Annotated in this window: 51 protein-coding genes (1 of these 51 running past the window's edge); 17 read left to right on the top strand and 34 right to left on the bottom strand. The window is 63.8% G+C overall.

Going from position 1 to position 57,164, the window contains the following annotated elements:
• From ASD80_RS04995 to ASD80_RS04980, 4 genes are all read right to left on the bottom strand, one after another.
• Positions 1-1,365, bottom strand: partial view of a sensor histidine kinase gene (locus ASD80_RS04995; protein WP_156460331.1) — the 5' portion only. Its footprint begins 156 nt before the window's first position; the window shows 1,365 of its 1,521 coding nt (coding positions 1-1,365); the start codon lies at positions 1,363-1,365; the stop codon falls past the left edge of the window.
• A gap of 86 nt (positions 1,366-1,451) precedes the next feature.
• Positions 1,452-2,369, bottom strand: coding sequence for a diacylglycerol/lipid kinase family protein (locus ASD80_RS04990; protein ID WP_056229816.1), 918 nt, complete (start codon positions 2,367-2,369; stop codon positions 1,452-1,454).
• Between the two features lie 14 nt (positions 2,370-2,383).
• Positions 2,384-3,799 carry a sensor histidine kinase gene (locus tag ASD80_RS04985; RefSeq protein ID WP_056229811.1) on the bottom strand — a complete coding sequence of 472 codons (1,416 nt, stop codon included), beginning with the start codon at positions 3,797-3,799 and terminating at the stop codon, positions 2,384-2,386.
• A 95-nt stretch (positions 3,800-3,894) separates the two neighbouring features.
• Positions 3,895-4,650, bottom strand: coding sequence for a Crp/Fnr family transcriptional regulator (locus tag ASD80_RS04980; protein WP_056229808.1), 756 nt, complete (start codon positions 4,648-4,650; stop codon positions 3,895-3,897).
• A 130-nt stretch (positions 4,651-4,780) separates the two neighbouring features.
• On the opposite strand from ASD80_RS04980, the gene ASD80_RS04975 reads away from it, so the two are divergent.
• On the top strand, positions 4,781-5,149 hold the full coding sequence (locus tag ASD80_RS04975; RefSeq protein ID WP_056229805.1) for a response regulator: 369 nt from the start codon (positions 4,781-4,783) through the stop codon (positions 5,147-5,149).
• Here the strand turns inward: ASD80_RS04975 and ASD80_RS04970 are convergent.
• Together ASD80_RS04970 and ASD80_RS04965 are read right to left on the bottom strand one after the other, a co-directional pair.
• Entirely contained in the window at positions 5,146-5,700 is a 555-nt protein-coding gene (locus tag ASD80_RS04970; RefSeq protein WP_056229802.1) for an RNA polymerase sigma factor, read from the bottom strand. The genes ASD80_RS04975 and ASD80_RS04970 overlap by 4 nt on opposite strands.
• 4 nt (positions 5,701-5,704) lie before the next feature.
• Positions 5,705-5,923 carry a NepR family anti-sigma factor gene (locus ASD80_RS04965; RefSeq protein ID WP_056229935.1) on the bottom strand — a complete coding sequence of 73 codons (219 nt, stop codon included), beginning with the start codon at positions 5,921-5,923 and terminating at the stop codon, positions 5,705-5,707.
• A gap of 160 nt (positions 5,924-6,083) precedes the next feature.
• Between ASD80_RS04965 and ASD80_RS04960 the strand changes: the two genes are divergently transcribed.
• The 3 genes from ASD80_RS04960 (at position 6,084) to ASD80_RS04955 (ending at position 8,224) form a co-directional block, all read left to right on the top strand.
• Positions 6,084-6,878, top strand: a complete 795-nt coding sequence (locus ASD80_RS04960; RefSeq protein ID WP_056229799.1) for a response regulator — start codon at positions 6,084-6,086, stop codon at positions 6,876-6,878.
• A 114-nt stretch (positions 6,879-6,992) separates the two neighbouring features.
• Positions 6,993-7,157, top strand: coding sequence for a DUF1328 domain-containing protein (locus tag ASD80_RS18425; RefSeq protein ID WP_082555065.1), 165 nt, complete (start codon positions 6,993-6,995; stop codon positions 7,155-7,157).
• 125 nt (positions 7,158-7,282) lie between these two features.
• Positions 7,283-8,224, top strand: coding sequence for a sensor histidine kinase (locus ASD80_RS04955; RefSeq protein WP_162247319.1), 942 nt, complete (start codon positions 7,283-7,285; stop codon positions 8,222-8,224).
• Here the strand turns inward: ASD80_RS04955 and ASD80_RS04950 are convergent.
• Entirely contained in the window at positions 8,209-9,009 is an 801-nt protein-coding gene (locus ASD80_RS04950; protein ID WP_056229794.1) for a YdcF family protein, read from the bottom strand. The two genes, ASD80_RS04955 and ASD80_RS04950, sit on opposite strands and share 16 nt — an antisense overlap.
• 209 nt (positions 9,010-9,218) lie before the next feature.
• Here ASD80_RS04950 and ASD80_RS04945 point away from each other — a divergent pair, with 209 nt between their 5' ends.
• The 5 genes from ASD80_RS04945 (at position 9,219) to ASD80_RS04925 (ending at position 13,723) form a co-directional block, all read left to right on the top strand.
• Positions 9,219-10,016, top strand: coding sequence for an ABC transporter ATP-binding protein (locus tag ASD80_RS04945; RefSeq protein ID WP_056229792.1), 798 nt, complete (start codon positions 9,219-9,221; stop codon positions 10,014-10,016).
• Positions 10,017-10,082: 66 nt separating this feature from the next.
• A complete protein-coding gene (locus tag ASD80_RS04940; protein ID WP_056229789.1) occupies positions 10,083-10,835 on the top strand; it encodes a transporter substrate-binding domain-containing protein in 753 nt (250 codons plus the stop codon).
• 187 nt (positions 10,836-11,022) lie between these two features.
• Complete coding sequence (locus ASD80_RS04935) at positions 11,023-11,835, top strand: ABC transporter permease subunit (RefSeq protein ID WP_056229787.1); 813 nt, start codon at positions 11,023-11,025, stop codon at positions 11,833-11,835.
• The gene (locus ASD80_RS04930) at positions 11,835-12,569 is read left to right on the top strand and encodes an ABC transporter permease (RefSeq protein ID WP_056229784.1); all 735 of its coding nucleotides are present in this window, start codon (positions 11,835-11,837) and stop codon (positions 12,567-12,569) included. The genes ASD80_RS04935 and ASD80_RS04930 overlap by 1 nt, the downstream gene beginning before the upstream one ends.
• 11 nt (positions 12,570-12,580) lie before the next feature.
• A complete protein-coding gene (locus ASD80_RS04925) occupies positions 12,581-13,723 on the top strand; it encodes a succinylglutamate desuccinylase/aspartoacylase family protein (protein ID WP_056229781.1) in 1,143 nt (380 codons plus the stop codon).
• 146 nt (positions 13,724-13,869) lie between these two features.
• Here the strand turns inward: ASD80_RS04925 and ASD80_RS04920 are convergent, their stop codons facing one another.
• The gene (locus ASD80_RS04920) at positions 13,870-16,269 is read right to left on the bottom strand and encodes a putative bifunctional diguanylate cyclase/phosphodiesterase (RefSeq protein ID WP_056229779.1); all 2,400 of its coding nucleotides are present in this window, start codon (positions 16,267-16,269) and stop codon (positions 13,870-13,872) included.
• Between the two features lie 208 nt (positions 16,270-16,477).
• Between ASD80_RS04920 and ASD80_RS04915 the strand changes: the two genes are divergently transcribed.
• Together ASD80_RS04915 and ASD80_RS04910 are read left to right on the top strand one after the other, a co-directional pair.
• On the top strand, positions 16,478-17,833 hold the full coding sequence (locus ASD80_RS04915) for an aminotransferase class I/II-fold pyridoxal phosphate-dependent enzyme (RefSeq protein WP_082555064.1): 1,356 nt from the start codon (positions 16,478-16,480) through the stop codon (positions 17,831-17,833).
• 11 nt (positions 17,834-17,844) lie between these two features.
• Positions 17,845-18,234, top strand: coding sequence for a response regulator (locus tag ASD80_RS04910; RefSeq protein ID WP_056229776.1), 390 nt, complete (start codon positions 17,845-17,847; stop codon positions 18,232-18,234).
• A 145-nt stretch (positions 18,235-18,379) separates the two neighbouring features.
• Here the strand turns inward: ASD80_RS04910 and ASD80_RS04905 are convergent, their stop codons facing one another.
• From ASD80_RS04905 to ASD80_RS04890, 4 genes are all read right to left on the bottom strand, one after another.
• Complete coding sequence (locus tag ASD80_RS04905) at positions 18,380-18,775, bottom strand: response regulator (RefSeq protein ID WP_056229773.1); 396 nt, start codon at positions 18,773-18,775, stop codon at positions 18,380-18,382.
• 14 nt (positions 18,776-18,789) lie between these two features.
• Positions 18,790-20,688, bottom strand: coding sequence for an ATP-binding protein (locus ASD80_RS04900; RefSeq protein ID WP_156460329.1), 1,899 nt, complete (start codon positions 20,686-20,688; stop codon positions 18,790-18,792).
• 355 nt (positions 20,689-21,043) lie between these two features.
• On the bottom strand, positions 21,044-22,258 hold the full coding sequence (gene uxuA / locus ASD80_RS04895) for a mannonate dehydratase (protein ID WP_056229766.1): 1,215 nt from the start codon (positions 22,256-22,258) through the stop codon (positions 21,044-21,046).
• 86 nt (positions 22,259-22,344) lie between these two features.
• On the bottom strand, positions 22,345-22,962 hold the full coding sequence (locus tag ASD80_RS04890) for a trimeric intracellular cation channel family protein (RefSeq protein ID WP_056229764.1): 618 nt from the start codon (positions 22,960-22,962) through the stop codon (positions 22,345-22,347).
• An 82-nt stretch (positions 22,963-23,044) separates the two neighbouring features.
• Between ASD80_RS04890 and ASD80_RS04885 the strand changes: the two genes are divergently transcribed.
• Positions 23,045-23,665, top strand: a complete 621-nt coding sequence (locus ASD80_RS04885) for a hypothetical protein (protein ID WP_056229762.1) — start codon at positions 23,045-23,047, stop codon at positions 23,663-23,665.
• Between the two features lie 145 nt (positions 23,666-23,810).
• Here the strand turns inward: ASD80_RS04885 and ASD80_RS04880 are convergent, their stop codons facing one another.
• From ASD80_RS04880 to ASD80_RS04780, 20 genes are all read right to left on the bottom strand, one after another.
• Complete coding sequence (locus ASD80_RS04880; protein ID WP_056229931.1) at positions 23,811-24,146, bottom strand: cupin domain-containing protein; 336 nt, start codon at positions 24,144-24,146, stop codon at positions 23,811-23,813.
• A gap of 4 nt (positions 24,147-24,150) precedes the next feature.
• Positions 24,151-24,873 carry a 2-dehydro-3-deoxy-D-gluconate 5-dehydrogenase KduD gene (kduD, locus tag ASD80_RS04875; protein ID WP_413813361.1) on the bottom strand — a complete coding sequence of 241 codons (723 nt, stop codon included), beginning with the start codon at positions 24,871-24,873 and terminating at the stop codon, positions 24,151-24,153.
• Positions 24,874-24,911: 38 nt separating this feature from the next.
• Complete coding sequence (gene kduI, locus ASD80_RS04870) at positions 24,912-25,742, bottom strand: 5-dehydro-4-deoxy-D-glucuronate isomerase (RefSeq protein ID WP_056229755.1); 831 nt, start codon at positions 25,740-25,742, stop codon at positions 24,912-24,914.
• Positions 25,739-26,497: a FadR/GntR family transcriptional regulator gene (locus ASD80_RS04865; protein ID WP_056229928.1), complete on the bottom strand. Its 759-nt coding sequence runs from the start codon at positions 26,495-26,497 to the stop codon at positions 25,739-25,741. The genes kduI and ASD80_RS04865 overlap by 4 nt, the downstream gene beginning before the upstream one ends.
• 2 nt (positions 26,498-26,499) lie before the next feature.
• Positions 26,500-27,783 carry a TRAP transporter large permease gene (locus tag ASD80_RS04860; RefSeq protein WP_056229752.1) on the bottom strand — a complete coding sequence of 428 codons (1,284 nt, stop codon included), beginning with the start codon at positions 27,781-27,783 and terminating at the stop codon, positions 26,500-26,502.
• A 3-nt stretch (positions 27,784-27,786) separates the two neighbouring features.
• Positions 27,787-28,314 carry a TRAP transporter small permease gene (locus ASD80_RS04855; protein WP_056229749.1) on the bottom strand — a complete coding sequence of 176 codons (528 nt, stop codon included), beginning with the start codon at positions 28,312-28,314 and terminating at the stop codon, positions 27,787-27,789.
• A gap of 59 nt (positions 28,315-28,373) precedes the next feature.
• Positions 28,374-29,351 carry a TRAP transporter substrate-binding protein gene (locus tag ASD80_RS04850; RefSeq protein ID WP_056229746.1) on the bottom strand — a complete coding sequence of 326 codons (978 nt, stop codon included), beginning with the start codon at positions 29,349-29,351 and terminating at the stop codon, positions 28,374-28,376.
• Positions 29,352-29,695: 344 nt separating this feature from the next.
• Positions 29,696-31,105 carry a dihydrolipoyl dehydrogenase gene (gene lpdA, locus ASD80_RS04840; RefSeq protein WP_056229740.1) on the bottom strand — a complete coding sequence of 470 codons (1,410 nt, stop codon included), beginning with the start codon at positions 31,103-31,105 and terminating at the stop codon, positions 29,696-29,698.
• An 18-nt stretch (positions 31,106-31,123) separates the two neighbouring features.
• On the bottom strand, positions 31,124-31,756 hold the full coding sequence (locus ASD80_RS04835) for a LysE family translocator (RefSeq protein ID WP_056229738.1): 633 nt from the start codon (positions 31,754-31,756) through the stop codon (positions 31,124-31,126).
• A gap of 64 nt (positions 31,757-31,820) precedes the next feature.
• On the bottom strand, positions 31,821-32,333 hold the full coding sequence (locus tag ASD80_RS04830; protein WP_056229736.1) for a hypothetical protein: 513 nt from the start codon (positions 32,331-32,333) through the stop codon (positions 31,821-31,823).
• Between the two features lie 79 nt (positions 32,334-32,412).
• A complete protein-coding gene (locus ASD80_RS04825; protein ID WP_156460328.1) occupies positions 32,413-32,859 on the bottom strand; it encodes a hypothetical protein in 447 nt (148 codons plus the stop codon).
• A gap of 147 nt (positions 32,860-33,006) precedes the next feature.
• Positions 33,007-34,296 carry a 2-oxoglutarate dehydrogenase complex dihydrolipoyllysine-residue succinyltransferase gene (gene odhB / locus ASD80_RS04820; protein ID WP_056229731.1) on the bottom strand — a complete coding sequence of 430 codons (1,290 nt, stop codon included), beginning with the start codon at positions 34,294-34,296 and terminating at the stop codon, positions 33,007-33,009.
• Between the two features lie 12 nt (positions 34,297-34,308).
• Positions 34,309-37,311, bottom strand: a complete 3,003-nt coding sequence (locus ASD80_RS04815; protein WP_056229925.1) for a 2-oxoglutarate dehydrogenase E1 component — start codon at positions 37,309-37,311, stop codon at positions 34,309-34,311.
• 376 nt (positions 37,312-37,687) lie between these two features.
• On the bottom strand, positions 37,688-38,593 hold the full coding sequence (gene sucD / locus ASD80_RS04810) for a succinate--CoA ligase subunit alpha (RefSeq protein WP_056229729.1): 906 nt from the start codon (positions 38,591-38,593) through the stop codon (positions 37,688-37,690).
• 64 nt (positions 38,594-38,657) lie between these two features.
• Positions 38,658-39,185 (bottom strand): hypothetical protein, encoded by a 528-nt coding sequence (locus ASD80_RS04805; protein WP_056229725.1) that lies wholly within the window; start codon positions 39,183-39,185, stop codon positions 38,658-38,660.
• Positions 39,186-39,189: 4 nt separating this feature from the next.
• Positions 39,190-40,383, bottom strand: coding sequence for an ADP-forming succinate--CoA ligase subunit beta (gene sucC / locus ASD80_RS04800; RefSeq protein ID WP_056229722.1), 1,194 nt, complete (start codon positions 40,381-40,383; stop codon positions 39,190-39,192).
• A 175-nt stretch (positions 40,384-40,558) separates the two neighbouring features.
• A complete protein-coding gene (gene mdh / locus ASD80_RS04795; protein WP_056229719.1) occupies positions 40,559-41,521 on the bottom strand; it encodes a malate dehydrogenase in 963 nt (320 codons plus the stop codon).
• A gap of 263 nt (positions 41,522-41,784) precedes the next feature.
• The gene (zapE, locus tag ASD80_RS04790) at positions 41,785-42,921 is read right to left on the bottom strand and encodes a cell division protein ZapE (protein ID WP_244488938.1); all 1,137 of its coding nucleotides are present in this window, start codon (positions 42,919-42,921) and stop codon (positions 41,785-41,787) included.
• 250 nt (positions 42,922-43,171) lie between these two features.
• On the bottom strand, positions 43,172-43,771 hold the full coding sequence (locus ASD80_RS04785) for an AprI/Inh family metalloprotease inhibitor (protein ID WP_082555062.1): 600 nt from the start codon (positions 43,769-43,771) through the stop codon (positions 43,172-43,174).
• Between the two features lie 122 nt (positions 43,772-43,893).
• Entirely contained in the window at positions 43,894-44,127 is a 234-nt protein-coding gene (locus tag ASD80_RS04780; RefSeq protein WP_056229714.1) for a hypothetical protein, read from the bottom strand.
• A 322-nt stretch (positions 44,128-44,449) separates the two neighbouring features.
• Between ASD80_RS04780 and ASD80_RS04775 the strand changes: the two genes are divergently transcribed.
• The 5 genes from ASD80_RS04775 (at position 44,450) to ASD80_RS04755 (ending at position 50,731) form a co-directional block, all read left to right on the top strand.
• Positions 44,450-45,547, top strand: coding sequence for a microcin C ABC transporter permease YejB (locus ASD80_RS04775; RefSeq protein WP_056229712.1), 1,098 nt, complete (start codon positions 44,450-44,452; stop codon positions 45,545-45,547).
• The gene (locus ASD80_RS04770) at positions 45,544-46,686 is read left to right on the top strand and encodes an ABC transporter permease (RefSeq protein ID WP_156460327.1); all 1,143 of its coding nucleotides are present in this window, start codon (positions 45,544-45,546) and stop codon (positions 46,684-46,686) included. The genes ASD80_RS04775 and ASD80_RS04770 overlap by 4 nt, the downstream gene beginning before the upstream one ends.
• Positions 46,683-48,332, top strand: a complete 1,650-nt coding sequence (locus ASD80_RS04765) for an ABC transporter ATP-binding protein (protein WP_082555061.1) — start codon at positions 46,683-46,685, stop codon at positions 48,330-48,332. The genes ASD80_RS04770 and ASD80_RS04765 overlap by 4 nt, the downstream gene beginning before the upstream one ends.
• A gap of 115 nt (positions 48,333-48,447) precedes the next feature.
• Positions 48,448-50,298 carry an extracellular solute-binding protein gene (locus ASD80_RS04760; RefSeq protein ID WP_056229709.1) on the top strand — a complete coding sequence of 617 codons (1,851 nt, stop codon included), beginning with the start codon at positions 48,448-48,450 and terminating at the stop codon, positions 50,296-50,298.
• Positions 50,299-50,440: 142 nt separating this feature from the next.
• Positions 50,441-50,731: a GIY-YIG nuclease family protein gene (locus tag ASD80_RS04755; protein ID WP_056229705.1), complete on the top strand. Its 291-nt coding sequence runs from the start codon at positions 50,441-50,443 to the stop codon at positions 50,729-50,731.
• A gap of 139 nt (positions 50,732-50,870) precedes the next feature.
• Here ASD80_RS04755 and ASD80_RS04750 read toward each other — a convergent pair whose 3' ends face one another.
• Positions 50,871-54,842, bottom strand: a complete 3,972-nt coding sequence (locus ASD80_RS04750) for a translocation/assembly module TamB domain-containing protein (RefSeq protein WP_056229704.1) — start codon at positions 54,840-54,842, stop codon at positions 50,871-50,873.
• Complete coding sequence (locus tag ASD80_RS04745) at positions 54,842-56,722, bottom strand: autotransporter assembly complex protein TamA (RefSeq protein ID WP_056229701.1); 1,881 nt, start codon at positions 56,720-56,722, stop codon at positions 54,842-54,844. The genes ASD80_RS04750 and ASD80_RS04745 overlap by 1 nt, the downstream gene beginning before the upstream one ends.
• Between the last annotated feature and the right edge of the window lie 442 nt (positions 56,723-57,164).

The following is a 57,164-nucleotide window of genomic DNA, read 5'->3' as shown; positions in this document are numbered from 1 at the left end:
GCCGCTTTCGCGCCAGGTGAGCGACAGCCCGCGCTCCGGCCGGGCCTTGATCTCCCAGTCGATGCTCACCGTCCCCTCGTCGTCCGACCACGCGCCGTAGCGGTGGGCATTGGTGGTCAGCTCGTGCAGGATCAGCCCCAGCCCCAGCGCGTGGTCGGCCGGCAATTCCACATCCTCGCCGCGGACCTCGGCGCGATCGGGCTCGGTTCGGAAGCCCGGCCCGAGCTGGGAAGCGATGACTTCATAGAGCTGTACGCCAGACCAGTCGCGATCGGCCAGCAGCACATGGGCATCCGAAATGGTGCGCAGCCGCCCCGAAAAGGCCTCGATGAAATCCTGGGGATCGGGATTCTGACGGATCGTCTGGCGCGCCACCGACTGGATCATCGCCAGGGTATTTTTCACCCGGTGATTGAGTTCGCGCAGCAACAGCCGCGTATGCTCGGCGCTTTGCTTGTTTTCGGAGATATCGATGGCGACACCCATCATCACCAGCGGCTTGCCCTCGGCATCGCGCTGGTAGACGCGGCCGCGCATGGTGAGCCAGCGCCCGGTGGCGGCTATGCGGGCTTCGGCGCCATAGTCCTCGCCATCGCGAAAGCTGGCTTCGATACTGGCGTCCACCATCGGCCGGTCACCGGGATGGGTTGCGCCCAGCACGTGCTCGATCCGCACCGTCTCGCCTTCCGGCAAGTCATACATGCGGCGGAACGTGTCGTTGCAGGCGACTTCGCCGGTCCGCACGTCCCACACCCAGCTTCCCACCTTGCCGGCTTCCAGCGTCAGCGCGTGGCGCCACTCCTCCCGGACCAACGCAGCGGCGGTGCGCGCGCGCACCCGCGCCTCGTCCTTAAGGGCAAAGAGGGTTGAACTCAGCGCCGCCAGGCTCACCAGTTGCTCGGCCATGCCGGGCTCCAGCGCTTCGCGGGGCTGACTGCTGATGACGCAGAGCGAGCCCACCTTCTGCCCGTTCACGATCACCGCCGCGCCGGCATAAAAGCGGATACCCGGCCATCCGGTCACCAATGGATTATTCTTGAAGCGCTCGTCCCTGGCCGCATCCAGCACGATCAGCGTATCTTCGTCCCCCGGCAGCGCGATGGCATGGGCACAGAACGAAGTCTCGGTCAAAGCCTCGGTGACATCGTTCACGCCGAAGCATGCGCGAAACCATTGCCGCTCCTTGTCGATAAGCGTCACTAGGGCAATTTCGGTCTTGAAGATAAACGCGGCGGTCCGGCTCAAACGCTCGAAATCCGCATCCGCGTGGCTATCGACCACGTCCAGCGCCGCCAGCGCACCCAGCCGCGCCGGATCATTCACTACCTTCCGCACATTGTTCGGAAGGTCCCCCTTGTCTGTCACTTCCAGTCCTGACGCTTCTGCAAAACACCCAATACTTACAGGCCGATTTCCCGTAACGCCGCAAGCGGGCAATGGTTCCGAACATTTTATTCGGTTTGCGCCTGTATCATGCCTCCTGGCAAAATCACCTTGAGCGCGGTCGGATGAACCTTGAGCGTCACCGAGCGATCGAGCTTGATCAATTCGCCATCGATGACCGCATGGGCGCCACGTTTGCGTTTGGGAAAATGCAACGTCACCTCCGCAGCTTCCTTTTCCGAGACCATTGGACTGGCCCGCCAGGTGCCCAGGAACACGTCTGCGGACAGCTTGAGCAGTTCCGAGGTCGAAACTGCCGCGGCGACATAGACGCCCAGCACGCCGCCATCGAGCCGGACGGCATGAATCTGCCCCTCGCCCAGCGGATTGTTGGACACGGCAATGCCGGAGACCCTGCGCTTGTCGACGCCCTTGCGGGTATGGAACTCCGCCTCGAATTGGGGCGGATTGACGGCCGCCGCCGCAATGGCCCGCAGGCTCGCCAGCATCTTGCCGGTGCGGCTGCCATAGGTCATGCCTTCGCGGATACGGACCAGCCGGGCATGGATGCCGACGCCGAACTGATGCACGAACGGCCGGCCATTGGCGGTGGCGATATCGACGGCACCGACCTGGCCGGCAGCTATGGCTTCGAGCGCCTCGTCCAGCACCAGCGGCACCTTGAGCGCGCGGGCGAACAGGTTCATCGTTCCCGCCGGCAGCACGGCCAGCGGCGTTCCGGTTTCATAGGCTATGCCGGCCGCCGCGGAGATGGTGCCGTCGCCGCCCCCCGCCATTACCGCGTCGACGCCCTTGCTGGTGGCGGCCTTGCGCAAGGCGGCTTCGACATCACCCCCGGCCACCACCCGGCATTCGAGTTCGTGCCCGTGCCGGGCGAAAGTCTCGACGGCACCGGCAGAGAACGCCGCCAGATCCATCGTCCGCAACGTCCCGCCATCGCGGTTGAGAACGGCAATGATATGCAATGTCGATCTCCTGATCAGCGCGTATCCGGCGGCGCCGCGCCATCGATGCCCGGCAGTGGCAGGGTGACGCTCAGGCCGCCGCCTGTCCGCCGTTCATATTGCGGCTCCCCGCCGAATTGGTTGGCCAGTTGTCGCACGATGACCGAGCCGAGTCCGCCCTCGCCGGGCAGTTGGTCACCGGCAATACCGACGCCGTCATCGACGACATTGAGCAGGGGAACGCCGGTCGTATCGCGCTTGAGGATAACGGTGATGGTGCCGGCGCGGCCGGCAGGGAAAGCATGCTTGACGGCATTGGTCACCAGTTCCCCGACCAGGATGCCCACGGTCGTCGCATCGCGGGCGCTGACCACGATGGGATCGAACTCACCCACCAGCTTGATATTCTTGGCCTCGCTCGCCGTCGCCGCTATGTCTTCCAGCACGGCATCCAGGAATTCGTCGGCACTGGCCGTTTCGAGATCACCCCCCAGGCGCAGCCGGCGATGGGCCGAGGCGACGGAATGCACCCGCGACCGTGCCGCTTCCAGTGCCGCGCGCACCTCCTCGGACTTGCTGCGCAGCAGTTGCAATCCCAGCAGTGATGACACCGTGGCCAGCGAATTGCCGATGCGGTGATTGGCGTCCTGCAGCAGGGCTTCGACACGCTGACGTTCCCGCTCGGCATGTTCGCGCGCCTCTTCCAGGGCGCGCGTGCGATCGGCCACATGGGCCTCGAGAACTTCGTTTTCGCTACGCAACTGATCCTTGCTGCGCGCCAGCGCGCTGACCTGGCGCTGCGTGCGCGACAGCAGCATATAGGCAAGCACCACCGCACCGGCCAAGGCTGCGATGATGGCGCCGACCAGCCAGCGGCGCGACTGGTCGATCTGCCGGTTGCGGTCGAGCAGCTTGGCGTTTTCCTCGCCGATAAACTGCTCGAGCGTACTGCGCAGGCTATCCATCAGGCGCTCGCCCATCCCGGTCTGGATCAGCGTGCGCGCTTCCGCGCCGCGATCGGCCTCGACCAATTGGATCGTGCGCGCCATTTCCGCAGTCTTGACCACGGTCTCACTGGCTATGCTGCGTACGCGCTCGGCCTGGCGGGGATCGTCTTTCGTCAGCGCCGTCAACGATTTCAGTCGCGTATCGATCGATGCGGCCGCCCGTCGATAGGGCTCGAAATAGCCCTCGTCGCGCGTCAGCAGATAGCCGCGCTGGCTGCTTTCGGCTTCGCTCAGCGATATGGTCAACTCGCGCGCCTGGTTGCGCACGTCATAGGTATGAACCACATCGCCGATCTGCCGGTCGATGCCCTGCACCAGCACCAGCGCCGCGATGGCCGCAAGCACCACCAGCGCCAGTGAAGCCAGCACGGCCAGGCGCCGGGCCAGACGCCTTTGCGCCTCCGTTCCCCATTCCCGGCTGGCCAATCTGCTCGCGATGCTCATTATGCTCATCTGCCCGATGCCGGCCGCAAGCGGCTTATTTCCTGCCGCTTTCCCCTTGGCCGAACGTGGTGGCGGATTTGAGGCTGGCGGCCCGCTCATATCAATGGCCGTCGCCGTTCTGCCGGCCCGCTCCAGTCCGCCAGTTCCATCAATCCGGTGACGTCCAGCACCTCGCAGGAACGGTCGAGCCAGCGGATCAGCGACTTGTCGGCGAGTTTGCGCAGCGTCTTGTTGGTGTGAACGATGGACAGCCCCAGCGTATCGGCCACGTGCATCTGAGTGATCGGCAGATAGAGGCTGCGCGGCGAGGTCGGGCCCACCGAGGCGGCGCGATGATAGAGAAAGGCGATCAGATAGGCCGCCCGCTCGACGGCCGTGCGCCGCCCCAGGCTGAGCAGGTGGTCATCCAGCATCCGCTCTTCCTGCGCGGCGAGCCAGGTGATGTCGAAGCCCAGGCCAGGGTGGTTGCGGAACAGTTCATTCAGCCGGTCGCGCTGGAACACGCATAGCACCAGCGGCGACAAGGCTTCCACCGAGTGCTGCATTTCCCCGATCACCGAGCCTTGCAAGCCGACCAGATCACCGGGCAGCATGTAGTTGAGGATTTGTCGGCGCCCGTCCGGCAGCGTCTTGTAGCGGAAGGCCCATCCAGACAGGAGCGTGTAGAGATGGGCGCTGTGGCTGCCTTCCGACAGCAGGGTCGTCCCCGTCTCCGCGACCAGTTCGCCGGTCTTGAACGAAGAAACGAAGCGCAATTCCTGGGCCTCGAACTCGCGAAAGCCGGGCATTGCCCTCAAGGGACATTGTTCGCAGGGAACCCTGCGTCCGGAGCTGGGAAGGACGAGATTCAAAAGGCACCATTGACGCTGATGAAGTCATCAGCCCAACGCAACCGGGCCCTGGCCGTTCCTCGACATGTCAAACTTAAATGACAGCTGAGCTGATCGGGCCGCATGAGTACCGAAAAGTTGCGGAAATACCATGCTTGCAGGTCAGACTGTCCTCATCATCGAAGATGAATTTCTTATCGCGCTCGACATCCAGCGCATTCTCGAACCCCTGGGTGCCGGCAAGACCCTGTTCGCCCGCACGACTGCCGAGGCCGAGGAACTGCGTGAGTTCTGGCCCGAAATCGGTGTCGCCGTGGTGGAAGTGCTGGCCCATGATGCCGAGCGCATCCTGCTGGCCGAGAAGCTGGGCGCCGCCGGTATCCCTGTCGTGCTGACCACCGCCGACATTACCGTCCGGCACGGCCTGGCCCACTTGCCAACGGCTCCGCTGCTGGTCAAGCCGGTACCCGAAGAGGCCCTTGCGAGCGCCATCAGTGCGGCGCTCGCAGCCCGTTCCTAGAACGAATGGTTGGTCGTGGTCACCTGGGCGGAAACCGCATCGGGACCATAATCGGCTTCGCCGCTGATCTTGAGAATATCCTGCAATCGCGTGCGGGCACGGCTCACCCGGCTTTTCATGGTGCCGACGGCGCAATCGCAAATCTCCGCCGCTTCCTCGTAGGAGAAGCCCGAGGCGCCGATCAGGATCACAGCTTCACGCTGGTCGTCGGGCAGTTGCGCCAAGGCCTTCTTGAAGTCCTGCATGTCCATCGAGCCATACTGTGCCGGATGCACGGACAGGCGCTCGGTGAAGGCGCCATCGCTGTCCTGCACCTCGCGGCCGCGCTTGCGCATCTGGCTGTAGAATTCATTGCGCAGGATGGTGAAGAGCCAGGCCTTGATATTGGTGCCCATCTCGAAGCTGGACTGCTTGGCCCAGGCCTTCATGACGGTGTCCTGCACCAGGTCGTCGGCCTTGTCGTGCTTGCCGGTCAGCGAGACGGCAAAGGCCCGCAGGCTCGGCAGGGTTGCCAGCATTTCGCGCTTGAACGTCGTCGGTTCCCCGGTCATGCCGTCACTCTCCGTCACGAGCAGCATTCTTCGCTTTCTGCGCCTGCTCTGCGCCGTCGAGCTTTTCCAGTAGGTCGAGCAATTGCTCGGGGACACCTTCATCCTGCACAGCCCCGTATAGGGCGCGCAAACGTGCACCGATGTCCGTATTCGGACCCAGCCCATCGTCTGCCCGCCCCGCCTGCGTCCGCATGCGTTGCTGGGTCACCAGTTGTTCCTTCATCATACCGTGTCTAAACCGTCAGATCGTTGAGTTTCATCGTATTTGGCGATCATAATGCGTGCCATCAAAAAAAGTTCCTCACCCTTTGGAACTTTCTTCACGAAGCGCCGTTTTCCGGTTTCGTGCATCACGAGCCAAAGCGTCACTGGGAGTTCACTTAATGACTTTGTCCACGCGGATTGCTCCGCATCTGCCGTATCTGCGGCGGTTCTCGCGCGCAGTTACCGGGTCGCAGACATCTGGCGATGCCTATGTCGCCGCCACTCTGGAAGCTCTCATCGCCGATATTTCGCTGTTCCCCGAAGCGAGCAACGACCGTATCGCGCTCTACAAGCTGTTTTCCGCCCTGTTTTCCTCGTCGGCCGTCAAGGTGCCGCTGCCCACATCCGGCTATGCCTGGGAAAAGCGCGCAGCGACCAATCTGGCCAATCTCGCCCCCCGGCCCCGCCAGGCGTTCCTGCTGGTGGCAGTCGAGGGCTTTACCCATGCGCAGGCTGCCGAAATCCTGGGCGTCTCCGACACCGAATTCGGCTCGCTGCTCGAAGAAGCCTCGATCGAGATTTCCCGCCAGGTGGCGACGGAGATCATGATCATCGAGGACGAGCCGCTGATCGCCATGGATATTGAGCAACTGGTCGAGAGCCTGGGCCACAAGGTGGTCAGCGTCGCCCGCACCCACAAGGAAGCGGTCAATCTCTTCGCCCAGACCCAGCCGCGCATGATCCTGGCCGATATCCAGCTTGCCGACGGCAGCTCGGGCATCGATGCGGTCAACGACATTCTCAACCATCATTCGGTGCCGGTGATTTTCATCACCGCCTTCCCGGAGCGCCTGCTCACGGGCGAGCGTCCTGAGCCGACCTTCCTCGTTACCAAGCCGTTCAATCCGGACATGGTGAAGGCACTGATCAGCCAGGCGCTGTTCTTCGACGAAGGCTCGCGCGCCGCCGCCTGACGGCGATTCCCAGCAACATGGAAGGCCGGGCCTCCCGGCCTTTTTTGTTGTCCATCAGGAACCTGCCAACCCGAGAAACGTTGTTGTTGCAATAACTTCGTCCAGGAGAGTGACATGCTCTACTACGCACTCGTCTTCCTCGTGATCGCATTGATCGCCGGCGTTCTCGGCTTCGGCGGCATTGCCGGTGCCTCCGCCGGGATCGCGCAGATCCTGTTCTTCCTGTTCCTGGCCTTTCTGGTCATATCGCTGGTTATCGGCTTCTTCCGCCGTGCGTGAGCGAAGCCCTGCAGTCCGGCCAGGTTCGTGACGCGGCTTCGCCTCCGGGCGAGGCCGTTTTTGTTCCGGTCGCCTTTATGAGTCTTCCCGCCATGTCCGCCTCACCGTCCGACCAAAAGATGCAGATGAGGCTGGATGTCTTGTCTGCCGGCTTGCGCGAAGGCGGAATCTTCGTGCTGCATCAGGGCGCCGATCACCGGTTCGACCTGGCGGAAAACCCACCGGCACACTGGCCGCAGCGGGTCATGCTCGGCCGGGTCGAGGCCGATGTGCTGCCCGCCGAAATCGCGGCCGCCTTTGCCGACGCAGTCGAGCGCTGCCGCCAGGGCCAGGAACAGACCATCGCCTTCGAGCTGGGTGACGGGTTGCGGCGGCGGCATTTCGAAGCCCATATGCTGCCCGACGAAACCGGCGTTACCACCATCGTCACCGATACGACCGAAGCGCGGGCCCGTGATATCGCCGTTGCGTCACTGCTGCGAGAGGTCAGTCACCGGTCCAAGAACCTGCTGGCCATCGTGCAGTCGGTGGCCATGCAGACCGCTCACCACAGCGGCAATATCAAGGATTTCCTCGACCGTTTCCGCGGGCGGCTGCATGCCTTGTCCAGCACCCAGGATCTGGTAACCGAAAGCAACTGGCGCGGCACCTACCTCCAATCGCTGATCGCCTCGCAACTCATCCGGGTAGGGCCGTCCGTGCTCGCCAATGTGCGGGTCACCGGCGAAAATCCGCTGCTCGGCCCCAATGCCTCGCTCCACATCGGTCTCGCCATTCACGAGCTGGGTGCCAATGCCACCTTGCATGGCGCCCTGGCCGATGGCGATCCGGGGCATATCTGGATCGATGCGCGGATCGTTGACCAACCCGGCCAGCCGGCGGACCTGGTCATCGAGTGGGAGGAGACCGGCATCGACGCCGAGCGCATCAGCCACGAACCCCATTTCGGCACGCTGGTCCTCGAACGCATCGTCCCCCTGTCAGTCGGGGGGAGCGCCGACTTCAATATCGAACCCGGCAGCGTGCGCTATCGGCTCGTCGTGCCGGCGGATCAGTTCGAAGCCTGAGCCGGCAGCAGATCATCGATCCGGCCGGTCCAGTGATAGACTGCAAGCCCGACCCACTCCTTCATCGCGACACTGGTGGTGGAGAGGTTGGCCACAAGGTCGGCGATGTCGAGGCCGAACCCTTCGCTGCCCGTGGTGCGATAGTCCGTCGGCCAGGGCGTGGCCGCGATCCCCACCTTGCGGAACAGCCCCATCGATCGCGGCATGTGAAACGCCGAAGTCACCAGCAGGACCACGCCCGGCTCGGACCCAAGCAGGGCCTTGGTGTAACCGGCATTTTCGTCGGTATTGCGCGCTTCCGTCTCCAGCACCAGCCGTTCCGGCGCGATACCGAAGGCCAGCAGCAGACGCTGCATGGTCACCGCTTCCGCCTCCGCGCCGGGCATGAGGCCGGCAATGCCACCGGTGAGCACGATCCGGGCATCAGGGTAATGCCGGGCCAGCCACAGGGCCTCCACCAGCCGGTCGCCGGCTTCGTTCATTTCGGTCACGCCACGGCCGCTGCTGATCCGCGACGAGGTCGCGCCGCCCAGCACCACGATGACATCCACCTGTGCGGGCAGTTCGGCCGGCCGCACGAACCGCGCTTCAAGCGGCGCCATCAGCACCGCGCCGATATTGGTGAAGCTCGCCATACCCAGCAGCAACATAGCCAGGGCCACCAAGACGCCACCCCAGCGGCGCCGCCCCGCGGCCAGCAGCACCAGCCCGGCAAGCCCCAGCAGAATGGTGAGGCCGATCGGCTGGACCAGCAGCCAGAACAGCTTGGATATCTGGTAGAACATGCGGCCCGCCCCGAGGATTCGTGCGCGCACCATAGGCGAGGCGAGCTGCCTGTACGAGCCCGTCATCCCCAGGCCACTGCCGCCGACACATCATTTCCCTTGCTATGTTCTCCGCTTATGCTTTTCTTGAGGGCGGTCAAGATTGCCAGCCTCATAATAAGGCAGTCGCCGGTCAGGAAGGCGCCCGTTTCGGCGGGCCAAGGGTGAATATGGCGCAAGCTGCTGCCGCTACCGCGGAGAAGTGGCCGGTCGTGGCTATCCACGACTTGCATAAATCGTTCGGCAAGCTGGAAGTGCTCAAGGGCATTTCATTCGCCGCCCGCGAGGGTGAAGTCGTCTCGCTGATCGGCTCCTCGGGCTCCGGCAAATCGACCCTGCTGCGCTGCATCAACATGCTCGAAGTGCCCGACAGCGGCTCTGTCGCCATCGATGGCGAGGAGATCAAGCTGCGCGGCAGCGGAGCGGGCCGGCAGATCGGCGACGAGCATCAGATCCGCCGCATCCGCTCCGAACTGGGCATGGTATTCCAGAGCTTCAACCTGTGGGCCCATCTCACCATTCTCGAAAACGTCATGGAGGCGCCGCTTGTCGTGCAGAAGCGCGCTCGCGGCGAAGTGCAGGAAGAAGCCCTCGCCATGCTGGCCAAGGTCGGCATTCGCGAAAAGGCCGATGCCTATCCCGCCCAGCTTTCGGGTGGCCAACAGCAGCGTGCCGCCATCGCGCGCGCCCTCTGCATCAACCCGCGCGTCATGCTGTTCGACGAGCCCACCTCGGCGCTCGACCCCGAGCTCGAAGTCGAGGTGCTGCGCGTCATCAAGGTGCTGGCCGATGAAGGCCGGACCATGATCCTCGTCACCCACGACATGGATTTCGCCCGTTCGGTCAGCGATCGCGTCATCTTTCTCCATCAGGGCATGATCGAGGAAGAAGGCACGCCCGAGCAGATATTCGAGGCCACCAAATCGACGCGTCTCAAGCAATTCCTCAATGCCGCCAGCCATGAATAGGCCGGCGATGTTGATGACAAGTCCCGGGAAACGGGCACGAAGCAAGAATAACCAATGGAGAAACAGATGAAGAAGCTCATCCTCGCGGCAACGGCCATCCTGGCCCTCGGCTCCGCGGCCCAGGCGCAGGAAACCGTGCGCATCGCCACCGAAGGCGCCTATGCGCCCTGGAACTTCCTCGACGACACCGGCGCCCCCGCCGGCTTCGAGATCGATCTGGGCAACGCCATCTGCGCCCAGGCCGGCATCACCTGCGAATTCATCATCAACGATTGGGATTCGATCATCCCGAACCTGCTCGCCGGCAACTACGACGTGATCATGGCCGGCATGTCGATCACCGACGAGCGCCTCGAAACCATCGACTTCACCCAGAACTACTTCCCGCCCGACCCCTCCAAGTTCGCCGCCGCCGCCGGTAGCGGCATTGACGCCGCGGCACTCGAAGGCAAGCGCATCGGCGTCCAGGGCGGCACCATCCAGGCAGCCTATGCCGAGGAAAACCTCGGTGCGACCAATACGGTGGTCTCGTTCGGCACCGCCGACCAGGCCATGGCCGACCTCGCCGCGGGCAACCTCGACACCATTCTGGCCGATGGCGCCTATCTTGAGCCGGTTGTCACCGCCTCCGGCGGCGCAATGGAATTCGTCGGCGAGGACGTGATGATCGGCAACGGCGTCGGCGCCGGCATCCGCAAGGACGAAGCCGAACTCAAGGCCACCTTCGACGACGCCCTGACCGCCCTCAAGAAGGACGGCACGGTCGACAAGCTGATCGCCCAGTGGTTCGAAGGCCGCGGGCCATATTTCGCTGAGTAATCGAAGCCTCCAAACGCTCGGTCACCCCTCTCCCCTGGTGGGAGAGGGTGGATCGCGCATAGCGCGAGACGGGTGAGGGGGTGCCTCCGCATATGCCGACTACCGAAACATCGCGGCCCCCTCATCCGCCCCTTCGGGGCACCTTCTCCCACGAGGGGAGAAGGGGAGCCGGCGGCTGGACCAACCCATGAGCGAAGACCTCGCCTTCTGGCTGAGCTACATCACCAACGGCAAGCATCTCACCTGGTATGCGAGCTTCCAGTTCACCATTTTCGCTGCCGTCTTCGGCGGCACGCTTGCCGTCGTCTTCGGGTTGATCGGCGCCACCCTCAAGAATTCGCGGTTCCTGCCGCTGCGCCTCATCGGCACGGTCTATTCCTCCATCGTGCGCGGCGTGCCCGACGTGCTGTTTTTCCTGTTCTTCCCGCTGGCCTTCGAGCAGGCAGTTGAGTGGTTCATCGCCAGCCAGGTCTGTACGCCGGACATGCTCGCCGCCCAATCCGCTGCCTGGCCGCCCTGCAAGGAGGCCAACTGGTTCCTCGGCACGCCCGAATACCTGATCCTCGCCTCGGTCTCGCTCGGCCTGGTCTATGGCGCCTTTGCCACCAACGTCATCCACGGCGCCCTGCGCTCGGTGCCAAAGGGGCAGCTCGAGGCCGCCCGCGCCTACGGCATGAGCGCCAGCCAGTTGCTGTGGCGTGTCCATATCCGCCAGATGTGGGTCTATGCCCTGCCCGGCCTTTCCAATGTGTGGATGCTGATTATCAAGGCGACCTCGCTGCTGAGCCTGCTGCAGATCGCCGACATCGTGCTATGGGCCGACCGGCTCGGCGCTCCCAATTTCCTGCCCGCCGTCGGCCTTGTGCATGAGGACTGGCGCTGGCGCTATTACCTGGTGCTGTTCGTCTTCTATATCCTCGTGACGCTGCTTTCCGAAAAGGTCTTCGAAGCCATCATGCGCCGTGCCGGCCGCGGCATCCTCAGCGAGGTGCGTCACTGATGGAGCGTTTCCTCGACGAGCTCGCCCTCTTCGCCCCGGCCGTGGTGTTCAACATCTATTTTGCCGCGGCATCCATCCCGATCGGCTTCGTCTTCGCCATCTTCCTGGCGCTCGGCAAGGCATCGGCCAGCCCGCTGATTTCCCGGCTCAGCCGCGGCTACATCTACGCCTTCCGCGGCTCGCCGCTCTTCATCCAGTTCTTCATGGTCTATTCGCTGGCGCTGTCCTTCAATGTCGGCGTCTGGAAGCCGATGGGCCTCTCCTGGTTCGTGCTGCATCCACTGTTCATCGGCCCGCTGGTCCTGGTGCTCAATACCGCCGCCTATACCGCCGAAATCTTCTATGGCGCCCTGCGCGCCGTGCCGCGCGGCGAGGTCGAGGCGGCGCGTGCCTATGGCATGTCGAGGGTCCAGCAGTTCCGCCACGTCATCTGGCCCAATCTCATCCGCCTCGCCTGGCCCGCCTATACCAACGAGGTGGTGTTCCTGTTCCACGCCACGGCCATCGTCTATTTCGCCCTGCCGGTCATCGGCCAGCAGAAGGATCTGATGATCACCGCCAAGGAGCTTTTCGAGCGCGATTACAACGCCTTCCTGCACTTCTCGGTCGCGGCGCTGTATTTCCTCGCCGTGTCGCTGGTGGTTTTCTTTCTGTTCGGGCTGGTCTATCGACGGCTGATGCGCCACATGCCGGCCGCGCCCGGCCTGCGCTTCGCACCAAAATGGCTGCGCTGAGAGATACGAAAATGACTTTTGCACTGCATCACACGGCGTTGGCGGGTGACACGCCCGGCGCCACCACTGAGCTCTATTGGTATACGGCCGGTCCCGAGGACGCCGCGATCAAGGTGCATCTGCAGGCCGCCCTGCATGCCGACGAGCAGCCCGGCACCATGGCGCTGCATCATCTGCTGCCCCGGCTGCGCGACGCCGACGCCGCCGGCCAGCTCAAGGCGCGTTTCACCATCTTCCCGTCGGTCAACCCGCTGGGCCTCGCCAACTATTCGCTGCGCCACCATATTGGCCGCTACGACATCGAAACCGGTGTCAACTACAACCGCCGCTGGCCCGACCTCTATCCGCAGGTCGCCGACGCCATTGCGGGCAGGCTGGGCGACGACCCCGGCGCCAACATCGCCATCATCCGCGCGGCCGTCGCCGACTGGATCGACAGCCAGCGGCCCCACTCTGCCATCCAGCAGCTTCGCCTGCTGGTGCTCAAATCCGCCGCCGCGTCCGATATCGTACTCGACCTGCATTGCGACGACGACAGCCTCAAGCACATCTTCACCTCGCCCGAACTTATGCCGGGCCTGCAGGATCTGGCAGACTGGATGGGCGTTGCCGCCACATTGACCGCCGAGGACAGCGGCGGCGGCTCTTTCGACGAGGTGCTGCCCACGCTTTATCGCAAGGCGCGCCTGGCTCATCCCGACCATCCCATCCCTATCGGCGCCGAAACGGCGACGCTCGAATATCGCGGCCGCGCCGATAGCTTTGACGCCATCGGCCGCGAAGACGCCGCCGGCCTCTTCGGCTTCCTTGCCACCCGCGGCCTCATTGCCGCCGACGCCGGCAGCGAGCCCGCATCGGCACCCGCACCGACACCCTTTGAAGCGACTGAAGTATTGCGCGTCGACGCACCGGGCCTGCTGGCCTATCGCGTCGAACTCGGCGACCGCGTGCGCAAGGGCCAGCCGATTGCCGATCTCATCGCCATGGATGGCCCCGAAGCCTTCATCGCCCGCCGCCCGATCCTGGCCGGGACCGACGGCTTCGTGCTGTCGCGCGTCACCGGCAAATACGTGGTGCGCGGCGCCGGCATCGCCAAGATCGTCGGAGCCGAGGTGCTGCCGACCCGCGCCGGGGCATATCTGCTGGAGGATTGATCGCTGTGCCACGCCCTCGTGGTTCGAGGCTCGCGAAGGGCTCGCACCTCACCATGAGGACTACTCTTGGTGCAGTGCTTCAGTAGCCCTCATGGTGAGGTGCGCTTCTTCAGCGCCTCGAACCACGAGGGCGTGGCACACAACCCCTACCCCGCCAGAGCCGTCAGCTTCGCCTCGGCCTCGGCCTTCAGCGCCGGAGCCTTCGGCAGAACGTGCGTCAGCAGGTAGTGCGGCAGGTCGATATGGTCGAGCGGCCGGGCGAAATAGAAGCCCTGTAGCTGATGGCAGGCGATCTCGGAGAGGAATTCGGCCTGCTCACGGGTCTCCACCCCCTCGGCGGTGATCTTGAGCTTCAATGTCTTGCCCAGCGAGGCAATTGCCTTGAGGATATCGCGCGCCACCTCATCATCGCTCGACGCATCGACGAAGGAACGGTCGATCTTGATCTTGTCGAACGGGAACTTGAGCAGGTAGCTCAGGCTGGAATAGCCGGTGCCGAAATCGTCCATGGCGATGGTGACGCCCAGCGCGCGGATTTCGCCCAGCTTTTCCACCACCTCCTCCGGATTCTCCATCAACAGGCCCTCGGTGATCTCGATCTCGAGGCGAGGCGCGGCCAGGCCGGACACCGCCAGGGCACGCTTCACCACCATGGAAATATCGGAGCGGCGGAAATGTTTGGCCGACAGGTTCACCGCGACCGTCAGGTGTTCCGGCCAGTTCACCGCCGCCAGGCACGCCTGCATGATGGTCCAGTCGCCGATATCGACGATGAGGTTGGACTGCTCGGCAATCGGAATGAACTCGGCCGGCGGCACCAGCCCACGGATCGGATGGTTCCAGCGCACCAGCGCCTCGAAGCCCGTCGGCTTGCCATCATCGGCCGAAACCAGCGGCTGGTAATAGAGCACCAGCTCGTCGTTGCCGATCGCGTCGCGCAGTTCCACCTCGAGCAGCCGCCGCTCGCGCGCTTCGGAATCCATCTGGCTTTCGAAGAAGCGATAGACCGAGCGGCCGTCCGCCTTGGCCCGATAGAGCGCCAGGTCGGCATTGCGCAGGATCTGGTCGGGCCGCGTGCCATTCATCGGCGCCATGGCAATGCCGATGCTGACCCCTATATTGACCTGGTCGTCGTCGATCACATAGGCCCGCCGGATGTCCTCGATCATGCGGGCTGCGAGGCCCCCAACGCTGTCCACATTGCAGTCATTGGGCAGGATGACCGCGAATTCGTCCCCACCCAGACGCGCCACCAGATCGGTCTCGCGCACCATGGCCTGGATGCGCTGCGCCACTTGCGTCAGCAACCTGTCGCCGGCCATGTGGCCGCGGCTGTCATTGACCGACTTGAACTGGTCGAGATCGAGGAACATCACCGAGAATGGCGTGCCGTAGCGTTCCAGCCGCGCCACGCAGGAACTGAGCTGTTCGGTGAACTTGGTGCGGTTGAGCAGGCCCGTCATCGGATCGTGATGCGCCAGCGTGGTGATCCGCCGCTCGGAGATCTTGCGCTCGGTAATGTCCGAGCCGGTGCCGATATAGCCCAGATAGTTGCCGGATTCGTCATAGGCCGGCTTGCCGGTCAGGCTCCACCAGCATTCCTTGCCATCGGCGGTAACCCGCAATTCGATATCCTGGAATGTCTGCCGGCCCTGCACGTCCCGTTCCGCATGCGCCATCAGCGGATCGCCGGGTGGGGTGATGCAGCGCAGGAAATGCACGAAATCAGCCCCCAGCAACGCCTCCTCGGAAACGCCGGTCGCGGCCGTGAAACCGCCGGACATGCGGTTGATCGCGCCTTCCGCGTCAAAACCCCAGATCCAGTCCGAAGTGCTCTGCTCGAATTCCCGCAGCAAGAGGCCGATGATCTCGCGCTTCTCCTTGAGCTGGGTTTCCGACGCCCGATGCGCCACGAAGGCCGCGGCGTGATTGAGCGTGATGATCACCATGACGAAGGTGAAACCCATCAGCAGCGTGCCATGCACCCAGACATCGGGCGTGGCGTCGAGCCCAAGTACAGTCCCCAGCGCGCCGATGATGAGCGGAATGGAGAAGGCGGCCAGTGCCTGCGGATAGTTCACCAACGCCATCATCGAAACGCAGAGCAGGCCGCCCGCACCTATTGTCGCCGCGCCGCGAATGGCGGGATCCTGATCCAACGGCAGCACGCTCAGGACAAAACCCCACAGGCTCCCCAGCAGCAGCGAATAGACAATGGTCCGCAAGACCGGCCGGCGGGGCGGACCATTCGTGTTTTCCTGCGGATGCACGAAAGCGAGGTAAGTGCCGTGCAGACCGATCAGGACAATGACGCAAACGGCCGCCAGGATCGGCCAGAAGCGCGTCGTCTGCCAGGTCAGGATCAGGAACACCGCCGAAACCACAATCGAGGCCACCAGCATAGCGGGCGCCATGCGTGTCACCGAGCCCAGTTGCTGGCGCAGCAGCTTGTCGCGGACATGCGCCGACAGCCCGTCCGCGCCGATGGCGCGGTCGACAAAGCCATTGATCAGGGAAATCAGGCCCGAACCCGGTGCGACACTCATACCCTAACATGCGGTGGCATCACTTAATTTTGCGTATGTGGAGCCTTTCGCGCTCAAGCAAAATTGCTTCGAATTACTGGTTACTAAGCGCAAATATCGCTGATCGTCAGTTACACAAAATAAACCGAGGCGCTTAAGCCGTTTTTTAAGCGCCATCAGTAGTTTTGCTCCTCTAAGGGCGAAAAGTCCCAATTTGGAGAGAGCGTCGATGACCATCAAGACCAATTCGGTTCCCGAAGCCGCGCTTACCGGTAGCCTGCGTGACTTCCGCAGCCCCGAGGGTCCGGACCTGATCCGGCGGGCCGATGGTTTCTACGATTGGCAAAATCTGCGCCGTGAGCATGAGCTGTGGCCCTATGCGCGCTCCACCTCCACCGCCCCGCAGGCGCGCTGCGAAGCCCGCAGCGACACCGGCGAGATCTTTGCCGGCATCAATTTCGCCAGCCAGGACTATCTGAGCCTGTCGTCGCACCCGGCCGTCAAGACCGCGGCCATCGCGGCCATCAACGAATATGGCGTCCACAGCGCCGGCTCGGCCGCCTTGCTCGGCAACACCGCCAATTCCCTGTTGCTCGAACAGGGGCTGTCCCAATTCCTCGGCGGCCGCGAAGTCGTGCTCTACCCCACCGGCTGGGCGGCGGGCTATGGCTCCGTGCAGGGCTTCGTGCGGGCCAATGACCATGTGGTGATGGATATCCTGGCCCATTCGTGCCTCCAGGAAGGCGCCAAGGCCGCCACGCAGAACATCCACTATCACGGCCATCTCAACCTCGAAGCCCTTAGCCGCAAGCTCGGGCGCATTCGCGCCAACGACACGGAAAACGGCATCATGGTGGTCACCGAGAGCCTGTTCTCGATGCATTCCGACACGCCGGACCTGCTGGCCATGCGCGCACTCTGCGACGAGTTCGGCGCCACCCTGCTGGTCGACTGCGCTCACGACCTGGGCTCCATCGGCGATGACGGACTCGGCCATCTCGGGCTGCAGAATGCGCTGGGCGCCGCCGATATCATCATCGGCAGCTTCTCCAAGACCTTCGGCTCCAATGGCGGCTTCATCGCCGTCAAGAGCCGGGCGACCGCCGAATATCTCAAATATTACAGCGCCACCCACACCTTCTCGAACGCCCTCTCCCCGGTACAGGCGGCCTCCGTGCTCTGCGCACTCGATATCGTGCGCTCCGAGGAAGGCCGTTCGCTGCGCCGCAAGCTGATGGACAATATCCTCTATCTGCGCGCCGAAATGACCCGTGCCGGCCTCGAAACGTTGGGCGATCCGTCGCCCATCGTGCCGGTGCGCCTCGGCCTCGAAGGCGTTGGGCGCTTCGCCAGCCGTCACCTGATGGCCATGGGCGGCATCGCCAATCTCGTCGAATACCCGGCCGTGCCGCAGGGTGGCGCCCGCTTCCGCTTCCAGGTCATGGCCTCCCACACGCGCGATGACATCGACCAGGTCGTCGCCATCCTGGCCAGAGCCATGCGCGAAGCCGATCTCGAATACCGCCTCGGCCATGAGGGCCAGCAGGACGCAGGACGCACCCGCGCCACCAGCGCCGCGGCCTGACGGAGACCATCATGGGCCACGCCCTCAAGCTGCTTGCCGTGGACGACGATGCCCCGTCAGCCGAACTGATCGTGCGGGTGGCGGAACGCTGCGGCTACGACGCCTTTGCCACCTCCGACTCCCGTGGGGTGATCAATCTCGTGGCCGCCTTGCGGCCCGACGTGATGGCGGTGGATATTTCTATGCCCCATGTCGACGCCATCGAGCTGTTCCGCATGCTGGCCGAGGCCAAATATCCGGGCGACATCATCATCGTCAGCGGCCAGGACGAGCAGACCCTCAGCATGGTGCAGCGCTCGGCCGAACTGATGGGACTGCGCCGCCCGCATGTGCACCAGAAGCCACTCGATTTCGCCCACCTGCGCGAAACCCTGACGATGCGGCTGGCAAAGGCGGGGTGAGCCTTCTTTACCTCTCCCTTCGGGGGAGAGGTCGGCGCGCAGCGCCGGGTGAGAGGGCCTTTACTGGGTGCGGTGCGTGGGGTAGGCCCCTCACCCGCCTTGCTTCGCAAGTCGACCTCTCCCCCAAGGGAGAGGTCAGAAAGCCCTACCCTACATTCATTGCGGCTTCGGGGGTCTTCGGCCCCAGCACGGCCTGCATCTTGCCCAGCAGCCGCGGCAAATCCACCGGCTTGGTGTCGAAGTCGATGCAGCCGGCGGCCAGCGCATTGGCGCGGTCGCTTTCGAAGGCACTGGCGGTCAGCGCGATGATCGGCAAAGCCGCCGTCTCCGGGTCGGCGCGAATGCGGCGCGTGGCTTCGCAGCCATCCATTTCTCCCAGCCCGATATCCATCAGGATCACGTCGGGCATCAGCGCCTTGGCGGCCGCGATGCCGCTCGGGCCGTCTTCGGCAAAGCGGATGGAAAAGCCGCGGCGCTCCAGCCGACGGCCGAGTACGTCGCGGTTGATCGGATTGTCTTCGACGATGAGAACCAGGGTCATGTCGGCGTTGCGTCCTATGCGTTGGCGGCCTTGGCGCGCGGCTGGCCGCGCGTGGCCTTGAGACCGGCAAGGGCCGCCTTGACCTTGCTGGCGTCGAACGGTTTCATGACGATCCCGTCCGCCCCCGCCGCCAGGGCCTTGGCGCGCTCGCTGAGGATCGAGATCATGAACACCGGAATATCGGCGGTCACCGGATCGGCCTTGAGCGCCGCCAGCACATCCCAGCCATCGAAGCCCGGCATCAGTATGTCGAGGAAGATCGCGGCCGGCTTCACCGTACGGGCAATCTGCAGCGCCGATTGCGGCGCATCGGTACAGATCGGGGTATAGTCTTCCTTCATGAACAGGCGCTCGGCCAGTTCGAGGAAGCTGCGATCGTCATCCACCACCAGCAGGCGCGGGCGCCGGTCATGGTTGACGGCATGCCCGCTCATCCCGGCAAAGCCGGCCTTGCGCTCACCCGCATCGGCTTCGCTCTCGGCGATAAATTCGTCTTCCGGCGCCGACTGGCGCGGCGGGACGATGAGCGAGGCAACGGGTTCGGGCGCCGCCTGCTCGCCATGCGACGGCACGCGGATGGTGAAGCGACTACCCTTGCCGAGCTCGCTTTCGATCTCGATCTGCCCGCCCATCAGCCGGCACAGATTCTGGCTCAGCGACAGGCCCAGTCCCGTTCCGCCATAAACGGCGGCGATCTTGGAATTGGCCTGGGTGAAATTGGAGAACAGCGCCTTCTGCTGATCTTGCGAAATGCCGATGCCGGTATCGGCCACGGCGATTTCCATCCACTCCCCATTGCGCTGCACCGCCAGGGTGATCTGCCCGTTCTGCGTGAATTTGGCGGCATTGGAGAGCAGGTTGAAGATGGCTTGCCGCAGCTTGGTGGCGTCAGCCCGCATGGTGCCGAGGCTTGACCCGCGTTCGACCACGAAACTGTTGGTATTCTTGGCGGCCAGCGGCCGCGCCGTGGCCTCGACGTCGTCGATCAGCTTGTCGAGATCGACATTCTCCATATGCAGGGCCATCTTGCCGGCCTCGATCTTGGAGATATCGAGAATATCGTTGACCATGGCCAGCAGGTGCTTGCCAGCGGCGCTGATCTTCTGCAGGTCCGCGATCTGCTCGCCGCGCCCGTCGAGCTCGGCATCTTCGAGCAGGATTTCCGAATAGCCCAGCACCGCATTGAGCGGCGTGCGCAGCTCATGGCTCATCTTGGCCAGGAATTCCGACTTGGCGCCATTGGCGCGCTCGGCATCGTCCTTGGCGCTGGTCAGGGCCTTGAGCGTATACTGGTGGCGCTCGATTTCCTTGATGAGCTCGGACTGACTGTCCACCACGCTCGAATAGTAGGCCGCCATCATGAACACATAGATGTTCGAGCCCAAAGCCGAGAGCATGCCGGCCACCACCATGTCATCGACCGGGATATGCTCGGGAAAGTCGCCGTAAAGATAGAACCCATACAGCGAGGCGATGCCGACGGTGATCTGGGTGAATACGAAGATGCGCGCCGTCCAGGTCGAGCCCAGATACATGAAGGCCAGCAGCGGCGTCAGCACGAACCACACCAGGAACGGCGAGCTGGTGCCGCCATAATTATAGGTGCCCCACAGGATGGCGAAGGTGAGGTTCAGCACTGAGGCCATGGCCAGCGGCGTATAGGCGCGCGGGAACAGCTTCACCAGCGCCAGGAACGGCCAGAAGCCATAGATGGACGCCGCCAGGATCGGCACATGCCAGAGCGGCTGCGGATCGGCAAACCACAGGAACAGCGGAATGGGCGTCGCGATGATCGGCCCGAAGACATGGCTGATGATGAACATCTGCACCCGCTTGCGCGTATGCAGGTCGCCACTCAGATGCTCGGGGATGAACCAGTTCATCACCCCCTGCAGAAAGGTCAGGATAGCCAAGGAGCAGCCTCGCGCGCGGATACCGCCCGAGAGTGGCCGCAACACTTTGAAAAGTCGTAAACTATTGTTCCGAAGGTGGAGATAAGTGGGCCTTGCCTGACCCCTTTCGCAGTGCAAGCGGCTCCACCGCCGGAAAGTGTCTACATTGGTAGGCTCTTGCCCTCCCTCCCCCTTGAGGGGAGGGTAGCGCCGCCGGGCCCGCAGGGCCTTGGCAAAGCTGGGGAGGGGGTAGTTCCGTGGTCCACTGACAGACCCCCTCCCTCGGTCCCTCCCCTCAAGGGGGAGGGAGGCGCATGACCGAGGTCAGAGGCCCAAGATGGCCGCACAGGCTTCCTATGCGCGGCCCCTGGGTAAACTACACCAGCCCCAGCCCCTCATATTCCAGCGCCATCATCACCCCGCGCAGCTCCGCCAGCCCCTTCATCCGCCCGATGGTGGGATAGCCCGGCTGCGAGCGGCGGCCGAGATCGTCGAGGATGTCCTGTCCGTGGTCGGGGCGCATGGGGATGACATGGTCCTTGCGGCCCGCCGCCTTGCGCTTCTTTTCCTCGCGCACGATGGCGGCGATCAGTGCCACCATATCGGTATCGCCGCCCAGATGCTCGGCTTCATAGAACGAGCCTACAATGTCGTCATTGTCACGCTTGACGTTGCGCAGGTGGAGGAAATGCACCTTGCCACCCAGCCGCTCCATCATGCCCGGCAGGTCGTTGTCGGGCCGCGCGCCCAGCGAGCCCGAACACAGCGTCATGCCATTGGCCGGGCTGTCGACGGCATCGAGGATGTACGTGTAATCCGCCTCGGTCGACATCACGCGCGGCAGGCCGAGCAGCGCGAACGGCGGATCGTCCGGGTGGCAGCAGAGCCGCAGGCCGAGGCCTTCGGCGGTGGGCACCACGGCATCGAGGAAATCGACGAAATTGGCGCGCAGCCGCTCGCGGGTAATGGCACCATATTCATCCAGATGCGCCTGCACGTCTTCGAGCGACATCGACTCCGTCGAGCCCGGCAACCCCATGGTGACGTTGCGCGCCAGCTGCTTGCGGGCCACATCGTCCATATTGGCAAAGCGGCGTTCCGCCTCATCGGCAATGGCATTGGTATAGTCGGTTGCCGCGCCCCGGCGCTGCAGCACATGGATGTCGAAGGCGGCGAAGTCGTTGATGTCGAACCGCATGCACGAGCCGCCATTGGGCACCGTCCAGCGCAGGTCGGTGCGGGTCCAGTCCAGCACCGGCATGAAATTGTAGCAGATGACCTCGATGCCGCTGTCGGCGAGGTTCCTCATCGAGATCTTGTAGCTCTCGATATGCTCGCGCCAGGCATTCTTCTGCTTCTTGATGTCCTCGGAAACCGGCAGGCTTTCCACCACGTCCCAGGTCAGGCCCGAAGGTGTGCCATCCTTGCGTGTGCCGATCTCGGCATGCCGTTTGGCGATCTCTTCGGGCGTCCACACTGCCCCGTTGGGCACGTGATGCAGCGCGCTGACCACGCCCACCGCGCCGACCTGGGTGATATCATCGATGCTGCACAGGTCTTTGGGTCCGAACCACCGCCAGGTCTGTCGCAAATCAGGCACTCCAATGCTTCTTGTATGGTAGTCCATGCCACAGGACCGTGCGGGCGGAAAGCCCTATTCCTGCATACAGTTGGACATCACTTCCGCATGTCTCGGTCGTAGACGAATTTCGGCATCTCCCAACGGAAAACCAAGGCCAGAACGCGCAGCGCGAAACCCACGACGATGGCGACGATCACCATCAGATCGCCAGGCAACGCCCAGAGCAGGCCGAGATAATAGACCACGCCCGCCACCATGGAGACGGTGGCATAGAGTTCGCCCTGGAAGATCAGCGGCACATCATTGCACAGCACGTCGCGCAAAATGCCGCCGGCTGTCCCCGTCACCATGCCGGCCACGATGACGATGATTGGATGCACGCCGGCCTCGATGCCGATATTGCAGCCGATGACCGTAAAGACCACCAGCCCCAGCGCATCGAGCAGCAGAAATGGCCAGCGCAGGCGATCCACCAACCGCGCCAGCGGGATGGTAATCAGCGCCGCAGCACACACCTCCAGCAGCAGATAGGGGTTTTCCACCCAGGACAGCGGATAGTGATCGAGCAGGATGTCGCGCAGCGTGCCGCCCCCCAGCGCCGTGACGCAGGCAATGAGGCAGACCCCGAACCAGTCCATGTTCCGCCGGCCCGCTGCGAGTGCCGCGGTCATCGCTTCGGCGGCGATGGCGATGTAGAAGGCGATGAGCAGCATTGGCTCCGTCCTGACCTTGTCGAAACCGGGTTGTCTTTCGTCACGTTACCGCAAGAGATTGCCGCGTCCAGTGAGAGCCAGCATGCGCCAGCCCAAATCCGTCAAAAGCCTCGAAGACCTCGGTCGTGTCCGCCTCAGCGAAAATTTCTTCCTGCGCGATTTCCTCTATTCGGAGATCGCCATCATCCACGGCTTCCAGAACATTCCCGATGATCCGGACCTCGCCATCGCTGCCGGCAAGGTGCTCTGCGAAACCCTGCTCGAACCGCTGCAGGCCCGCTTCGGCAAGATTTCCATCCGCTCCGCCTATCGCTCGCCCGAGGTCAACCAATTCGGCAACCTCAACAAGCTCAATTGTGGCCGCAACGAAACCAATTTCGGCGGCCATATCTGGGATCGCCGCAATACCGAAGGCCAGATGGGCGCCACAGCCTGCATCGTCGTCAACCGCTTCGTGCCCTATTACGAGCGCACCGGCGACTGGGAAGCCATGGCCTGGTGGGTCCACGACCATCTGCCCTATTCCGAAATGGAATTCTTCCCCAGGCTGGCCGCCTTCAACCTGAGCTGGCAGGAGGAACCGAGCCGCACGATCTATAGCTTCATCCCGCCAAGACGCGGGCGGCTGACCGCGCCGGGAAAGCCGAACTGGGCCGGGCGGCACGATGCGGCCTACGCCGCCATGCTGGGTGAAATTGGGTAAAGGCAGGTCGCTTTCCCAGCCACGGCGTCATCCCGGCGAAGGCCGGGATCCATCCTGAACGCGTCCCACGCCCACTGCTGTTCCAGTCATCTCAAGATGGATTCCGGCCTGCGCAGGAATGACATCGTGAGTATGGGCAGGACAGCTACAGAAAATCCGCCCGGTGTGGCGTGAACACATCCACCAGCCGGCCGCGCGTCAGCGCCACCACGCCGTGGACCAGCCCCGACGGCACGATGAAGCTGCCGCCCTGCTCGACCACCTGCGTCGCTCCGTCGATGGTCACCTCGAACCGCCCCTCGGCCACATAGCTGACCTGGATATGGGGGTGGCTGTGCGGCGCGCCCACGGCGCCCTGCTCAAAACCGAACTCCACCTGCATCAGCTCGGGTGTATGGATCAACACCCGCCGTGTATTGCCCGGCGCCAATTCGGTCCACTCGGTCTCGTTGGGCTGCGCAAACAGCTTCTGCTCACTCATTTCGTCACCTCGCCAGCCAGCCGCCATCCACGGGGATGACGGCACCGTGCATATAATTGGAGGCCTGCGACAGCAGGAACACTGCCGCATCGCCGATGTCGGATGGCGCACCCCAGCGCCCGGCCGGAATACGCCCCAGGATCGATGCCGAGCGATCGGGATCGGCTCGCAGCGCCTCGGTATTGTTGGTCTCGATATAGCCCGGCGCGATCGAATTGACGTTGATGCCCCTGGCCGCCCATTCGTTGGCCAGCAGCCGCGTGATGCCCAGCACCCCGCTTTTGGACGCCGTGTAGCTGGCGACGCGAATGCCGCCCTGGAAGCTCAGCATCGAGGAAATATTGACGATCTTGCCGGCCCGCCCCGCCGCCAGCGCCTTCCGGCCCAGCGACTGGCACAGGAAGAACATGGTCTTGAGGTTGATATCCATCACCTGGTCCCAGTCGGCCTCGGTGAAATCCACCGCGTCGACCCGCTTGATGATGCCGGCATTGTTGACCAGCCCATCGATGGGACCATGCTGCTCCCACGCCGCCTCGAACATCGCCTGTGCCGCGGCGGTCGAACCCAGATCGGCCTGCACCTCGACGAGGTCGGCGCCGAGCCCGGCCATCAGCGATGCCGTTTCCGCCATGCTGGAGCGCCCGACGCCAATCACCCTTCCACCCGCCCGGCCGATGCCGAGCGCAATGCCCTGCCCGATGCCGGTATTGGCGCCGGTGACCATCACCGTCCTACCAGCCAGGCTGAATGCCGAAAGATCGGTCACAGCAGCTCGTCCATGCCGACCTTTTCAGCGTCGGTATAGTCAACATTGTCGCCGGCCATGGCCCAGATGAACGTGTAGGAACCCGTGCCCGCGCCGGCATGGATCGACCAGGGCGGCGAGATCACCGCTTCTTCATTGCGCACGATGATGTGGCGCGTTTCTTCCGGCTCGCCCATCAGATGCACCACGAAGGCGTCGGGCTTGAGGTCGAAATAGAGATAGGCCTCCATGCGCCGGTCATGGACATGCGCCGGCATGGTGTTCCACACCGAACCCGGCGCGAAGCTGGTCAGCCCCACCACGAGCTGGCAGGTCTTGACGCTGTCGGCATTGACGAACTGGAAGATCGAACGCTCGTTGGCGGTCTCCTGGCTGCCCAGGTCGAGCCGCTTGGCATCGCTCTGCTTGATCAGCGTCGTCGGATGGCTGGCATGGGCCGGCGCGCTCAGCAGATAGAACTTGGCGCCCTCGCCGGAAAACTGCACATCCCTGGCGCCCATGCCCACATAGAGCATGTCGCGCGGGCCCACGGCATAGTCCTTGCCATCGACCGATATGGTCCCCGCCGTCCCGATATTGGCTGCGATGAGTTCGCGCCGATCGAGGAAATTGGCCGTACCCGTCGGCTTGATCGCGTCCAGCACCAGCGCCTTGCCGGCGGGAACCGCCCCACCCACCGCCATGCGGTCATAGTGGGTATAGGTCCAGTTGACCGCCCCCACCGCAAACAGGTCATCGATCAGGAACTGCTCGCGCAATTCGCCCGTATTCATGGTCGAGGCGCTGACCGGGTCGATGGCGAAACGGATGTCGTGGTTGGTCGTCATGGATAGTCCTGTTGGCTTAGATCGGGAGGCGGTCCGCCTTCGCGGAGGCGCTGGCGATAGAGTTCCTGGCTGCGCACCAGGTGGCGGCGCATTGCTCGGCGCGCCGCCTCGATATCCTGCTCGCTGATCGCCGAGACGATCATCCAGTGCTCGGCCTGCACCGAGCGCTGGTAGTCTCGCGTCAGCACCGTTTCTATGCGCCAGGGCGATTGCACATCGCAGGGGATGGCGCGGGCGCCCAGGGCATTCAGCACTTCGACATAGAAGGGGTTGCTGGTCGCCGCGGCGATGGCGTGGTGCAGGTTGAAGTCGGCCTTGCCCGTGGGTTCGTCGCGTTCGAGCAGCCGGTCGAATTCGTGGAACGCCTCGTGGATGGCGGCGTCCTGCGAATTGGTCCGCCGCTGCGCGGCCAGCCCGGCGCTTTCGATCTCGATGCCCATGCGCACTTCGAGCACGTTGATCGCGTCCGAGATGCGATTGCCGCTGTCGATGGCGCGCATGCCGCCGCGGGCGATGACGAAGACGCCCGCGCCCTGCCGGGCCTCGACGATGCCGTCCGCCGCCAGCGCCGCGATGGCCTCGCGCACCACCGTCCGGCTGACCCCGAATATCTTGGTCATCTGGCTCTCGGTGGGTAGCTTGCTGCCGGTGTCGTATTCGCCCGTGCCGATGCGCTTGCGCAGCGTATCCACCACCAGCTCGGCCAGCTTGGGCTTGCGCCCCGCTGGCGCCGTCCCGATGTCGGATACGCTCATCGTCAGCTCCGGAACAGCGCCGGCAGCCATAGCGACAGCGCCGGAATGTAGGTGACGAGACCCAGCACGATGAGGCCCGCCAGATAGAAGGGCCAGATGCTCTTCATGGCCTGCATGACGGTGATCTTGCCGACAGCAGCGGCGACGAACTGCACCGGCCCGAGCGGCGGTGTGTTGAGGCCGATGCCCAGATTGAGGATCATGATGACGCCGAAATGCACCGGATCGACGCCGAATTCCTTGACCATGGGCAGGAAGATCGGCGTGGTGATGATGATCAGCGGCCCCATATCCATGAAGGTGCCGAGCAGCAGCAGCACGATGTTGATCATGATCAGCACCATCAGCGGGTCGCTCGAAATCGAGGCCATGCCGGCGGTGAGGATGGTGGCCACTTTGAGATAGGCCATCAGCCAGCCGAACGAGGCGGCCGCGCCGATGATGAACAGCACCATGGCCGTGGTCCGTACCGCGCCAAGCACGGAATGGACGAACTCTTTCCAGCTCAGCGAGCGATAGACCAGCAAAGTCACCAGCAGCGCATAGATGACCGCGATGCACGAGCTTTCCGTCGCAGTGAAAATGCCCGAGCGCACGCCGCCGAAGATGATGGCGATCAGCATCAGGCCGGGAATGGAGACGAGCAGGAAATAGCCGGCCCGGCGGAAACCGGGGAATTTCTCGGTGGGATAGCCCCGCTTCACGGCGACCCAATAGGCTGTGGCGCTCAGCGCCGCCGCCAGCAGCAGGCCGGGAATGATGCCCGCGGTGAACAGGTCCGCAATCGAGATATTGCCGCCGCCGGAGAGCGAATAGATGATCATGTTGTGGCTGGGCGGCAGCAGCAGCGCGATCAGCGCCGCCATCGAGGTGACATTCACCGCATAATCGGCGCCATAACCGCGCTCTTTCATCTGCGGGATCATGATGCCGCCCACGGCCGCCGCTTCGGCGACGGCAGAGCCGGAAATGCCGCCGAACAGCGTCGAGGCGGCGATATTGACCTGCCCCAGCCCGCCCCTTACATGCCCGATCAGGGCGCCGGCAAATGAAATGATCCGCGCCGCGATGCCGCCCCGCATCATCAGGTCGCCGGCAAAGATGAAGAACGGAATCGCCAGCAGGCTGAAGGCCGACACGCCCGAATTGAGCTGCTGGAACACCACGACGGCCGGGCGCCCCAGATAGACGATGGTGGCGAAGCTGGCGATACCCAGGCAATAGGCGATCGGCGTGCCGATCACCATCAGGACCGTGAAGACGCCGAAGAGAATCCAGTATTCCATGTATCAGGCCTCGGTGATCGTCGGATCGGCAACAATGTCGTCGACCGGTTCACCAGCCAGGCGCAACAGGATGCGCTCCAGCGAGAACAGGCACATCAGCACGCCCGAGACCACGATGGGGAAATAGGTGAATGAGGTCGGCAGCCCGAGCACCGGGATGCGGGTCGACCAGTAGCGGATGACCAGTTCGCCGCCATAAAAGACCATGCCGAAGGCAAAGGCGAAGATGCAGAGATCGCTGATGGAGCGCAGCCACGGCTTGGCGCCGCGTGGCAGCACATAGATCAGCACGTCGAACCCCATATGGAAGTTCTCGCGCACGCCCACCGCCGCGCCGAGGAAGACGAACCAGGTCACCAGCATGATCGCGCCGGCTTCCGTCCAGGACGGCGAGGCATTGATCACGAAGCGCATGAACACCTGATAGGCGACGATCGTCGTCATGACGACAAGACCGATCCCGGCCAGCCACAAGACCATGTTTGAAAGCTGTCCCAGCCTGCGGCTGATCGGCAGAAGCCCGTCTCGCATGATTGTCCTCCAGACGATAGAAGCCGGGCCGATGCGCCTGCATCGGCCCGGAGCATTGCTTATTCAGTCGCCTGGATACGGGCAACCAGGTCCTTGAGCGCCGGATCGGTGACATACTTGTCATAGACCGGGCCCATGGCTTCGATGAAGGGGGCCTTGTCGACTTCGTTGATCACCGCGCCGAGTGCTTCCACGGCAGCCTTGGATTCGACTTCCTTGGCAGCCCACAGCTCACGCTGCTTGGCCACCGATTCCTTGGCGGCTTCGCGGAACAGCACCTGGTCTTCCGGGGTCAGGCCGTCCCAGACGATCTTGGAGATCACCAGAACTTCCGGCACCATCAGGTGTTCGTCGAGCGAGTAGTACTTGGCGACTTCGGCATGGCCGGCAGTGTCATAGCTCGGATAGTTGTTCTCGGCACCGTCGATAACGCCGGTCTGGATACCCGAATAGACTTCGCCATAAGGCATCGGGGTGGCATTGCCGCCAAAGGCCGCAACCATGTCCACGAAGATGTCCGACTGCATGACGCGCAGCTTCATGCCCGCCATGTCGGCCGGCGACGTGATCGGCTTTTCGCTGTTGTAGAACGAGCGGGCGCCGCCGTCGTAATAGGCCAGCGCAATCACGTCCACGGCGTCGAACGCCCCCAGGATTTCCTCGCCGATCGGGCCATCGAGCACATGGTGCATATGGTCGGCCGAGCGGAAGATATAGGGCAGCTGCACCACGGTCGCTTCCGGCACCTGCGTACCGAAGGCGCCGATCGAGATGCGGTTGAGGTCGATCACGCCGAACTGGGTCTGTTCGATCGTGTCCTTTTCCTCGCCGAGCTGGGCGGAGTGGAACACTTCCACCGAGTAGCGGCCATCGGTCTTCTGGCTCAGCAGTTCACCGAAATACTTGACCGCCTCGACGGTCGGATAGCCATCGGGATGGGTATCGGACGAACGCAGCACCGTCTGGGCACTGGCCGTCGAAACCATCAAGGCTGCAGCGACAAGCGCGGTCGCTGCCAGTTTAGGCAGATGAAACATCTAAATGTCCTCCCATGGGATGACATCGGCCAACGCGTCCTCCGCGTCATTTTCCTGCCGATGCCGTTTGATCCGCGATCGGGTCTTCCCTCCCGTCGCGCCAGCCCGCCCGTTGTCGTCTGGACTCTTGCCGGACTTGGTGATGAAACTGGTATGGAAGCGGCAGTGGTAAGTCAACATACAAAATTATTGTATGTTGTATGATGACTTTCAGGCTGAATTTGCCCCTATGGGGGATAAGTTTTCCGCGGCCGCCCATTGGATCGGGCCGGGATATCCATTGTAACAACACAAACGCCGCCGGGGATAATCCGACGGCGCAATGACTTAGCTCTGGCATCAGATCAGATGTGGATCGCGCCGTCGCCCAGCGACAAAGCCGCCTCGCGCACCGCTTCCGACAGCGTCGGATGGGCATGGGTGGAGCGCGCCAGGTCTTCGGACGAACCCGAAAATTCCATCAGCACCACCAGTTCGTGGATCATCTCGCCGGCATTCTTGCCCACGATATGGGCGCCCAGCACCCGGTCGGTTTCCACGTCGGCGAGGATTTTCACGAAGCCCTGCGTCGCCAGCATCGCCTTGGCGCGGCCATTGGCGGTGAAGGGGAATTTGCCGATCTTGTAGTCGATACCCTCGGCCTTGAGTTCGTCCTCGGTCTTGCCGACCGAGGCGATTTCCGGGTTGGTGTAGACCACCGCCGGAATGGCGGCATAGTTCACATGACTGGCCTGCCCATTGAGGATTTCGGCCACGGCAATGCCCTCGTCCTCGGCCTTGTGCGCCAGCATCGGGCCGGCAATGACATCGCCTATGGCATAGATGCCGTCGACCGAGGTCTTGTAGTGCTGGTCGACCCGTACGCGGCCGCGTTCGTCCAGCGCCACGCCCACGATATCGAGGCCCAGCCCTTCGGTGAAGGGCTTGCGGCCAATGGCGACCAAAGCCACGTCGGCATCGATGATCTCCATGTCGCCGCCCTTGGCCGGCTCGACCCGCACCTTGAGCGAGCCATCGTCCTGCTTGTCGATACCGGCGACCTTGCTGGAGAGCTTGAACTCCATGCCCTGCTTTTGCAGCATGCGCTGGAACTGGCGGGCCACTTCGCTGTCCATGCCCGGCAGGATGCGATCGAGATATTCGACCACCGTCACCTGCGCGCCGAGCCGCGCCCAGACCGAACCCAGTTCGAGCCCGATGACGCCGGCGCCGATGACCAGCAGCTTGCCCGGCACCTTGTCCAGCGTCAGCGCGCCGGTCGAGGTGACGATGCGCTTCTCGTCGATCTCGATGCCCGGCAGGCCGGCGGAAACCGAACCGGTGGCGATGACGATATTCTTGGTCTCGATCTCGGTGGGCGCGCCGGTCTGCGGCGTCACCAGCACCTTGCCGGGCGAAACGATGGTGCCGATGCCGCGCAAAGTGGTGATCTTGTTCTTCTTGAACAGGTAATCGACGCCCCCGACATTGGCCGCCACCGTCTCGGTCTTGTGGTTCATCATGCCGGGCAGGTTCAGCACCGGCGCCGGAATGTCGATGCCCAGCGCCTTGAAGCCGTGGCCGGCTTCCTCGAACAATTCGGAGGCATGCAGCAGCGCCTTGGAGGGGATGCAGCCGATATTGAGGCAGGTGCCGCCCAGCGTCGCCCACTTCTCCACCACCGCAACTTTCATCCCCAGTTGCGCCGCGCGGATCGCCGCGACATAGCCGCCCGGACCCGAGCCGATGATGGTGAGATCGAACGCGTCTGCCATTTGTAGCCCCGAAACTGGTTAGTGCTGCTGGGCGAGCGCGACGCGCACCGCCAACAGGATGAATGTAATGCCGGTAACCCGATTAAACCACCGGCCGAAACGGAAAAAGCCTTGCCGTACCGAGGGTGTCGTAAAGAAAACCGACACCAAAGCGAACCAGGCAAAAAGCATGAGGCTCATGCAGCCGACATAGAGCACCTTGATGTCGCCGCCCGTATGCGCCGAGACCAGTGTTGTGAAGAGCGCGAGGAAGAACAGCACGGCCTTGGGATTGAGCAGATTGGTGAGGAATCCCAGGGCGAAAGCGGCGAAATCGCCACGCCGCGCCGTGGACAGATCGCCTTCTTCCGGCGGCTTGGGCGCCGGGGCGCGCAAGGCCGAAATGGCCAGCCACACGAGATACGCCGCGCCGATCCACTTGATGATGTTGAAGGCCAGCAGCGATTGCCCGACGATGACCCCGATGCCCAGCAGCGTATAGCTGCCATGGACCAGGATCGCGGTGGCGATGCCGGCCGAGGTGAACAGGGCGGCCCGCCGCCCATGGGCGATGGACTGGCGCAGCACCATGGCGAAATCGGCGCCGGGAATGACGGCATTGATGCCGAAGGCCAGCATCAGCGCCGCGAATTCGAGCCAGGGAAAGGTCATCGGGCACCGCGGAGTGGTTATGCGGCCAAGCAGTTACACCAGGCACGGCCCTGCGGCAATGTGGTCAGTCGCATCCCTCAAGGGTAAAGGCATCGCCGATGTCGATACCGTCCAGCCACTCGGTCTGCCGGTAGCTCGAATACCACAGGCTCACCGCCAGGTTGGGCAGGATGATCTGCTCGGGGGTCGCGGCCCCCGCCCCGGTTTCGAGGAAGCGCACGGCGCCGTCATACTCGCCATAAATGGCCGGATACTGGCCATCATCGAGGAAGCCGCACAGTTCCACCGGCGCGCCCTCCTCGGCAAATTCGGGCGGCGTACACGGCCCCTCTATCGACCAGAGGGGCGAACCGAAGCCATTGGGCACATGCACGGCGCCCTGCATTTCGACGCTCGAATTGGCCAGTTCCAGATAGAAGGCAGCCACCTGGTTGGGCGCGGAGAATCGCGGCACCCGTTTGAAGGTGAGCCACCACGGCGCGTCGGGCTGCTTGTAGCGCGCATTGGTCAGCGTGCAGTCCGCCGCCTGGGCGGGAACCGCCAGCAACAGGACGCCCAGGAAAACCAACCGCCACATGATACGCCCCTTTTCAATGGTGAGGACACGTTAGCGCAATGGCGTCAGAGGCCAACCCGCATGTGGGGGTGGTGACCGCCTACTGCGCCGCGATGTCCTGCGCCTTGTCCAGCGCTTCGGGCAGTTGCTTGTCGATGTCGAGCGCGCCGCTATCGACCTGTTCGAGGAAGGCGCGGCAGAAGCCGTCCTTGTCGGCGGCCTGATTGTAGGCGCTCATGATCTGGCTGCCGCCATAGGTCTCGGCAGCCTGCTGCTGGCCCTCTTCACCGCCGCCCAGCCGGGCGATGACCCGGTCGGCAAGCTCGAGAAACCCGATATTGCGCAGATACCAGTTGTCGCTGGCCGCCTTGAAGGCCGGGTCGAGTCCGGTGGTTTCGTAGCAATGGGTGGTCATGGCCGAGACGATGGCATGTGAGCCGTGAAAAGCCATCAATTCGCCGATCAGTTCGGCATCGGCGGCATCCTGTGCGGCAGCGGGGACAAGTGTGGCGAGCCAGATGACGGCGGGGAAAATCAGGGGACGCAACAGGCGCACAACTCCGAGAAAGCGCGTTAGCACTGGACCACTGACGTTAACAGACTGTTAGCATCGAGCGCCGCCCCCATCACGATAATGCTAACGAAAAAGGGCCCGCCGGTGTGGCGGGCCCTTGTAACATCCGAACATGATTGCCTAGAGGTCGAGCACCAGGCGTTCCGGCGCTTCGAGGCTCTCCTTGACGCGAACCAGGAAGGTCACCGCTTCCTTGCCGTCGACGATCCGATGATCGTAGCTCAGCGCCAGATACATCATCGGACGGATGACGACCTGGCCGCCGACCACGACCGGCCGCTCCTGGATCTTGTGCATGCCCAGAATACCGGACTGCGGCGCGTTGAGGATAGGTGTCGACATCAATGAGCCATAGACGCCGCCATTGGAGATGGTGAAGGTGCCGCCCTGCATGTCGGCCATGGAAAGCTGGCCGTCGCGCGCCTTCTTGCCCAGCGTGTTGATCGACTTCTCGATCTCGGCAATCGACATCTGGTCGGCATTGCGCACCACCGGGACCACGAGGCCCTTGTCGGTGCCCACCGCCACGCCGATATGGGCATATTGCTTGTAGACCAGGTCATCGCCGTCGATCTCGGCATTGACCGCCGGGATTTCCTTGAGCGCGTGGACCACGGCCTTGGTGAAAAAGCCCATGAAGCCGAGCTTGACGCCGTGCTTCTTCTCGAACAGCTCCTTGTAGGAATTGCGCAGGTCCATCACCGGCTTCATGTCCACCTCGTTGAAGGTGGTGAGCATGGCGGCAGTGTTCTGCGCATCCTTGAGGCGCCGGGCAATGGTCTGGCGCAGGCGGGTCATCTTGACCCGCTCCTCGCGGCCGGCATCGTCGGCCGAAACCGGGGCGCGCGGGGCTGCAGGCGCCTTGGCCTCGACAGGCTTGGCGGCGGGCGCGGCAGCAGGAGCCGCTTCGGCAATAGCCGGGGCCGGCTTGCTGGCGGCAGCGACCACGTCTTCCTTGAGCACCTGGCCGCGCTTGCCCGAACCTTCGATGTCCGAGCCGTTGAGGCCGGTCTCGTTGAGCATCTTCTGCGCGGCGGGAGCCGGCGGCATGGACGTACCGGCAGCGGGCTTCACCGGCTCGGGGCCAGCGGCATTGGCGGCAGGCGCCTCGGCCTTGGCGGGAGCCGGCGCTTCGGCAGGCTTGGCGGCCGGGGCGGCAGCGGCGCCGGCCCCCGCTCCACCGATGGCGCCGAGCAGCGCGCCCACATCCACCGTCTCGCCCGGCTGGGCGGCGATGGCTTCGAGCACGCCGGCGGCCGGCGCTGGCACTTCGATGGTCACCTTGTCGGTTTCCAGCTCGACAATAGGCTCGTCGGCGGCGACGGCGTCGCCCACCTTCTTGAACCACTGGCCGATGGTCGCCTCGGTGACACTTTCGCCCAGTGTCGGCACGCGGATTTCAGTCGACATTGTTCTGTCCTTTTAATTGCCGAGGGCTTCGTCGAGGAAGGCCTGCAACTGGGCAAGATGGGTCCGCATCAGACCCGTGGCGGTGGAAGCGGAAGCCGGACGGCCGGTATAGCGCACGCGCTGGCCGGTACGGCCCATCTGGTCGAAGACCCACTCAACATAGGGCTGAATGAAGGCCCAGGCACCCATATTCTTGGGCTCTTCCTGGCACCAGATGATCTCGGCATTCTGGAAGCGGCTGAGTTCATCGAGCAAGGCCTTGGCCGGGAACGGATAGAGCTGCTCGATGCGCAGCAGATAGACATCGTTGATGCCCTTCTTCTCGCGATCTTCCAGCAGGTCGTAATAGACCTTGCCGGTGCACAGCACGACGCGGCGGATCTTGTCGTCCGCGGCCAGCTTGATCGTGGTCTTGGGGGCGCCCGGCGCCTCGGCATCGTCCCAGAGCAGGCGATGGAAGCAGGAATCGGGGCCCATCTCGGCCAGCCCCGAAACGGCGCGCTTGTGGCGCAGCAGGCTCTTGGGCGTCATCAGGATCAAGGGCTTCCTGAAATCGCGTTCCATCTGGCGGCGCAGGGCGTGGAAGTAGTTGGCCGGCGTCGTGCAGTTGGCGACCTGCATATTGTCTTCGGCGCAGAGCTGCAGGAAACGCTCGGGACGGGCGGAGGAATGCTCCGGCCCCTGCCCTTCATAGCCATGCGGCAACAGCATCACCAGGCCCGACATACGGAACCACTTGCGCTCGCCCGAGGAGATGAACTGGTCGATCACCACCTGCGCGCCATTCACGAAATCGCCGAACTGGGCTTCCCAGATGGTCAGCGCCTTGGGCTCGGCCAGTGAATAGCCGTATTCGAAGCCGAGCACGGCCTCTTCCGACAGCATCGAGTTGATGACCTCGTAGCGGCTCTGCTCGGGATCGAGATTGTTGAGCGGCGTATAGGTCTTGTTGTCCTCGACCTGGTCGTTGAGCACCGAATGGCGCTGGCTGAACGTGCCACGCTCGACATCCTGGCCGCTGAGGCGCACGGGGTGGCCATCGGTCACCAGCGTACCAAAGGCCAGGGCCTCGGCCGTGGACCAGTCGATGCCTTCCCCGGATTCGATCGCCGCCAGGCGATTGTCCATGAAGCGCTTGACTGTCTTGTGGACGTTGAAGTCTTCCGGGATGCGCGTCAGCGCCGTGCCGACCTTGGCGAGCCGGTCGATCTCGACGCCGGTCTGGCCGCGACGCGGGCCTTCCTGATCGGCGGGCTTGAAATCCTTCCAGGCGCCATCGAGCCAGTCGGCCTTGTTCGGACGATAGTCCTGCCCGGCCTCGAACTCGGCTTCCAGCCTGGCGCGCCAATCGGCCTTCATCTTGTCGACGTCTTCGGCCGTCAACTGCCCTTCGGCCACCAGCTTTTCCGCATAAAGCTCCAGCGTCGACTTGTGCGAGCGGATCTTGGAATACATCAGCGGCTGGGTGAAGCTGGGCTCGTCGCCTTCGTTATGGCCGAAGCGGCGATAGCAGAACATGTCGATGACGACAGGCTTGCCGAACTTCTGGCGATATTCCACCGCCACCTTGGCCGCGAACACCACAGCCTCCGGATCGTCGCCGTTCACATGGAACACCGGCGCCTCGATCATCTTGGCGACGTCGGTCGGGTATGGCGAGGAGCGCGAATACATCGGGCTCGTGGTGAAGCCGATCTGGTTGTTGATGACGAAGTGGATCGAGCCACCCGTGCGGTGCCCCTTGAGGCCCGAGAGCCCCAGGCATTCGGCAATCACGCCCTGCCCGGCAAAGGCGGCATCGCCATGGATCAGCAGCGGCAGCACCATCGAGCGGTCGGGCTTGCCGTCCGTTGCGATATTGACCAGCTTGCCATCGGGCGAAATGTGCTGGTCCTGCTTGGCGCGGGCCTTGCCCAGCACCACCGGATCGACGATTTCGAGGTGGCTCGGATTGGCGGTAAGGGACAGGTGGACCTTGTTGCCATCGAACTCACGATCCGACGACGCGCCCAGATGGTACTTGACGTCCCCCGAACCCTCGACGTCGTCGGGATAGAAGGCGCCGCCCTTGAATTCGTGGAACAGGGCGCGATGCGGCTTGGCCATCACCTGGGTCAGCACGTTGAGGCGCCCGCGATGGGCCATGCCCAAAACGATATCCTTGATGCCCAGCGCACCGCCGCGCTTGATGATCTGTTCCAGCGCCGGAATGGTGGATTCACCGCCATCGAGGCCGAAGCGCTTGGTGCCGGTATACTTGACGTCGATGAACTTCTCGAAGCCTTCGGCCTCGACCAGCTTGGACAGGATGGCCTTCTTGCCCTCGGCGGTGAAGGTGATTTCCTTGTCCGGACCTTCGATGCGCTCCTGAATCCACTGCTTGGCTTCGGGATCGGAGATGTGCATGAACTCGATACCCAGCGTGCCGCAATAGGTGCGCTGCAGGATCGCCAGCATTTCCGGCAGGGTCGCGTATTCGAGACCCAGATAATTGTCGATGAATATCTTGCGGCTGTAGTCGGCCTCGGTGAAGCCGTAGCTCTTGGGATCGAGCTCGGGGGCCGGCTCGTCGGCCTTCATCTTGAGCGGATCGAGATCGGCATGCAGGTGCCCGCGCATGCGATAGGCGCGGATCATCATGATGGCGCGGATGGAGTCGCGCGTGGCCTGCAGCACATCGGCAACCGACGACTTGGCGACACCCAGCGCCTCGGCCTTCTTGGCCACGGCCTTTTCGGTCTTGACGGCGATTTCGCCCCAATTGCCGTCCAGCGCACTGACCAGTTCGCCATTGGCGCTCTGCGGCCAGTCCTTGCGGCCCCAGCTCGGCCCATCGGCATTCTGCTGGGCGACACCGTCGCCGTCGTCGAGCTTGGAAAAGAAACTCTTCCACGTCTCGTCGACGCTTTCAGGGTCGGTCTTGTAGCGGGAATAGAGTTGTTCGATGTAGTCGGCGTTCCCACCATAGAGGAACGAAGTCAGCAAGAACGTGTCGTTCTTTTCCTGTCGTGTCATCGCTTTTTTCATGCGAGGCCCACGCCCCGCCATCCTTCTCAACGAACCGGCCGCGAAACCGGTCCCATGCGGTCCCTGATTTTGTGCGGATACTGACCGCTTATCCTTAGTATCCTGTTAAGTCGTGCGGGCCCCTGAGCAGGGCCGCGGCTCAATTATCATACTTACCGATGCCGGCCCGGATGGCGTAGCACCGTTCTGTGTCTGAAGCGCGACCGACTTAGGTCGTACGTCGCACTTGCAGTCGTCCTCCCCTCCCCCTTGAGGGGAGGGGTCGGGGGTGGGGGTCCCGCTCGTGGCACCGTCCAGCCCCAATCATCGACCCCCTCCCTCAATCCCTCCCCTCAAGGGGGAGGGAGGCGAAGGAGCCGATACCTCAGCCCTTCAGCACGTCCGCCAGCGTGGCGCCGATCCGTGCCGGCGAAGCCGACACCCGAATCCCCGCCGCTTCCATCGCCGCGATCTTTTCCTCGGCGCCGCCCTTACCGCCCGAAATTACGGCGCCAGCATGGCCCATGGTGCGGCCCGGAGGGGCCGTGCGACCGGCGATGAAACCGGCCATCGGCTTCTTGCGGCCGCGCCTAGCTTCGTCGATCAGGAACTGGGCGGCATCTTCCTCGGCCGAACCGCCGATTTCACCGATCATGACGATCGACTTGGTTTCTTCGTCGGCCAGGAACATTTCGAGCATGTCGATGAATTCGGTGCCCTTGACCGGGTCGCCGCCGATGCCGACGGCCGTGGTCTGGCCAAGGCCTTCATTGGTGGTCTGGAACACTGCTTCATAGGTAAGCGTACCCGAGCGCGAAACAATGCCCACCGAGCCCTTGGAGAAGATGGAGCCCGGCATGATGCCGATCTTGCATTCTTCCGGCGTCAGCACGCCTGGGCAGTTCGGCCCGATGAGCCGCGACTTCGACTTGTCGAGCCTGGCCTTGACCCGCACCATGTCGAGCACCGGCACGCCCTCGGTGATGCAGACGATGAGCGGGATTTCCGCATCGATCGCTTCCTCGATGGCGGCAGCGGCGCCGGCCGGCGGCACGTAGATCACGCTGGCATTGGCGCCGGTGCGCTCCTTGCCCTCGGCAACCGAGGTGAAGATCGGCAATTCAGTACCGTCGACACCCGACGACCAGGTCTCGCCACCCTTCTTGGGATGAGTGCCGCCCACCATCTTGGTGCCGTAATAGGCCAGCGCCTGCTCGGTATGGAACGTGCCGGTCTTGCCGGTCAGGCCCTGTACCAGAACGCGGGTGTCTTTGTTGACGAGGATCGACATTTATTTCTCTTTCGTCTCTGGGCGCTCGGCGCCATTTCGCCTGCCGGGGCAAGGCGCCGTTGGATTACTCGGCCGTCCCGGCCTTGGGCGTGATGATGGATAACTGGATGACGAAGACCCCGTTGGCCAGATGGGTCAGCAGCATGCGGTTCTTGTCGTCCTTGCCGGTGAGGCTGGCAAAGGTGCCGGCGCCGTTCTGGATGGACTGGCCCTCGTAGCGCTCGAGGTTCTGGATCGACTGCACCGCGACCTGGGCGTCGCCGGTGACCTCGTTCACATCGACCCGGCAATAGCCGAAGGTGCGGTTGGGATAGTCCTCGACCAGCGCGAACATGTTGGCATAGCCGATGCCCGGCAGTTCCTTGCCGCCCGAATAGGAGTGGACATAGGGGCTTTCCGAGTCGTCCTCATAGGCTTCCCAGCCCTTTTCGATCGCCGCTTCCACCGCCAGCACGTCGCCGGCGGCAAAGGTCTCGCACATTTCGAGTGCCGCAACGCCTTGCGGCACGGCGCCCGGCTTGGTCTTGCCCTGCGCGACGGCCGGCGTCACGCAGAGGACCAGGGCGGCGATGAGTGCGAGAGCGGCGCGCATGGCGCTAGCCCTGCACCGCCTTGACGATCTTCTGGGCGGCATCGTCGAGGTCGTCGGCGGAAATGACATTGAGGCCCGACTGATCGAGGATGGCCTTGCCTTCCTTGACATTGGTGCCTTCGAGGCGAACCACCAGCGGCACCTGCAGGCCCACTTCCTTGACCGCGGCGATCACGCCTTCGGCGATGACGTCGCAGCGCATGATGCCGCCGAAGATGTTGACCAGGATGCCCTTCACCGCCGGATCGGCCGTGATGATCTTGAAGGCGGCCGTCACCTTTTCCTTGGAGGCGCCACCGCCCACATCGAGGAAGTTGGCCGGCTCGGCGCCATAGAGCTTGATGATGTCCATGGTGGACATGGCCAGGCCCGCCCCGTTGACCATGCAACCGATATTGCCGTCGAGCGCCACATAGGCGAGGTCGAACTTGGAGGCCTCGATTTCCTTGGCGTCTTCCTCGGAAAGGTCGCGCAGACCCTTGAGGTCGTCGTGGCGGAAGGCCGCATTGTTGTCGAAGCTGACCTTGGCGTCGAGCACGCGCAGGTGCCCGTCGGTCATCACGATCAGCGGGTTCACTTCCAACAGGCTCATGTCGGTTTCGGTGAACGCCTTATAGAGGATCGGGAACAGCTTGCCGGCATCGGCCCTGGCATCGCCTTCGAGCTTGAGGGCCGTCACGATCTCGTCGACATTGGCAGCGGTCACGCCGGCCATCGGATCGATATCGACAGCGATGATCTTCTCGGGCGTGTCATGCGCCACCGCCTCGATATCCATGCCGCCTTCGGTGGAGACGACGAAGGAAACGCGGCCGGTGGTGCGATCGACCAGCAGCGAGCAATAGAGCTCGCGGGCGATATCGGCGCCGTCTTCGATATAGAGGCGATTGACCTGCTTGCCGGCATCGCCGGTCTGCTTGGTCACCAGCGTATTGCCCAGCATCTCTTTGGCATTGGCCACCACGTCCCCAACGGACTTGGCCAGCCGCACGCCGCCCTTGGCGTCGGGGCCCAGTTCCTTGAACTTGCCCTTGCCGCGTCCGCCGGCGTGGATCTGGCTCTTGACCACATAGAGCGGACCCGGCAGCGACTTGGCAGCCGCCTCGGCTTCATCGGCCGAAAAGATGGCAACGCCCGCAGCCACAGGGGCACCGTAGCCCTTGAGCAGCTCTTTGGCCTGATGTTCATGGATGTTCATGTCTGGTCCCCTTGGGGTGAAATTCTGGTGCCGACCTTATATCCGGCGTCTCAGTCGGCCTTCCCTCCCCCTTGAGGGGAGGGATCGAGGGTGGGGGTCGTTCGGATGGTCGCTGATGGACCCCCTCCCCCAGCCCCTCCCCTCAAGGGGGAGGGGAGCCCTCGTCCGGTGGTTGTTACGCCAGCTTGGGCGCGATCTTCTTGCAGGCCTCGATCAGCCCCTCGACGGCACCGACCGACTTGTCGAAGGCCTTCTGTTCAGCAGAGTTCAATGAAATCTCGATGACCTTCTCGGCGCCACCGGCCCCGATCACCACCGGCACGCCGACATAGGTGCCCTTAACGCCATACTGGCCATCGAGGTAGGCCGCGGCGGGCAGCACGCGCTTCTTGTCCTTGAGGTAGCTCTCGGCCATCGCGATGGCCGAAGTGGCCGGGGCATAGAAGGCCGAACCGGTCTTGAGCAGGCCGACGATCTCGGCGCCGCCGTCACGGGTGCGCTGGATGATGGCATCGAGCTTTTCCTTGCTCATCCAGCCCATCTTGACGATGTCGGTGAGCGGAATGCCGGCAACGGTGGAGTAGCGGGCCAGCGGCACCATGGTATCGCCATGGCCGCCCAGCACGAAGGCATTGATGTCTTCCACCGACACCTTGAGCTCGTCGGCGATGAAGTGGACGAAGCGCGAGCTGTCCAGCACGCCGGCCATGCCGATGACCTGGTTGGTCGGCAGGCCGCTGAACTTCTGCAGGGCCCAGACCATGGCGTCGAGCGGGTTGGTGATGCAGATGACGAAGGCCTTGGGGGCATATTTGGCAATGCCCGCGCCCACCTGCTCCATCACCTTGAGGTTGATTTCCAGCAGGTCGTCGCGGCTCATGCCCGGCTTGCGCGGCACGCCGGCGGTGACGATGACCACATCGGCGCCCTTGAGGTCTTCATATTTGGAGGTGCCGGTGATGGAAGCGTCATAGCCTTCCACCGGGGCCGACTGGGAAATATCGAGCGCCTTGCCCTGCGGCACGCCATCGACGATATCGAACAATACGATGTCGCCAAGGTCCTTGAGAGCCGCCAGATGGGCGAGCGTCCCGCCGATCTGACCCGAGCCGATAAGAGCGATCTTCTTGCGCGCCATAAGTCCTCATCCCAGACTGCGTTGAATTGGCGCACCTCTTAACCCTGTCGGTCGGGAGGGGCAAGTGAACCCTTCGTATAAACGGGATTTAGGCCCTTGCTGATGGGCGAAGGGGGCGTGCCGGTTGGGCAAGTGCCACGCCCTCGTGGTTCGAGGCGCTGAAGAAGCGCACCTCACCATGAGGGCTACTTTAAACTCAGCGCTTCCAGTAGCCCTCATGGTGAGGCGGGAGCGTAGCGACCTCGAACCACGAGGGCGTGGCACTATCCCGCCTCCCGAAGCCCTCGCCCCAGATACCCCTCCGACTGCATCTCATCGAGCCGCGACACCGTGCGCTGGAACTCGAATGCCGTCCTGTCGTCCTTGCCCAATTGGTCCAGCGGCACGGCAAAGCTGGCGCCCAGCTTCACCCCGCGATCATAGAGATTGTCGATCAGCAGGATAAAGCGCTTGGCCGCGTCCGACATGGTCCGGTCCATCTGCGGCACGCCGTCGATGATGATGGAATCGAATTGATGGGCAATCCGCACGAAGTCGCGTGAACCGAGTGGCTTCTGGCAAAGGTCGGCAAAGCCGAAGCGCGCCGCCCCCATCGCCACCAGCGGCACGGGGATTTCCCGCCCGATGCTTTCCACCACGCCGGGGTGACCCACCTCGCCCCCTGTGATACGCAGCCACAACCGGTTCATCTCGGCGCGCACCTCAGGACCGGTCCCGAAAGCATAGACATGCTGACCGGCGAATTTCAGGCGCCGGTAGTCCCGCGCCGCCGGAAGGGCAGCCACCGTGACGTGACGCTTGAGCAGGTCGATGAACGGCAAAAAAAGCTGGCGGTTGAGTCCATCCTTGTAGAGCCCGTCGGGCGCCACATTGGACGTCGCCACCAGCGTCACGCCCTGGGCGAACAGCTTGTCGAACAGCCGATAGAGCAGCATGGCATTGGTGATGTCATGCACATGGAATTCATCGAGGCAGAGCAGGCGCAGCCCGGATTTGACGATGGGTTTCACCACAGCCTCGACCGGATCGGCATCGCGGCCCTTCCTGCTCTTGCGGAAGGCGGCCATGCCGGCATGGATTTCGTCCATGAATTCGTGGAAATGCACGCGCCGCTTTTGCCCTATCGGCACGGCGGCAAAGAACAGGTCCATCAGCATGGTCTTGCCGCGCCCCACCTCGCCATGGAGATAAAGCCCGCGCACCGGCTCGCGGGAATCGAAGAGCTTGCCCAGCAGGCCCTTGGGGCGCTCGACCGAAACCCCGGCCAGCACCGCATCGAGCAGCCCGGCCGCCTCGTGCTGCGCCGGGTCGGGGATCAGCACGCCACGCTCCGCCAGTTCCGCATAGGCGGCGGTGACGGGGGCGGGAGAGAGCTGGGAGAGGTTGATAGTCGACATCATATACCGGCGCCGCCCTCGGGCTCGACCCGAGGGCCTGCTGCAACATCCATTGCGTTGAGAGGGGCCCTCGGGTCAAGCCCGAGGGCGGCGCGGTAGGTATTATGAAGCCGCCTTCTTCACCTCTCCCTTTGGGGGAGAGGTCGACCCGTCTTCGGGTCGGGTGAGGGGGCCTTTTCTTGATGCGGTGGGGGGGAAGGCCCCCTCACCCGGCGCTGCGCGCCGACCTCTCCCCCAAGGGAGAGGTGGAAACCTACCTGGACATCGAAATCGCCTGGCCGCCGCCCATCGTGCCGATATAGCGGCCGCCCGACGGGGCGAGGAAGGCGGCGATATTGCCGTTTTCATCATAGAGCTGGAGCTGGCTGCCCACCTGCTGCCAGCCGGTGACCGAGGCGATCTGCGGCACGGTGCAGCCCGGCGCCGAGGCGCGGTAATAGCTGGTGCCGGTCTTGGCGGTCATCGGCAGGTTGATGCGGCAGGTCGCGGCGCCAGCAGCGACGTTCCACACGCCTTCGGGGCCGGCGCTCATGCCCCCGGAAACCGGCTGGGCCAGCGGATCGAGCGAGACGATGGAGGGCAAGGTGCCCGGCGCGGTCGAGGCCGTCTGGTTGGCGGGAACGCCGCCCAGCACCGGCTGGCCGCTGAGGCCGGGAGCCGGCGTTCCGGTGGCGCCGATAGCCGGCAAGGTGCCCTGCTGCACGGTGGAATTCTGCACCGGCTGCAACTGCGCCGGCGCGCCGATCGTGTTGAGGTTGGCCGTATTGGAACCGGTGGACTGGCATGCCGCCAGTACAACGGCGATTGCCGCCACGCCTACCGCGGACAACGATCCGCGCATCCAAACCGTCATGGGTTCCGCTCCTGCCCTAGGGCTTAATAAAGGTTAACAGCCTGGCTGGCTTATAGCCAAACCCCGCGCTGCGTTCAACCGCCCGGCCCGCAATCGACCTACCGCATACCAATGTGGCCGTTTTAGGTGTCGGGCCCGGTCATTTCCTTCAACAGGTCACGGGCCAGAACGGTTGCATCGGCGACCTCGTCTTCGGGCACCTGCACCGGCACGCCCTCGGGCCCGAACAGATTGGGCACCCCCGGCAGTCCACCATCGCCCTGTTCCAGCGGATTGAACCCATAAGCGCGCAGCGCCACCACCAGCGCCCGCGCCTGGGCGGGATTCTTGACGTGGGCGATGATCTGGTAGGTCATGGGCAACTCCGCGTGGGGGGATGGTGAACGGGCCTCGCCACTTGGGCAAGCAAAAAGACCGGGCGGAGCCTGAGTGCCACGCCTCGCACCTCACCATGAGGGCTACTGGGAACTCGATGCATCATCAGCCCTCATGGTGAGGTGCGCTTCTTCAGCGCCTCGAACCACGAGGGCGTGGCACAAGCCCCCATTCACCCCCCACCCTTGCCAACCCGTCATCAAAGTGTTGCACTCCCCGTGAACCGCTTTCACTTCATGGTGATTTGCCGGCTCGGACGGCCCCGCGCTTAGCTCCACGCAAACTCGCCTGCCCGGAGACCCGATGGGCGCCTATATAATCCGCCGCCTGCTGCTGATGATCCCGACCGTGTTCGGCATCATGGCGATCTCGTTCCTCATCACCCAATTCGCGCCCGGCGGCCCGGTGGAGCAGGCACTCGCCAATCTCTCCGGCCAGAACAGTTCCATTGCCGAGCGCATCACCGGCAGCGAGGCCGGTGATTTCGCCGCCCAGCCCGGCCAGGGCGGCAACAAATCGGCCTATCGCGGCAGCCAGGGCCTGTCGCCCGAACTGGTCGCGCGCATCGAAAAGCAGTTCGGCTTCGACAAGCCGCCCCTGGAACGCTTCGGGCTGATGCTGGGAAACTACCTGCGCTTCGATTTCGGCGAGAGCTACTATCGCGATATCTCGGTGATCGACCTCATCGTCGAAAAGATGCCGGTCTCCATCTCGCTGGGCCTGTGGATGACGCTGATCGCCTATGGCATCTCCATCCCGCTCGGCATCCGCAAGGCCATATCCGATGGCTCGCGCTTCGATGTCTGGACCTCGACCGTGGTCATCATCGGTTATGCCATTCCCGGCTTCCTCATCGCCATCATGCTGATCATCCTTTTTGCCGGCGGCAGCTTCTGGTCGTTCTTCCCGCTGCGCGGCCTGACGTCGCCCGGCTTTGCCAGCTTTCCCTGGTGGAAACAGGTGCTCGACTATTTCTGGCACCTGGTGCTGCCCATCATCGCCATGGGGCTGGGGGCCTTTGCCACGACGACGCTGTTGACCAAGAACTCGTTCATCGACGAGATCGGCAAGCAATATGTCACCACTGCCCGCGCCAAGGGGCTGACGGAAAACCAGGTGCTCTATCGCCACGTCTTCCGCAACGCCATGATGCTGATCATCGCCAGCTTTCCCGGCGCCTTTGTCGGCGCCTTTTTCGGCGGCTCGCTACTGATCGAGACCATCTTCTCGCTCGACGGGCTGGGCCTGCTCGGTTTCCAGTCGGTGGCCAATCGCGACTATCCGGTGGTCTTCGCCACGCTCTATATCTTCAGCCTGCTCGGCCTTATCATCGCGCTGGTTTCCGACCTGGCCTATATGTGGGTCGATCCGCGCCTCGATTTCGAAAGCCGCGAAGTATGAGCGAGATGGCGGCAGAGGCCGCGGCGGTCGAATCTCCGCGCAATCGCTGGCTCTCCCCGCTCAACCGGCGGCGGCTCGACAATTTCCGCGCCAACCGCCGGGGCTATTGGTCGCTGTGGATTTTCCTCGTGCTGTTCGTGGCGGCGCTGGGCTCCGAATTCATCGCCAATGACCGCCCCATTATCGCCTCCTACAAGGGCGAGCTGCTGTTCCCCGCCTTTGTCGACTATCCCGAATCCAAATTCGGCGGCTTCCTCGCCATCACCAATTACCGCGACGATTTCATCGCCTCGGAAATTGCGGCCAATGGCTGGACCGTCTGGCCGCCCATCCACTTCAACTACCAGACCGTCGATGGCTTCCTGCCCTATTCGGGCGCCGTCGCCCCGAGCTGGACCATGACGGCGGCAGAAAACTGCGCCCGCTATCCGCAGGGAGCGGCCGACCCCAACTGCCACTGGGGCAATTATCACTGGCTGGGCACCGACGATCGCGGTCGCGACGTCATGGCCCGCCTGTTCTACGGCTTCCGCATCTCGGTGCTGTTCGGGCTGACGCTGACCATCTTCTCCTCCGTCATCGGCGTGGTGGCCGGCGCCGTGCAGGGCTATTTCGGCGGCTGGGTCGATCTCATCTTCCAGCGCTTCATCGAAATCTGGACCTCGATCCCCGCGCTCTACCTGCTGCTCATCATCTCCTCCGTCATCGCCCCCAATTTCTGGGTGCTGCTGGGGATATTGCTGCTGTTTTCCTGGGTATCGCTGGTCGGCATCGTGCGCGCCGAATTCCTGCGCGGCCGTAATTTCGAATATATCGCCGCCGCCCGCGCGCTGGGCGTCTCCAACCTCACCATCATGTTCCAGCACCTTTTGCCCAACGCCATGGTGGCGACGCTCACCTTCATGCCCTTCATTCTCTCCGGCTCGGTGGTGACTCTGACCTCGCTCGACCTGCTCGGCTTCGGCCTGCCGCCCGGCTCGCCCTCGCTGGGCGAATTGCTGGCCCAGGGCAAGAACAACCTCCAGGCCCCCTGGCTCGGCCTGACCGGCTTTTTCACCATCGCCATCATGATGACCCTGCTGGTGTTTGTGGGCGAAGCAGTGCGCGATGCCTTCGATCCCAGAAAGTCGATGGCATGACCGCCCCCCTGCTCTCCATCCGCGATCTCACCATTGCCTTCGGCGCGCATGAGGCGACGCGGGGCATATCCTTCGACATCGCGCCGGGCGAGACCGTGGCCCTGGTCGGCGAAAGCGGCTCGGGCAAGTCGGTGACCGCCCTGTCCGTGCTGAAACTCCTGCCACCCTCCGCCGCGCTGTCCGGGCAAATCCTGTTCAAGGGGCGGGACCTGGTCACCGCCCCGCCAGCCGAATTGCGCGCCGTGCGCGGCAATGACATTTCGATGATCTTCCAGGAGCCGATGAGTTCGCTCAACCCGGTCCACACCGTCGAGCGGCAGATCGGGGAAGTGCTGGCCATCCATCGCGGGTTGCGCGCCACTGCCGCCCGCAAGCGGGTGCTCGAACTGCTCGACGCCGTCGGCATTCCTGATCCGCAGAGCCGCCTCGGCGCCTATCCGCATCAATTGTCCGGCGGCCAGCGCCAGCGCGTCATGATCGCCATGGCCCTGGCCAATGAGCCCGACCTGCTGATCGCCGACGAACCCACCACCGCGCTCGACGTGACGGTACAGGCGCAAATCCTGACGCTGCTCAAGCATTTGCAGCAAAGCCTCGGCATGGCCATGCTGTTCATCACCCACGATCTGGGCATCGTCAAACGGATCGCCGACCGCGTCTGCATCATGACCCAAGGCGAAATCGTCGAGACCGGCCCGGTGGCGCCGATCTTCGCCAGCCCGCAGCACGCCTATACGCGCCACCTGCTCGCCGCCGAGCCGCGCGGCAAGCCGCCCGAGGCCGATCCCAGCGCGCCCCATATCGTCGAAGTCGCCGACCTCAAGGTCTGGTTCCCCATCAAGCGCGGCGTGTTCCGTCGCACCGTCGGCCATATCAAGGCGGTCGACGGGGTCGATCTCGCCATCCGCCGTGGCGAAACCCTCGGCGTCGTCGGCGAAAGCGGCTCGGGCAAGTCCACCCTCGGCTATGCCCTGCTGCGGCTATTGCCCTCCGTGGGCCGTATCGTCGTGCTTGGCAACGCCATCCAGTCGCGCTCATGGAAGGCCATGCGGCCTTTGCGCAAGGACATGCAGATCGTCTTCCAGGACCCCTATGGCTCGCTGAGCCCGCGCCTGTCGGTCGATGAAATCATCGGCGAAGGGCTTGCCGTCCACGCCCCGCAGATCGGCGCCCGGGAGCGCAACGCCCGCGTTGTGCGGGTGCTGGAGGAGGTCGACCTGCCGCCCGAAGCGCGACTGCGCTACCCCCACGAATTCTCCGGCGGCCAGCGCCAGCGCATCGCCATCGCCCGCGCCATGGTGCTGGAGCCCAAATTCGTCGTGCTGGACGAGCCCACCTCGGCGCTCGACGTCTCGATCCAGGCGCAGGTCATCGACCTGCTGCGCGATATCCAGCAGCGCCGCGGCCTCACCTACATGTTCATCTCGCACGACCTCAAGGTGGTGCGCGCGCTGGCCAACCAGCTCATCGTCATGCGCGACGGCCGTATCGTCGAACAGGGCCCGGCCGCCGAAATCTTCGCCGCCCCGCAGTCTGACTATACCAGGGCGCTGCTCGCCGCGGCGTTTACGGATTCAGCGGCTCTTTCGCCTCCCTCCCCCTTGAGGGGAGGGACCGAGGGTGGGGGTCTATCGGCGGATCACTGAACCACCCCCTCCCCGTCCCTCCCCTCAAGGGGGAGGAGGCGCATACCAATGCTTCCGGCAACGCCCGAAACGGTCTAGCTTCATGTCACAAAATTCCAATCCCCGGAGCCGTCCGATGAAACTCGCACCCCTCCTCGCCACCGCCCTGATGCTGGCCCTCGCGGGGCCGGCTCTGGCCCAGACCCCGACCGACGTGTGGAGCAATTCCTTCACCCTGGAAGGCGAGCCCAAATACGGCCAGGACTATACCCATTTCGACTATGTCAATGTCGATGCGCCCAAGGGGGGCGTGGTGCGCCAGGGCGATCTGGGGGGCTTTGATACCTTCAACCCCATCCTGCCCAAGGGCGAGCCGGCCGGCGGCATCGGCCTCCTCTACGAGACGCTGATGACGCCCTCCATGGACGAGCAGAACACCTATTATTGCCTGCTCGCCGAGGCCCTCAAGATCGCCCCGGACTATGGCTCGGTCACCTTCCGCATGGACCCCGACGCCCATTGGAACGATGGCGAGCCCGTGACTGCGGAGGACGTGGTCTGGACTTTCAACAAGCTGATCGAGGTCAATCCCGACCGCCAGCAATATTACATCAACATCGAAAAGGCCGAGGTCACCGCCCCAGGCGAAGTGACCTTCACCTTCAACCAGACCGACAATCGCGAACTGCCGCTGATCCTGGGCCAGCTCATGGTGCTGCCCCGGCATTGGTGGGAGGGCACCGATGCCAAGGGCAAGCAGCGCAATATCGCCGAATCGACGCTCGAACCGCCCTTGGGCTCCGGCCCCTATGAGCTGGCCAGCTTCGACGCCGGCCGCTCCATCACCTATACCAGGGTCGAGAACTACTGGGGCACCAACCATCCGACCCAGGTCGGCCATAACAATTTCGACGAATACCGGCTCGAATATTTCCTCGACCTGACGGTGGAATTCGAGGCCTTCAAGGGCGACCAGTTCGACTGGTGGTGGGAAAACCAGGCCCGCCGCTGGGCCACCGCCTACGATTTCCCGGCCGTCACCGAAGGCCGCGTCATCAAGGAACTGTTCCCCCAGGATTATGCCGGCTCCGGCATCGGGCTGGGCTTCATCCCCAACCTGCGCCGCGAAAAGTTCCAGGACGCCCGCGTCCGCGAAGCCCTCAACTATGCCTTCGACTTCGAAGAGCTGAGCAATACCGTCTTCTTCAACCAGTATGACCGCATCGACAGCTACTTCTTCGGCCTGCCCTTCAAGTCGACCGGCCTGCCGGAGGGCGAGGAACTGGAAGTCCTCAACTCGGTCAAGGACATGGTGCCGCCCTCCGTCTTCACCGAGCCCTATGCCAACCCGGTGAGCGGCGATCCGGCCAAGCTGCGCGAAAACCTGCGCACCGCGCTCGGCCTGTTCAACGAGGCCGGCTATACGCTCGATGGCAACCGGCTGGTCGATGCCAATGGGCAGCAGTTCAGTTTCGAAATCCTGCTCAACGGCCCGACCATCGAGCCGGTGGCGACCAACCTCGTCACCAACCTGGCCCAGATCGGCGTCGCCGCCACCATCCGCACCGTCGACAGCCCGCAATTCATCAACCGCGCCCGCTCGTTCGACTACGACATGATCTATGCCGGCTGGGCCCAATCCTTCTCGCCGGGCAATGAGCAGCGCTTCTTCTTCGGCTCCTCCACCGCCAACGAGGAAGGCAGCCAGAACTATGCCGGCATCGCCAACCCCGCCATCGACGCCCTGATCGACAAGCTGGTGGTTGCCGACGACCGCGACACCCAGATCGCCATCACCAAGGCCATCGACCGGGTGCTGCTGCACAACTACTACATGGTCCCCAGCTACACCCTGCGCAATTCCCGCATCGCCCGCTGGGACCGCTTCAGCCACCCCGAAAAGCTGCCGGATTTTTCCAGCGGGTTCCCCACGATCTGGTGGTGGGACGCGGAGAAGGCGGCGAAGACGGGTGGGGCGGGATATTAGAGGCACGCCTTCATGGTTCGAGGCGCTGAGGAAGCGCACCTCACCATGAGGGCTACTTTTAACGCGGTGTTCCAGTAGCCCTCATGGCGAGGCGGGAGCGCAGCGACCCTCGGAACCACGAGGGCGTGGCACGGAGATAGGCATGGAGGCCTGCGTCTATATCCTGCGCTGTGCCGATGGTTCCTATTATGTGGGCCTGACCCGGAAGGAGCCCGAAGAGCGGCTATGGGAGCACAACAACAAGGTCGTGCCCGGCTATACCGCTTCACGCACGCCGGTCGAACTGGTCCACGTCGAGCGATACGAACGCATTGTCGAGGCCATAGCGCGCGAACTGCAGGTGAAGAGATGGTCCCGCAAGAAGAAGGAAGCGCTGATCCGCGGTGACTTTGAAAGCCTGCCGGACCTGGCGAGCCGGCCCAAGCGCACATAGTGCCACGCCCTCGTGGTTCGAGGCTCGCGAAGGGCTCGCACCTCACCATGAGGGCTACTGGAAACTCGGTGTATCAACAGCCCTCATGGTGAGGTGCGCTTCTTCAGCGCCTCGAACCAGGAGGGCGTGGCACAATCCCTCAGTAATCCCGCTCATAAAACACGCCCAGGCTGGAATTCCCGTCCTGCCCGGCCGCGCCCGTCACCTTGAGATCACTCGTCACGTCGAGGTTGATCGTCACCTTGCTCTGCCCGTTGGCCCCGGCCTGCACGCCGAGATACACATTGTCCTGGATATAGGTCCCCGCCTGCACCGCGACATTTCCGCTATCGTCGCTGACGATATCGAGATCGGCCAGGCCCGCCGCGCCGCGCAGGCTGTCCACCAGCCCATTGCCGCCACCGCCGACCAGCTCCGCCGCCGCGCCGGCCAGCTTGGCCAGTTGCAGGGGCGACAGCTCGCCCATCGAGCGGTTGAAGATCAGCCGGCTCAGCACCTCGTCCTGCGGCAGCATCGGGCTGGAGGAAAAGCTCACATCGATATCCGAGGCCCGGCCCGAAACGGTGACGAACACCGTGATCCCCTCGCCCTCGGTGCGCGCCACCAGGTTGAGGAACGGGTCGAGATCGCCCACCAGCGTCACCGTGCCACTCTCGAAAGTCACCCGCTGCCCGAGAATGGCCAGCCGGCCGCGATTGAGCGCAAAGCCGCCCACCGGCTGGATATTATTGATCGGCCCGGTGAGCCGCACCGACCCGCCCACTTCCGCATCGAGCCCGCGGCCGCGAATGAAAATCTGGTTGGGCGCGCTGACATTGACGTCGAGCAGCAGTCCCGCCGGCCGCGTCTGCGGAATCGGCGCGCCGCTGCGATCGTCGATTTTGGCGCGCTGGAGCGTCTGCTCCACAGCCGGCGGCGTACGGACGTGATCGACGTCGATCAGTTGCGCCCCGCCGCCGAAATTCTCCGGAATGGTGATGTTGGCTTCTTCGACGAACACGTCGCCGGCCAGCAGCGGCGTGCCGGTGAGGTTGCCGGTCAATGCCAGACTGCCCGACACGGTGGCGACGAACAGGTTGCCATCGGCATAGCGCGCCGAATTGAGCGCGACACGCACATTGGCCGGGAAGCCGCCATTGAGCCCCACCGAGCCCGAGGCGGAAACCGAGCCGCCGGTGGCCAGGTTTGCCGAGAGGCTGTCGATCACCAGATTGGTGCCATTGAGGCTGGCCGAGCCGGCAATGCCCTGTAGCCGCAGGTTGAGTTCGGGGTCGATATAGCCGGCATTGCTGGTCGAGACCCGGCCGTCGAATTGTGGACTGGCGAGGCTGCCGCGCACCTGCGCGTCCAGCGTCACCACGCCGCTCAACTGCCCGCCACGATCGGCGACGAAGCGGTTGCCCAGCACCAAAGGCGCCGAGCCGGTGACGGCGATATCGAGGCCCCGGCCTTCGAGCGGCACCGTGCCCGAGCCGCGCAGGGTCAACCCGCCCGAACCATTGGCCGTCAGCGCCGCCAGCGTCACCACGCCGTCGCGATAGGTGCCATTGGCGGTGACGCCCAGCGGCGCGATGCCGAAGTCGTTTATCGCCGCACCGCCAATTCCTCCGGCCTGTATCTCGAAAGCCGTATTCGCCCCGCTCTGCCGCGCCGCCAGGCTCAAGGTGGCGACATCGAAACCGGCCGCCGAAACACCGCTGGCATTGACCGCGCCATCGACGGCCGGAACGCCGAACAAATCGCCCACCGTGGCGCGCATATCGGCCGCGCCGACGCGAATGTCGCTAACCACCAGCGCCCGAACGTCGCCGCGAATGGTCGCGCCCTGCCTGCCATCCACCGACGCCAAGGTCACCTCGGCATTGATCGCGCCCGTAGCGTCGAGCAGCGCCAGGGCCGCCGGAACCGACACGTCCGGCGAAACAATTGTCAGCCCGCCGTCGATCAGCCCTGTTTCCGCCGTGCGCGTCAGCCCGCCGGTAATGCGCGTGCCCGCCGCCTGGAAATCGAGATCGGCCAGGCGTTGCGTCTCCGGCGTGACGCTGACAGCGGCGGCGAGCGTGGTGCGATAGCCATCGAGCGCCGCGGCGCCGGAAATATTGCCGCCGAGCCCATTGGTGTCGTAGCGCCCGTCGAAGCTCAGCGCGGCATCGCGCAAGGCGCGCCCGGCCAGCGTGCCGCTGGGGACGGTCGCATCAAGATCTAGGTCGATGACGCTGTCCTGCCCCTTGGCCGTGCCCACCACCTTGAGCGCGCCGCTCGCCTGGTCGGACAACAGGCCCAGATCGCTCAGGTCGAGATTGAAGGCGAAATCGGCCAGCGCATTGGAATAGGTGCCATCGGCCAGCATCTGCACCTGGTCATTGGCGATGCGGAAATTCTCTGCCGTCAACCCCGCCTCGGTGCGCGCCACGCGGCCGGACAGGTCCACCGTACCGGCCAGCAAGCCATCGGCAAGCTCGTCGTCCATGGCCAGATTGGTGCCCGTACCATCGAGCACCAGGTCGAATCCGCCGCTCAGCGGCATAATGGAACCATTGGCCTTGAGCGACAGAGCCCCATTCAGCGCGCGTCCCGCCAGCCCCGAGAACGGAGCGATGCTGGACGTTTCGAGGACGATATCGCCAAGGAAATCCAGCCCATCGAGCTGGCCGGTCAGTGCCGCCGTAAGGGCCTGTCCCGCCACGCGGAACTCGGCCAGTTGCACCGGCTCGCCGGCATTCCACAGGCCGGCAATGCCCAGGCCAATGCCGTCGCCCAAAGCCGCCTCGATTTCCGCGGAGCCGGATATGCCCGACAGCGTACCATCGCCATTGAAGGTTACGCGCCGTGTCGTGGGGTCACTGAGATTGGCGGCCACGCCGCCGACGCTCAGCGCCAGGTTTTCCGCCGCAAATCCGGAGGTCTCGAACCCGGCCATGGCCAGCGTCGCCGTCCAGTCCTCGCTGGCCCCGCCGCCAAAGGTCACGGCCAATTGCGCCGAGCCGATGCGCGTGGCGCTGCCCGGCACCGGCAGGATCACCTGTCCGCCCGCCGGATCGGCGATGACGGCGTTGAGATCGAGCAGCTTGAGGAAATTGTCCGGCGTGGTTTCGGCCGCCGCTTCAAGCGACAATTGCCCGCCGCTGAGCCGCAATCCGGTGACGGAAATACCACCCGCAGAATGAATCAGCGCATTGGCCGTCAGCGCGGTCTCGGCGCCAAAGAACGGCCGATAGGGCTCGGCAATCAGCGTCGCCAGCGGCCCGCGCAGATCGGCGGCCACGGCAATGCCTTCGGCCTGCTGGTTGACCGTGGCCACGCCCGATAAAGCGGTCTGGCCGTTGGCCACCAGGCTCAGCTCCGTGCGCAGGTCGGTCACCGGCCCGCTGCCATTGACGGTCAGCGTCACCGCCGGGCGGTTCTCGATATTGAGCAGGTTGGCGATGACGCCGTTTTCCGGCTCCACCAGCGCCAGGCCGAGATCGATGCTGGCATCGGCTTTGGCATATTTGACGTCGAGATCGAGCGTGCCGCCCGGCCCGTCGAGACGGACAATATCGAGATTGGCATCGAGATTGCCGCCATCCAGCGTCATGGCGCCGGCCAGCGAAATTTCCGAGCCCAGCCCAAACACATTTTCCCCGAAGGTCACGCTGGGCACGGTCAGTTCATCGATGATGACCGCCACCGGCAATTCGGGCACCTGGAAGCCACCGGCTTCGGGCGCAGGCAAATCCACCGCGCCCTCGACCGGCACGGCGTTGCGGATGTATTCGATGGAATCGGCGGTGAGCGAGCGCACCTCCAGCCGGCCGGTGAACAGGGCCGCCTGGTTCCAGTTGAGCCGCGCATTGTTGACCCGCAGCCACACGCCCTCGGCATCGGAAATGGTGATCTGGCGGATCGCGACGTCAGAACCCAGCGCGCCCTCGATATTGGAGAGCCGTATTTGTCGTTCCGGCGTCGACAGGCGATCCTGTACGAAGCTGGTCAGCCAGTCCTTCTGCTCCTCATTGTCCATCGTCAGCACGTCCTGCGCCACGATGACGGCAGGCACGGCCAGGCCAAGCCCCAGCAGTACGAGGATGAGGGCGATGAACCGCCGTGGCAGGGAAGTGAGCCGGGCCATCAGAAGGCCTGTCCTATGCCGACATAGAGCGCATAATCGGGATCGCCCGGCTTCTTGTTGAGCGGAATGGCGAAATCGGCCCGCAACGGCCCGAGCCCGGTATAGTAGCGCAGCCCCACGCCGGCGCCGACGCGCAGGTCGCTCAGCGCGGGAAACACGTCGGCCGCCACATAGCCACCATCGACGAACCCGACGACACCGATATCCTGGGTCACCTTGGCGCGGGCTTCGAGCGAAGCTTCGAGCAGATAGCGCCCGCCGGTAATGGTGCCGGTGCCATCATCGACGCCGATGGACTTGTAGGCATAGCCGCGCACCGAGCCGCCACCGCCGGCAAAGAACAGCTTGTCGGGCGGAATTTCCGCCAGGCTGGGCCCCAGCAGCACGCCGGCCTTGAGCCGCCCGGCCAGCACGAAGGGATCGTCCTCGCCAAAGCCGAAATAGGTGCGCCCCTCGGCAGTCAGCCTGGCCCCGAAATTGTTGTAGTTCATCTCGTAGAACGGCTCGAGATTGACCTGGCCGAACCAGCCCTCGGTTGGATCGACGCTATCGTCGCGGAAGTCCAGGGTCGCGCCGGCATAGAGCCCGATAGTCTTGAAGTCGCGCGTGCCGAACACGTCATCGAAGCGGTTGAGCTCGAACTGCGCCCCGCCTTCGAAGCTGATCTGGTCAGAGAGGATATGCGTCAATCCCACCCGCCCGCTTGCCGAGGTTTCGGTGAAGGTCGGGTAGATGGTCCGCTCGGCCGAAACGGCGGCAACCAGGTCGGTATCCGGCGTGAAAATGCCCGGCTTGGTGAAGGTGCCGCCAAAGAAATAGTCGAACTGCGCCGTATCGATCGGATAGCCGATGCTGGCCACCCGTGCATCGAGCCGCAGTCTTTCGGCCTGCCCGAAGAGATTGCGCCAGAGGTGAAAGGCTTCGAGCCCCAGCCCGTCGACGGTGGAATAATTGGCCCCGACGCCGAAGCGCCGTCCCGGCAGCTCCTGCACGACCAGATTATAGGGCAACAGCCCATCGGCGCCGACCGATTCCGCCGCTTCCAGCCGCGCCGCCCGGAACACTTCGAGCCGGTCGAGCCGCTTCTGCGCCAGCGCCACCTCGTCCGGGTCATATTCCTCGCCCTCAGTCAGCCCCGTCTGCCGGCGCAGGAATTCCGGATCGAGCGCTTCCGCCCCGATCACCGTCACCGCGCCGAAAGCCGCTTTGGGCCCCGGATTGACGGAGATGGTCACATCCACCGTCGTCGTCGCATGGTCAGCCACAACGTCGCGGGTTGCGATTGCCGCCTTGGCGTAACCCTGCTGCCGCCAGGCCTCCAGCGCCAGTTGCTCGGCCCGCAGGATCACCGAGGATTTGGCGATCTCGCCGGCGCCGAACCCAGCATGGACAGGTGGCTCCACATAATCATTGGGGTCGGATGTCGGCAGCGCCTGATTGACGATGGTCACGCTGTTGAAGTGGAACAGCGGCCCCGGATCGACCACCACGGCCACATCCACCGGATCGGGCAGGTCGACATCGGGCGCCAGCGTGGCCGCCTCGACGCCGCCGACACGGATGGACGCCGTGCCGCCGTAATAGCCTTCATTGTAGAGCGCCGCGACAATGCGGCGATAATCGCCCCGCGCCTTTGCCAACAGCCCCGCCGCACCCGAAGCCGGCTCGTTCTGGTCGGCGACCAAAGCCGAGGCATTGCGCACCGCGCTTTCGACCGCGCCGGTGGCATTGACGACCAGGGTGACCAGATAGGGCTGCGGATCGGCAATCACCGCCTCCGCATCCTGCTCGCTCTGGTCCTCGAACAGCTTGAGCCCGAAGATGTCGAACGCAGCAGCAGGCACCGTGACCGCGCCGAAACCGGCAGCAGCCACGCACAGGGCGCCAAAACTCGTTACCAGACGCGCGATATGCAGTGGACCCGTTCCCGCCCGTTACGCTTCAACCACTTGAGGCAGAAGCAGAAGTTTGCCCCGTGGGAGAGAAGATTCCGTTAAGCACCTTCCGCCCGACCGCGCTAACGCTGCACGCCTGCCCAACAGGCGGTCATTTCATGGCAAGTTTAGGGCTGGGTGGGGGAAGGAACAACCTTTGAGGCATATTGTCGAGAATTGCAGAGCGGGATGGTGGCTTATGGGGCACAGATTCCGCCATCAACTCGATCGTCACCCTCGGGCTTGACCCGAGGGCCCTGTACTTAACGATCGTCCAGTAAGTGAGGAGCCCTCGGGTCAAGCAACTGTCGATTGTTGACGATAGCATTGAGGATGGTGATGAACTTTCTCATTGCAGCGTTGATGGCGAGTTTGAAGGGTTTTCCGT

Source organism: Devosia sp. Root635 (genome assembly GCF_001427605.1).
Classification (GTDB): domain Bacteria; phylum Pseudomonadota; class Alphaproteobacteria; order Rhizobiales; family Devosiaceae; genus Devosia.
Note: the sequence above shows the minus strand (reverse complement) of the source record. Positions and strands in the feature narration are given on the sequence as shown.

Excerpts from the sequence above, each read along its gene's own strand:
- ASD80_RS04785 (WP_082555062.1), bottom strand. The coding sequence starts at position 43,771 with ATGACGGTTTGGATGCGCGGATCGTTGTCCGCGGTAGGCGTGGCGGCA.
- ASD80_RS04955 (WP_162247319.1), top strand. The coding sequence starts at position 7,283 with ATGAGGCTGGATGTCTTGTCTGCCGGCTTGCGCGAAGGCGGAATCTTC.
- ASD80_RS04940 (WP_056229789.1), top strand. The coding sequence starts at position 10,083 with ATGAAGAAGCTCATCCTCGCGGCAACGGCCATCCTGGCCCTCGGCTCC.
- ASD80_RS04850 (WP_056229746.1), bottom strand. The coding sequence starts at position 29,351 with ATGTTTCATCTGCCTAAACTGGCAGCGACCGCGCTTGTCGCTGCAGCC.
- ASD80_RS04750 (WP_056229704.1), bottom strand. The coding sequence starts at position 54,842 with ATGGCCCGGCTCACTTCCCTGCCACGGCGGTTCATCGCCCTCATCCTC.
- ASD80_RS04925 (WP_056229781.1), top strand. The coding sequence starts at position 12,581 with ATGACTTTTGCACTGCATCACACGGCGTTGGCGGGTGACACGCCCGGC.
- ASD80_RS04920 (WP_056229779.1), bottom strand. The coding sequence starts at position 16,269 with ATGAGTGTCGCACCGGGTTCGGGCCTGATTTCCCTGATCAATGGCTTT.
- ASD80_RS04855 (WP_056229749.1), bottom strand. The coding sequence starts at position 28,314 with ATGCGAGACGGGCTTCTGCCGATCAGCCGCAGGCTGGGACAGCTTTCA.
- mdh (WP_056229719.1), bottom strand. The coding sequence starts at position 41,521 with ATGGCGCGCAAGAAGATCGCTCTTATCGGCTCGGGTCAGATCGGCGGG.
- lpdA (WP_056229740.1), bottom strand. The coding sequence starts at position 31,105 with ATGGCAGACGCGTTCGATCTCACCATCATCGGCTCGGGTCCGGGCGGC.
- ASD80_RS04835 (WP_056229738.1), bottom strand. The coding sequence starts at position 31,756 with ATGACCTTTCCCTGGCTCGAATTCGCGGCGCTGATGCTGGCCTTCGGC.
- ASD80_RS04770 (WP_156460327.1), top strand. The coding sequence starts at position 45,544 with ATGAGCGAGATGGCGGCAGAGGCCGCGGCGGTCGAATCTCCGCGCAAT.
- ASD80_RS04975 (WP_056229805.1), top strand. The coding sequence starts at position 4,781 with ATGCTTGCAGGTCAGACTGTCCTCATCATCGAAGATGAATTTCTTATC.
- ASD80_RS04950 (WP_056229794.1), bottom strand. The coding sequence starts at position 9,009 with ATGTTCTACCAGATATCCAAGCTGTTCTGGCTGCTGGTCCAGCCGATC.
- ASD80_RS04945 (WP_056229792.1), top strand. The coding sequence starts at position 9,219 with ATGGCGCAAGCTGCTGCCGCTACCGCGGAGAAGTGGCCGGTCGTGGCT.
- ASD80_RS04760 (WP_056229709.1), top strand. The coding sequence starts at position 48,448 with ATGAAACTCGCACCCCTCCTCGCCACCGCCCTGATGCTGGCCCTCGCG.
- odhB (WP_056229731.1), bottom strand. The coding sequence starts at position 34,296 with ATGTCGACTGAAATCCGCGTGCCGACACTGGGCGAAAGTGTCACCGAG.
- zapE (WP_244488938.1), bottom strand. The coding sequence starts at position 42,921 with ATGATGTCGACTATCAACCTCTCCCAGCTCTCTCCCGCCCCCGTCACC.
- ASD80_RS04755 (WP_056229705.1), top strand. The coding sequence starts at position 50,441 with ATGGAGGCCTGCGTCTATATCCTGCGCTGTGCCGATGGTTCCTATTAT.
- ASD80_RS04985 (WP_056229811.1), bottom strand. The coding sequence starts at position 3,799 with ATGAGCATCGCGAGCAGATTGGCCAGCCGGGAATGGGGAACGGAGGCG.
- ASD80_RS04905 (WP_056229773.1), bottom strand. The coding sequence starts at position 18,775 with ATGACCCTGGTTCTCATCGTCGAAGACAATCCGATCAACCGCGACGTA.
- ASD80_RS04765 (WP_082555061.1), top strand. The coding sequence starts at position 46,683 with ATGACCGCCCCCCTGCTCTCCATCCGCGATCTCACCATTGCCTTCGGC.
- sucD (WP_056229729.1), bottom strand. The coding sequence starts at position 38,593 with ATGTCGATCCTCGTCAACAAAGACACCCGCGTTCTGGTACAGGGCCTG.
- ASD80_RS04930 (WP_056229784.1), top strand. The coding sequence starts at position 11,835 with ATGGAGCGTTTCCTCGACGAGCTCGCCCTCTTCGCCCCGGCCGTGGTG.
- ASD80_RS04805 (WP_056229725.1), bottom strand. The coding sequence starts at position 39,185 with ATGCGCGCCGCTCTCGCACTCATCGCCGCCCTGGTCCTCTGCGTGACG.
- ASD80_RS04775 (WP_056229712.1), top strand. The coding sequence starts at position 44,450 with ATGGGCGCCTATATAATCCGCCGCCTGCTGCTGATGATCCCGACCGTG.
- ASD80_RS04915 (WP_082555064.1), top strand. The coding sequence starts at position 16,478 with ATGACCATCAAGACCAATTCGGTTCCCGAAGCCGCGCTTACCGGTAGC.
- ASD80_RS04965 (WP_056229935.1), bottom strand. The coding sequence starts at position 5,923 with ATGAAGGAACAACTGGTGACCCAGCAACGCATGCGGACGCAGGCGGGG.
- ASD80_RS18425 (WP_082555065.1), top strand. The coding sequence starts at position 6,993 with ATGCTCTACTACGCACTCGTCTTCCTCGTGATCGCATTGATCGCCGGC.
- ASD80_RS04865 (WP_056229928.1), bottom strand. The coding sequence starts at position 26,497 with ATGAGCGTATCCGACATCGGGACGGCGCCAGCGGGGCGCAAGCCCAAG.
- ASD80_RS04780 (WP_056229714.1), bottom strand. The coding sequence starts at position 44,127 with ATGACCTACCAGATCATCGCCCACGTCAAGAATCCCGCCCAGGCGCGG.
- kduD (WP_413813361.1), bottom strand. The coding sequence starts at position 24,873 with ATGGTCACCGGCGCCAATACCGGCATCGGGCAGGGCATTGCGCTCGGC.
- sucC (WP_056229722.1), bottom strand. The coding sequence starts at position 40,383 with ATGAACATCCATGAACATCAGGCCAAAGAGCTGCTCAAGGGCTACGGT.
- ASD80_RS04960 (WP_056229799.1), top strand. The coding sequence starts at position 6,084 with ATGACTTTGTCCACGCGGATTGCTCCGCATCTGCCGTATCTGCGGCGG.
- ASD80_RS04880 (WP_056229931.1), bottom strand. The coding sequence starts at position 24,146 with ATGAGTGAGCAGAAGCTGTTTGCGCAGCCCAACGAGACCGAGTGGACC.
- ASD80_RS04860 (WP_056229752.1), bottom strand. The coding sequence starts at position 27,783 with ATGGAATACTGGATTCTCTTCGGCGTCTTCACGGTCCTGATGGTGATC.
- ASD80_RS04890 (WP_056229764.1), bottom strand. The coding sequence starts at position 22,962 with ATGCTGCTCATCGCCTTCTACATCGCCATCGCCGCCGAAGCGATGACC.
- ASD80_RS04970 (WP_056229802.1), bottom strand. The coding sequence starts at position 5,700 with ATGACCGGGGAACCGACGACGTTCAAGCGCGAAATGCTGGCAACCCTG.
- ASD80_RS04885 (WP_056229762.1), top strand. The coding sequence starts at position 23,045 with ATGCGCCAGCCCAAATCCGTCAAAAGCCTCGAAGACCTCGGTCGTGTC.
- ASD80_RS04910 (WP_056229776.1), top strand. The coding sequence starts at position 17,845 with ATGGGCCACGCCCTCAAGCTGCTTGCCGTGGACGACGATGCCCCGTCA.
- ASD80_RS04830 (WP_056229736.1), bottom strand. The coding sequence starts at position 32,333 with ATGTGGCGGTTGGTTTTCCTGGGCGTCCTGTTGCTGGCGGTTCCCGCC.
- ASD80_RS04815 (WP_056229925.1), bottom strand. The coding sequence starts at position 37,311 with ATGACACGACAGGAAAAGAACGACACGTTCTTGCTGACTTCGTTCCTC.
- kduI (WP_056229755.1), bottom strand. The coding sequence starts at position 25,742 with ATGACGACCAACCACGACATCCGTTTCGCCATCGACCCGGTCAGCGCC.
- ASD80_RS04935 (WP_056229787.1), top strand. The coding sequence starts at position 11,023 with ATGAGCGAAGACCTCGCCTTCTGGCTGAGCTACATCACCAACGGCAAG.